The organism is Ignavibacteriota bacterium (genome assembly GCA_016713565.1).
Classification (GTDB): Bacteria; Bacteroidota; Ignavibacteria; order Ignavibacteriales; family Melioribacteraceae.
The window spans coordinates 1-53,502 of sequence record JADJOX010000004.1 but is presented as its reverse complement, the minus strand read 5'-3'; the positions used below and the strand labels follow the sequence as shown (position 1 = coordinate 53,502).

36 protein-coding genes, 1 tRNA gene and 9 pseudogenes are annotated in these 53,502 nt (G+C 32.4%); 20 read left to right on the top strand and 26 right to left on the bottom strand.

The window, feature by feature from the left end; genetic code table 11:
* Window positions 1-399 precede the first annotated feature (399 nt).
* Window positions 400-874 (bottom strand): annotated as a pseudogene (locus IPK06_04745) (hypothetical protein).
* A 260-nt stretch (window positions 875-1,134) separates the two neighbouring features.
* Here IPK06_04745 and IPK06_04740 point away from each other — a divergent pair.
* A pseudogene (locus IPK06_04740) lies at window positions 1,135-2,328 on the top strand (6-phosphofructokinase).
* Between the two features lie 74 nt (window positions 2,329-2,402).
* On the opposite strand, the pseudogene IPK06_04735 reads toward IPK06_04740, so the two are convergent.
* From IPK06_04735 to IPK06_04710, 6 genes and pseudogenes are all read right to left on the bottom strand, one after another.
* Window positions 2,403-4,513: pseudogene (locus tag IPK06_04735) on the bottom strand (UvrD-helicase domain-containing protein).
* Between the two features lie 190 nt (window positions 4,514-4,703).
* Window positions 4,704-5,057: an ester cyclase gene (locus IPK06_04730; GenBank protein ID MBK7979307.1), complete on the bottom strand. Its 354-nt coding sequence runs from the start codon at window positions 5,055-5,057 to the stop codon at window positions 4,704-4,706.
* A gap of 88 nt (window positions 5,058-5,145) precedes the next feature.
* Window positions 5,146-6,110 (bottom strand): annotated as a pseudogene (locus tag IPK06_04725) (aminopeptidase).
* 12 nt (window positions 6,111-6,122) lie between these two features.
* Window positions 6,123-6,452, bottom strand: coding sequence for a PqqD family protein (locus tag IPK06_04720; protein MBK7979306.1), 330 nt, complete (start codon window positions 6,450-6,452; stop codon window positions 6,123-6,125).
* A 3-nt stretch (window positions 6,453-6,455) separates the two neighbouring features.
* A pseudogene (locus IPK06_04715) lies at window positions 6,456-7,744 on the bottom strand (MFS transporter).
* Between the two features lie 14 nt (window positions 7,745-7,758).
* Window positions 7,759-9,699 (bottom strand): oligopeptide transporter, OPT family, encoded by a 1,941-nt coding sequence (locus IPK06_04710; protein ID MBK7979305.1) that lies wholly within the window; start codon window positions 9,697-9,699, stop codon window positions 7,759-7,761.
* A gap of 142 nt (window positions 9,700-9,841) precedes the next feature.
* Between IPK06_04710 and IPK06_04705 the strand changes: the two genes are divergently transcribed.
* Window positions 9,842-9,915: transfer RNA gene (locus IPK06_04705), tRNA-Ile, on the top strand.
* A gap of 375 nt (window positions 9,916-10,290) precedes the next feature.
* Here IPK06_04705 and IPK06_04700 read toward each other — a convergent pair.
* Complete coding sequence (locus IPK06_04700; GenBank protein MBK7979304.1) at window positions 10,291-10,479, bottom strand: hypothetical protein; 189 nt, start codon at window positions 10,477-10,479, stop codon at window positions 10,291-10,293.
* A 375-nt stretch (window positions 10,480-10,854) separates the two neighbouring features.
* Between IPK06_04700 and IPK06_04695 the strand changes: the two genes are divergently transcribed.
* Window positions 10,855-11,202: a DUF3147 family protein gene (locus IPK06_04695; protein MBK7979303.1), complete on the top strand. Its 348-nt coding sequence runs from the start codon at window positions 10,855-10,857 to the stop codon at window positions 11,200-11,202.
* Between the two features lie 125 nt (window positions 11,203-11,327).
* Window positions 11,328-11,675 carry a hypothetical protein gene (locus IPK06_04690; GenBank protein MBK7979302.1) on the top strand — a complete coding sequence of 116 codons (348 nt, stop codon included), beginning with the start codon at window positions 11,328-11,330 and terminating at the stop codon, window positions 11,673-11,675.
* A 498-nt stretch (window positions 11,676-12,173) separates the two neighbouring features.
* On the opposite strand, the gene IPK06_04685 is transcribed toward IPK06_04690, so the two are convergent.
* The 14 genes from IPK06_04685 to IPK06_04620 form a co-directional block, all read right to left on the bottom strand.
* Window positions 12,174-13,331: a PAS domain-containing protein gene (locus IPK06_04685; protein ID MBK7979301.1), complete on the bottom strand. Its 1,158-nt coding sequence runs from the start codon at window positions 13,329-13,331 to the stop codon at window positions 12,174-12,176.
* Between the two features lie 653 nt (window positions 13,332-13,984).
* Window positions 13,985-15,457 (bottom strand): sodium:solute symporter family protein, encoded by a 1,473-nt coding sequence (locus IPK06_04680; GenBank protein MBK7979300.1) that lies wholly within the window; start codon window positions 15,455-15,457, stop codon window positions 13,985-13,987.
* A 5-nt stretch (window positions 15,458-15,462) separates the two neighbouring features.
* On the bottom strand, window positions 15,463-16,605 hold the full coding sequence (locus IPK06_04675; protein MBK7979299.1) for an aminoglycoside phosphotransferase family protein: 1,143 nt from the start codon (window positions 16,603-16,605) through the stop codon (window positions 15,463-15,465).
* Between the two features lie 5 nt (window positions 16,606-16,610).
* Window positions 16,611-17,519, bottom strand: a complete 909-nt coding sequence (locus IPK06_04670; GenBank protein MBK7979298.1) for a nucleotidyltransferase — start codon at window positions 17,517-17,519, stop codon at window positions 16,611-16,613.
* Window positions 17,520-17,554: 35 nt separating this feature from the next.
* Window positions 17,555-18,859: a DUF3472 domain-containing protein gene (locus tag IPK06_04665; GenBank protein MBK7979297.1), complete on the bottom strand. Its 1,305-nt coding sequence runs from the start codon at window positions 18,857-18,859 to the stop codon at window positions 17,555-17,557.
* Window positions 18,860-18,862: 3 nt separating this feature from the next.
* Complete coding sequence (locus tag IPK06_04660) at window positions 18,863-20,965, bottom strand: discoidin domain-containing protein (GenBank protein MBK7979296.1); 2,103 nt, start codon at window positions 20,963-20,965, stop codon at window positions 18,863-18,865.
* A gap of 142 nt (window positions 20,966-21,107) precedes the next feature.
* Entirely contained in the window at window positions 21,108-22,502 is a 1,395-nt protein-coding gene (locus IPK06_04655; protein MBK7979295.1) for a Gfo/Idh/MocA family oxidoreductase, read from the bottom strand.
* Between the two features lie 171 nt (window positions 22,503-22,673).
* Window positions 22,674-25,376, bottom strand: a complete 2,703-nt coding sequence (locus IPK06_04650) for a T9SS type A sorting domain-containing protein (GenBank protein ID MBK7979294.1) — start codon at window positions 25,374-25,376, stop codon at window positions 22,674-22,676.
* A 35-nt stretch (window positions 25,377-25,411) separates the two neighbouring features.
* Complete coding sequence (locus IPK06_04645) at window positions 25,412-26,368, bottom strand: PorV/PorQ family protein (GenBank protein MBK7979293.1); 957 nt, start codon at window positions 26,366-26,368, stop codon at window positions 25,412-25,414.
* A gap of 21 nt (window positions 26,369-26,389) precedes the next feature.
* Window positions 26,390-28,312, bottom strand: coding sequence for a hypothetical protein (locus IPK06_04640; GenBank protein ID MBK7979292.1), 1,923 nt, complete (start codon window positions 28,310-28,312; stop codon window positions 26,390-26,392).
* Window positions 28,313-28,327: 15 nt separating this feature from the next.
* Window positions 28,328-31,042: a TonB-dependent receptor gene (locus IPK06_04635; GenBank protein ID MBK7979291.1), complete on the bottom strand. Its 2,715-nt coding sequence runs from the start codon at window positions 31,040-31,042 to the stop codon at window positions 28,328-28,330.
* Window positions 31,043-31,084: 42 nt separating this feature from the next.
* On the bottom strand, window positions 31,085-32,554 hold the full coding sequence (locus IPK06_04630; GenBank protein MBK7979290.1) for a hypothetical protein: 1,470 nt from the start codon (window positions 32,552-32,554) through the stop codon (window positions 31,085-31,087).
* A 7-nt stretch (window positions 32,555-32,561) separates the two neighbouring features.
* Window positions 32,562-33,173: a hypothetical protein gene (locus IPK06_04625; protein MBK7979289.1), complete on the bottom strand. Its 612-nt coding sequence runs from the start codon at window positions 33,171-33,173 to the stop codon at window positions 32,562-32,564.
* A gap of 16 nt (window positions 33,174-33,189) precedes the next feature.
* A complete protein-coding gene (locus IPK06_04620; GenBank protein ID MBK7979288.1) occupies window positions 33,190-34,449 on the bottom strand; it encodes an esterase-like activity of phytase family protein in 1,260 nt (419 codons plus the stop codon).
* 175 nt (window positions 34,450-34,624) lie between these two features.
* Between IPK06_04620 and IPK06_04615 the strand changes: the two genes are divergently transcribed.
* The 5 genes from IPK06_04615 (at window position 34,625) to IPK06_04595 (ending at window position 39,860) form a co-directional block, all read left to right on the top strand.
* Window positions 34,625-35,812: an ROK family protein gene (locus IPK06_04615; protein ID MBK7979287.1), complete on the top strand. Its 1,188-nt coding sequence runs from the start codon at window positions 34,625-34,627 to the stop codon at window positions 35,810-35,812.
* A 179-nt stretch (window positions 35,813-35,991) separates the two neighbouring features.
* Window positions 35,992-37,899: a PAS domain-containing protein gene (locus IPK06_04610; protein MBK7979286.1), complete on the top strand. Its 1,908-nt coding sequence runs from the start codon at window positions 35,992-35,994 to the stop codon at window positions 37,897-37,899.
* A complete protein-coding gene (locus IPK06_04605; GenBank protein ID MBK7979285.1) occupies window positions 37,889-38,359 on the top strand; it encodes a response regulator in 471 nt (156 codons plus the stop codon). Before IPK06_04610 ends, IPK06_04605 begins: the two co-directional genes overlap by 11 nt.
* Complete coding sequence (locus tag IPK06_04600; protein MBK7979284.1) at window positions 38,349-39,434, top strand: hybrid sensor histidine kinase/response regulator; 1,086 nt, start codon at window positions 38,349-38,351, stop codon at window positions 39,432-39,434. Before IPK06_04605 ends, IPK06_04600 begins: the two co-directional genes overlap by 11 nt.
* A gap of 243 nt (window positions 39,435-39,677) precedes the next feature.
* Complete coding sequence (locus IPK06_04595) at window positions 39,678-39,860, top strand: DUF1508 domain-containing protein (protein ID MBK7979283.1); 183 nt, start codon at window positions 39,678-39,680, stop codon at window positions 39,858-39,860.
* A gap of 99 nt (window positions 39,861-39,959) precedes the next feature.
* Here IPK06_04595 and IPK06_04590 read toward each other — a convergent pair whose 3' ends face one another.
* Both IPK06_04590 and IPK06_04585 read right to left on the bottom strand, forming a co-directional pair.
* Window positions 39,960-40,409, bottom strand: a complete 450-nt coding sequence (locus IPK06_04590) for a hypothetical protein (protein MBK7979282.1) — start codon at window positions 40,407-40,409, stop codon at window positions 39,960-39,962.
* Window positions 40,352-41,812, bottom strand: coding sequence for a hypothetical protein (locus tag IPK06_04585; protein ID MBK7979281.1), 1,461 nt, complete (start codon window positions 41,810-41,812; stop codon window positions 40,352-40,354). The genes IPK06_04590 and IPK06_04585 overlap by 58 nt, the downstream gene beginning before the upstream one ends.
* A 492-nt stretch (window positions 41,813-42,304) precedes the next feature.
* Here IPK06_04585 and IPK06_04580 point away from each other — a divergent pair, with 492 nt between their 5' ends.
* Genes IPK06_04580 through IPK06_04570 form a run of 3 tightly spaced genes read left to right on the top strand, consistent with a single transcriptional unit; the run spans window position 42,305 to window position 43,868 of the window.
* Window positions 42,305-42,868, top strand: a complete 564-nt coding sequence (locus IPK06_04580) for a hypothetical protein (protein MBK7979280.1) — start codon at window positions 42,305-42,307, stop codon at window positions 42,866-42,868.
* Window positions 42,843-43,286 carry a hypothetical protein gene (locus IPK06_04575; GenBank protein ID MBK7979279.1) on the top strand — a complete coding sequence of 148 codons (444 nt, stop codon included), beginning with the start codon at window positions 42,843-42,845 and terminating at the stop codon, window positions 43,284-43,286. Before IPK06_04580 ends, IPK06_04575 begins: the two co-directional genes overlap by 26 nt.
* Window positions 43,287-43,334: 48 nt before the next feature.
* On the top strand, window positions 43,335-43,868 hold the full coding sequence (locus IPK06_04570) for a hypothetical protein (protein ID MBK7979278.1): 534 nt from the start codon (window positions 43,335-43,337) through the stop codon (window positions 43,866-43,868).
* 213 nt (window positions 43,869-44,081) lie between these two features.
* Here the strand turns inward: IPK06_04570 and IPK06_04565 are convergent, their stop codons facing one another.
* Together IPK06_04565 and IPK06_04560 are read right to left on the bottom strand one after the other, a co-directional pair.
* Window positions 44,082-44,306 carry a hypothetical protein gene (locus tag IPK06_04565; GenBank protein MBK7979277.1) on the bottom strand — a complete coding sequence of 75 codons (225 nt, stop codon included), beginning with the start codon at window positions 44,304-44,306 and terminating at the stop codon, window positions 44,082-44,084.
* 197 nt (window positions 44,307-44,503) lie between these two features.
* Window positions 44,504-46,924 carry a TonB-dependent receptor gene (locus IPK06_04560; protein MBK7979276.1) on the bottom strand — a complete coding sequence of 807 codons (2,421 nt, stop codon included), beginning with the start codon at window positions 46,922-46,924 and terminating at the stop codon, window positions 44,504-44,506.
* 629 nt (window positions 46,925-47,553) lie between these two features.
* On the opposite strand from IPK06_04560, the pseudogene IPK06_04555 reads away from it, so the two are divergent.
* From IPK06_04555 to wecB, 8 genes and pseudogenes are all read left to right on the top strand, one after another.
* Window positions 47,554-48,514 (top strand): annotated as a pseudogene (locus IPK06_04555) (Gfo/Idh/MocA family oxidoreductase).
* 17 nt (window positions 48,515-48,531) lie between these two features.
* Window positions 48,532-48,861 (top strand): hypothetical protein, encoded by a 330-nt coding sequence (locus IPK06_04550; GenBank protein MBK7979275.1) that lies wholly within the window; start codon window positions 48,532-48,534, stop codon window positions 48,859-48,861.
* Between the two features lie 77 nt (window positions 48,862-48,938).
* Entirely contained in the window at window positions 48,939-49,127 is a 189-nt protein-coding gene (locus IPK06_04545; protein ID MBK7979274.1) for a hypothetical protein, read from the top strand.
* A 21-nt stretch (window positions 49,128-49,148) separates the two neighbouring features.
* Window positions 49,149-49,763, top strand: coding sequence for an N-acetyltransferase (locus IPK06_04540; protein MBK7979273.1), 615 nt, complete (start codon window positions 49,149-49,151; stop codon window positions 49,761-49,763).
* A gap of 69 nt (window positions 49,764-49,832) precedes the next feature.
* Window positions 49,833-50,809 (top strand): annotated as a pseudogene (locus IPK06_04535) (polysaccharide biosynthesis protein).
* Between the two features lie 223 nt (window positions 50,810-51,032).
* Complete coding sequence (locus IPK06_04530) at window positions 51,033-51,254, top strand: hypothetical protein (GenBank protein MBK7979272.1); 222 nt, start codon at window positions 51,033-51,035, stop codon at window positions 51,252-51,254.
* A gap of 48 nt (window positions 51,255-51,302) precedes the next feature.
* Window positions 51,303-52,394: pseudogene (locus IPK06_04525) on the top strand (NAD-dependent epimerase/dehydratase family protein).
* 2 nt (window positions 52,395-52,396) lie between these two features.
* A pseudogene (gene wecB, locus IPK06_04520) lies at window positions 52,397-53,502 on the top strand (UDP-N-acetylglucosamine 2-epimerase (non-hydrolyzing)).

The following is a 53,502-nucleotide window of genomic DNA, read 5'->3' as shown; positions in this document are numbered from 1 at the left end:
AAAAACATTTGCTATTCTTGTGCAATAAGTTCTTTATTTGAATTATGTCTTGATCCGATCATACCATCGGCAACCACAGCGGAGAAGTGCTCAATTGCGGCTAAAATTGCAATTGTTGTGGCTGGCATTATCATTTCCTAATCTTTAAAAACTGAATTCTGGAAAAATTGACTGTGAATTATCGAAGGATTTCTCTGAATTTTGATTCAATAGTTTCAACATTAAGATTGAAAACTTGACCAATAGAACACTTACAAATATTGCAAGTAAAGAAATGGGATTTTCTGAAAACTTTCGGCCAAAAAATTATAATTATTAAAGACAAAACAGAAATGTATGGGGGTTTGAAGATTTAAAGTAGAAAAAATTATGTACAAAAACTGTCCATTTTCCAAAAAATCAAGCGGGTACATTTTCAATTTTCAGACCAAAAAAAATCTTTAATTTGGCTTGAAAATATTACAACAGCAAATTCCGGTTGTAAATCCTACCGCAACTGGATAAGGAATAAATTTGATCATAGCCCCAAATCTTGCGACACCCATAACAATTAAAATAATGCCCGCCATTAAAGTCGCGATAATCAATCCATTAACGCCAAATTGCTGAACAATACCATAAACAATTATAACAAATGCTCCGGTCGGACCTCCAATTTGAACTTTGCTTCCGCCAAAATAGGAAACAATAAATCCTCCAATTATGGCGGTAATCAAGCCTTTTCAGGAGTTACACCAGAAGCAATACCAAAAGCAATTGCAAGAGGCAATGCCACAATCCCAACTATTACTCCTGAAGTAAGTTCGGATAATAACTGTTTTGATGATAATTTTTGTATAGGTAGAAAAAATGATTTCCACGACATATTCGACATAGTTCAGCTCTTGGGAGTGTAATTTTTATTTTTTTATATTTAAATTTAATTTAATTTAGATACAAATACCCTTTTAAATGCAAACTATATATAAGAATTTTGATTTATATATGAATAATTATACACAATAACTAAAAAGAGAATATTGGGTTATTTTATATTTCGCAAAAAATAATTATAAGTTATATTTACGGTCGGAAAAATTAAGATTTAACGTTGCAAACAAACCAATTAAATTCCAAATGGAGAAAGAATGAGTAATATTAACAAAATCCAGAACAATTGGAATTCTTACTGGAGGCGGAGATGTTCCGGGATTAAATCCGGCAATCCGTGCAGTAACAATTCGCGCAATACGTGAAGGATACCGTGTTGTTGGAATTCGCCGTGGTTGGGGTGGAATGGATTGATATTGTTAGAGATAAGCAATATGACAATAGTGAAAATTTCATTGAACTTTCAGAAAAGATAGTAAATAAAGCTGGAAGAACCGGCGGTACATTCTTGCATTCGTCCAGAACACGAGCTAGTCACGTTCCAAAACCGAATGTTCCCGAACACTTAAAAGACAGCTACACCAATGAAATTAATGATTTGACTCCTGAAGTAATGCAAAATATCGACTTTATGGGATTAGATTATTTAATTCCGATTGGCGGTGATGATACATTAAGTTATGGGAAACATCTTCATGACCAAGGCATGAAAGTTATTGCAATTCAAAAACAATGGATAATGATGTTCCGGGAACAGATTATTGCATTGGATTCAGCACATGCGTAACAAGAACAATTGAATTGACGCACGCGCTCAGAACAAGTGCCGGTTCTCACGAAAGATTTTTAATAATCGAAGTTTTTGGAAGATACGCTGGATTCTCAGCATTGCTGCCAACTATGGCCGGAGCAGCAGACCGCTGCGTTATTCCTGAACACAAGTTCGATGTAGAAAGATTAACAGAATTAATGGTGTACGACCGCATGAATAATCCGAGCAAATATTCAGTATGTTTGGTTTCTGAAGGTGCAATGATGCAAGAAAGTGCTGATATGACATTTGAAGATCAGGGAAACAGATATGTTCGGACATAAGAAATTGGGCGGAATTGGTGACATGGTTTCTAAAAGATGAAAGACCTTTCTGTTAAATACAATAAAGGACATAGAGTGAATGTAATCAATCAACGTTTAGGTTATATGGTTAGAAGCGGCGACCTGACGCGATTGATTCAATGTACCTATGGCATACGGAAACTTAGCTTTGGATTTAGTGCTCGAAGGAACATCAGGAAGATTGGTAACTCTTAAAAACGGAAGATACGACAATGCTCCGATTGAAATTGTAACGAGTTTCAAAAGGTAGTTGACGTTGATAAATATTATAATGTTGAACGATTAAGACCTCATTATAAGAGCTTTGAATCAAAACCATTATTTATTATGGCTAGTGATTAGGATTTTAGCTTTATGTTTAAAACAAAAAAGCCCAATCTCATTTAGAAATTGGGCTTTTTATTTTTATAATAAGTTTAGGAAGCCAAATGTATATTCGCAAATTTTAATAAAAGAGTTTTGGTTCCTTTTTCTTCAAAAGCGATAGTTACTTTAGTCATATCTCCAGCACCGGTAATTTTCAATACTTTTCCATTTCCGAATAATTCATGGGATATTCTGCTGCCAACTCTAAATGCCCTTCTTTCCTGGTTAAAATCGTCATAATCTTCCTGATACATTTCATCATAAAACGCCTTTCTTCTTCTTCCGCCTTTTCTTAAACTACCTTTATTATCGTCATCAACAGTATCGGGATCAAGCTCATCCAAAAACCGCGACTTACTTTGATATGCAACTTCGCCAAATCTATATCTTGATCTTGCGTACGAAATGAATACTTTTAATTGTGCTCTTGTCAATGCAACATAAAAAGTCTTCTTTCTTCTTCAATTTTAGAATCGTTGTCGAATTTTGGATTTAACGGGAAAATATCTTCTTCGCATCCGGTTATGAAAACAACCGGAAATTCCAAACCTTTTGCACTATGAATCGTCATTAATGTAACTGAATTGTTTTCTTCAGAATACTGATCAATTCCGGCAATTAGTGAAACTTCAGCTAAAAAGTCGTCAATAGTTGCATCTGGTTTTCCCTTAACAAACTCGGCAATTCCGCTCAATAACTCCTGAATATTTTCATATCTCTGCATCGATTCTTGAGTATTTTCTTCCTTATAAACTTTCAGAATTCCAAGATCATCAATCAACGCGGATGTTAACTCCAAAAGTGAAAGTTCGTTTTTGAGTTTGATGTATTTATCTAAAAGCAATTTGAACTGTTTAACATTTTTCTGAATTCTCTCTTTTACTTCAATAACTTCAAATACTCTGGACATTGTAGTAAAAAGTGAAATATTCAATTTTCTGGCAAAATCGATCATTTTGCTTATTGATGTATTTCCTATTCCTCTTTGGGGGAAATTCATAATTCTAAGCAAACTTTCTTCATCTTCCTGGTTTGCCAAAATTCTTAAATATCCAATAACGTCCTTTACTTCTTTCCTTCTATAAAATTCTACGCCGCCAATTATTTTATATGGAACTTTTTCTCTTTTTAAAGCTTCTTCCAAAGCTCTTGATTGAGAATTAATTCTATAAAGAATCGCGATATCATTTAATGGAATTTTCCGACTCGTAACTTCCTTTTTAATTTGTTTTGCGATTAAATATGCTTCGTCTTTTTCATCTGTACTTCTAATTATAGAAATATCTTCGCCTTCTTTGTTTTCTGTCCAAAGAGTTTTTTAATTTGATTCTGATTATTTTTGATAATTGAATCGGCTGCTTTTAAGATTTTTCCAGTCGATCTGTAATTTTGCTCTAATCTAAAAGTTTTTGCTTTTGCAAAATCCTTTTCAAAATTCAGCATGTTATTGATATCGGCGCCTCGCCAACCATATATGCTTTGGGCATCATCTCCAACCACACAAATCTTAATTTTGGGTGAAGTAATAAGTTTCAGCAATTCGTATTGGGCTTTATTGGTATCTTGATATTCATCAACAAGAACATACTTGAATTGACTTTTATATTTTGTTAATATTCTTTGGTTTTCATTGAACAAGTCAATTGGTTTAAGAAGTAAATCATCAAAATCCATTGAATTATTTAGTTTTAGTCTTTTATTGTATTCAACGTAAACTTCAGCAACCTTTTTTTCAATCAAATTATTAGCAATATGTTTTAAATATTCATCTGCTTAGCGCATTTGATTTTTTAAAAAACTTATTTTATGCTGGACTGAATTTGCCGTTAAATTATCCAGATTAATATTTTAAAGCTTGAAGACAGTTACTTACTAAAGATGTTGAGTCTTCTTTATCATAAATTGAAAAGTTAGGTTCATAACCTATTTTATTTGCTTCAACTCTTAATACTCTTGCAAAAATTGAATGGAAAGTTCCCATCCATAATTCATTAGCTTTTGGACCAATAAGTTTTGCAATTCTTTCTTTCATTTCCTTTGCAGCTTTATTGGTAAATGTTAACGCAAGAATTGAAGATGCTTCATAACCGTTTTCTAATAGATATGCAATTTTATACGTCAATACTCTTGTTTTTCCCGAACCGGCGCCTGCCACAATCATGTTGGGAGCACTATTGAATTCGACTGCTTCTCTTTGTTTTTCGTTCAATTCATTAAGTATTTTCACTTTTACCTCGATTTTTCAAGATGGCAAATTTACTAATTTTAAAATGCCAATTTCAAAAATTAGAATTGTTTTGATAATAATTATAAGATATGAGATGAGATTTGCGTTAATTTTATGGATAAAATCATTTATTTAAGTGGTCTGAAATATCCCATTCGCCCCACCGTTTAATAATTTTAACTTCTTTTATTTCAATAATCTCGATACCGGTTATTTTAGTAAGCTTTTCAGTTGGACCAATACCCAAATATTTCTGTTTATTTATTCCAATTGAATGCCATCGAACGGCAATTTGAGATTTTTCAAAATCAATTAAAATATCGTCAACATTGGTTTGTAAATCGGGGAATGCGTTTAATAGTTTTAGAATGCCTTCTTTAAAACCGTTTTTATCGCTGGGTCTTCCGGAAGATGAAAGATCTATAAAATCATCTGAATGCAATTCATCAAATAAGTTTAAGTCAAGGGTGAATTCCACAAAGAAATCCATTGGTTTGCAAGATATTCGAATTTAGATCGATTGTATAACATATTATACTATAATAATTTAGATACTTTAATTAAAGTTACCAACTAATTAATAATTTACCGTTTTTCATAATTATTTTATTATCAAAGTAAACGGTAGGTTTAAAATTACTCCGTCAACATGTATAGGAACGTCAATTTTTCCACCCATACTTAAATTATTTCCTAAGGCTATATGGACCGTTCCGAGAACTTTTTCATCTTCCAATAATATTCCGCTAATCTTAGCTTTGTCATTGGTTCCGATTCCGATTTCGGCTATGTTCCTTCCATTTTTACCAAATTTCGATAACATATTAATCAGTTGCTGAGCTTCCTCGCCGCCGGAAATTTCTGACGCATAACCATTTTCTACAACAATTTTTATTGGAGTTTTTAGTTTGCCCACACCTGCAAATGATCCGTCAGAAACAAATACTCCATTTGTCGTACCTTCAACGGGAGCAGCGAATGCCTCGCCCGTAGGTAAATTTCCGCTTTCACCTTTTTTATGAAATAAACCTTTGCTTGCAATTGCTTTTCGCCCTTCAATGTTCATTGTAATATCTGTTCCCAATGAGGTTGTAATTTTGACATTATTGGTTTTATCCATCATTTTTGCGAGTTTTATTGAAAGGTTTGCAATTTCTTTATAATCTGCGCTAAGCCCTCTGATCATTACTTCCTTAGTAATTCCAGGAAAAGTAGCAATTCTTTTTCCTAATGCGGAAGCTTCCCTTCTTGCGTTTGTATGAGTCAATGATTTTGTAGTCGGGCATAAAATTACATCCACCAACTTCATCGCTTCGGCAATGAACTTAGGCGGTTCTTGTCCGTTATACTCGAGCGGTTGCATTTCCAAATAGAAAGATTTGTAGCCCAATCTTTTAGAATTCTCAAATAATGATATTCCAATCTCTCTTTTATTTTCATCTGAAATTATCAGAACTTTCTCATTTTTTTTAGTTCCCATACAATCTTTAATTGCAATTACAGATGCTCTATCAAGATTTGTTAATTTCATTGTTACTCTATTTTATTTCTTTTCGTAAAGTCTTATTAAATGATTTTTATTCATTTGGTTAACAAAAAGATGAACTCTTTGTTCTGCCGGTTCAATTTTTTCGTTAAAATGTGATTGAGCAGTCTTAATTATTTCCTCAACATTTATTTTACCGTCACACAAATGCCAAATAAAACTTCCAATTTCATCAAGATCAATTTTATAAGGTTTATTCAACTGCTTTTTAAAGAATATTTTTTCAATGAAACTTGGCTTTTTATTCAGATAGAATACGACCACCAAACTATCAATTTCTTCGAAATCACAATCGCGAATTGGGTATAATGAATTTAATTCAATCATAAATCAATGAACTGTCGGATTTTCCAAACCATGACCATTTGGACCTGTTTCTGATTTTCTTAATAGATACGAAAAAAGTAATCCGAAAAATCCTAAGATTGAAAATATCCACATTCCGTATTTATATCCAACCGGATTTTGAACGCTCGCGCCGCCGTAATCATTAGCTGCTCCAATTAACCAATTAAATCCGGCTAATCCTATTTGCTGAATTAATGTCATTACTGAATATGCGGTTCCTAATCTTTTTTGATCAACAATGTAAGCAACCGATGGCCACATAATTGCGGGGATTAATGAAAATGCTATTCCCATCATCGTTATTGGTACGTAAAGAGAAATTCCGGAATAAATAAACATTAAATAAACCGGAAGCAGAAGAATTGACCCAACCATCATAAAAAACGCACGTTTGCCAACTTTATCAACAAATAAACCGAAAAGTGGTGTCGCGATCATTGCGGAAATTGGGAGCAAGCTGTTTAAGAAACCGGCAAATTCCCTACTTGCTCCATGGAATTCCATAAAAAATTTAATGGCAAAACTTCTGAAGGGAAATATAGCCGAGTAAAAAGTAATACAAAGCGCGACAATATACCAAAAAGATTTACTGAATTTGAAAAGGTCGGAAAGCACAAATTTATCAGTTGCGCCGGCTTGACCCATTGAGTAATTTTTTTCTGCCCATGTTTCCAAAAGCCAATATGCGATACCGCCAATAGCACATGACAATGAAATTATTGCGGAAAGCACAAGCGGGTCGTGCCAATTTATATAGAAACCGCTAGCCCAAGTCGGAGAATTATCCGCAGCAACAGAGCCTAATCTCGCAATTGTTAAGTTTATGCCAAAGGCAAAACTCAATTCTTTTCCCTTAAACCATTTTGCTAATGCCGTTGTAATTGCTACAATTAATGGCTCTGCTCCAACTCCAAGAAGAAGTCTTCCAAACAGCATTACCGAGAGATCCGATGTCAATGTTGGAACAACGGCAGCAACAGTGCATATAATACCAAATAATAAAACGGAAATTTTTGTACCGTATTTATCAATAAAGATTCCACCGAGAATTAGAATAAAAATAGCTGCAATACTGTAAATGGAATACATCTGCCCAATATTTTCATCGCTGAACCCTAAGTCTTTTTCAATAGATCTGCAATCGGCGCAATACTATCGTAAACATAATAGTTACCAAACATTGCTAAACTGATCAATACTAAAACAATCCATCTGAAAAGCGGAGACGGCTCTGGTTTTCCCAAATTTATTTGTTCAGAAATCGCATTCATATATTATCCAAAAGTTAATTGTTGTTTTTTTCTGACGCAAATTTAAATAAAACGAATGCTAAAGCAGCAAAAATAATAATTGATATTAAATCGCCAGTAGCGCCAATTCCTTCCGCCACACCTGTATTAAGATATTCTATCAACGGTTTGCCATTGTAATTTGAGCCAATTAAAATTGCGATTAAAATTCCGGTTAACGCTCCTCCGGCAATCAATCCTGAACTAAATAATGCTCCCGGACCAATTTCAGATTCTTCTTTGTTGCTTTTTTTCATTTTATCTGAGATTAATTTAACCAATCCTCCAATGAAAATAGGTGATGTAGTTGAAAGCGGTAAATAAGCGCCGACAGCAAAAGGTAGAGATCTTACTCCGCTCAATTCCATTACCGCAGAAATTCCCATTCCAACAATTACTAAACCCCAAGGTAAATTTTGACTTAACAAACCTTTAATAACTGTAGCCATTAAAGTCGCTTGAGGCGCTGGCAAAGGAGTTGGGTGTTCGGGTGTTATAGCTCCAATTCCTAAAGCATTATTTAAAAGTAAAACCGTTCCGCCAATTGCAAATGAGGAAGCAGTTACTCCAATTATTAAACCCAATTGCTGATTTATCGGAGTTGCTCCTACTAAATATCCGGTCTTTAAATCTTGTGAAGTTGCGCCTGCATTTGCTGACGCAATACAGACAATAGAACCGACAATTAAAACTATAGGTTGATAAATATCTCCAGTCCAGCCTACTCCAACAAAAATTAAAGCGGTTGCCATTAGTGTTGCAATTGTCATACCCGAAATTGGGTTTGAAGATGAACCAATTAAACCTACAATCCTTGATGATACAGTTACAAAGAAAAAACCAAATACTACTATCATAACTGCGGATAAAAGATTAGTGGGAATATTTGGAATTACAGCCATGAAAATTATTAAAACTACGCTGCCAATTAAGACAAAAACTAAAGGAATATCTTTTTCTGTTCTTAATACTTCCTTTGCTTTATTCTCTTTGGATTCTTTTAAATCTTTGAATGAATCGCTAAACGCACTTATTATAGTTGGGAAAGATCTGATTAACGTAATTATTCCCCCGAAAGTTACCGCACCGGCGCCAATATATCTGATATAACTATTCCAAATTTCTCTGGCACTCATTTCTGATATTAGTTTTTGAGCAGGAGGGAAAACTTGAGTTAAATTATCGCCTAACAAAGTAATGAGCGGAATTAAAACCAACCAAGATAAAACACCGCCGGCTACCATTATTCCGGCAATCTTTGGTCCAATTATATAACCTACACCTAATAATTCAGGAGTAATTTCGGCAGTCACGGTTCCGTTAGGAAGTGAAGATTTTCTATCAAATATATACGTTGGAACATCTTTCCATAAACCTAAAATCGACATTAAAAATTTATAAGCAAAAGCGATACCTAGCCCATAAAATACTTTTTGCGCCAGTGATCCTCCTTTTTCGCCTGCTACAAGAACATCTGCGCACGCGGTACCTTCGGGAAAAGGTAAATTCCCATGTTCTTTAACAATTAACGATCTTCTCAAAGGAATCATAAAAAGAACACCTAGAATTCCCCCAGCCAATGCAAGAACAAATATCTGAAAATATTTGAAATATTCCTGTCCTCCGGGTAAAAATAAAAGTGCAGGTAAAGTAAATACAACACAAGCCGCTACAGATTCGCCTGCCGAGCCAATTGTTTGAACAATATTATTTTCTAAGATTGTTGATTTCCCAATATACTTAAAAACCGAAATTGAAAGAACTGCTATAGGTATTGAAGCGCTTACAGTAAGTCCAACTTTTAATCCAAGGTAAACTGTTGCGGCTCCAAAAATAATTCCAAAAATTGCACCAAGAATAACCGCTTTAGGTGTAAATTCGGGAATAAAATCTTTAGCAGAAATATAAGGTTTGAAAGATGTTTGATTTGTTTCCATAATTCATCCTTTTGAATAGATACGATTTACTAAAATAAAAATATTAACTGATTAAAAAAAACTTGAAATGGAATTTTTGATAATTGTAAAAATCTATTGCTTAACAAAAATGAATATATTATTTTTTGAATCTAGATTTTTAGGGCCTGTAGCTCAGTTGGTTAGAGCATCTGACTCATAATCAGAGGGTCGGGGGTTCAAGTCCCTCCGGGCCCACATAAAGTAAGTCTAAGTTAATTTAACAACTTAGACTTTTTTGTTTTTAAAGAATTTAGATTTAGAATTTAGCTGGGACTTTCATGTAACAATTTTTTAATAATTATTTCGTATTTTCATTTAGATCTAGAAATAAGTTGGGATGTTAAGTTAAAAAGAAATGCTTCAATTCGGATGATAAAATACAATTTCAATACTGCAAATTTTATATCAACTGTGATAATGGATTGATCATTATTTATTTATTTTCTTTTGAAAGCTATTTTTTTTCAATTTTTAATTATACAATTACTTCATTATTTATAAAGATATAACTTTCGGGAAAAGGTTCCGCAAAACGAAGAAATAATTTCCCTTTTATGTGAGATCAATCTTTTAACAATTATAATTTGCCAGGAGCTTTGAATTTACTTCGCCGTTTTTTTGCTGAAATAAAAATCCTTCTCTTACTAATTCCTTAGTAATAAAATCCCGGCCATGCCCATCAAGTGTGTAAAACACTCCTTCATTTTCCCAAATATAAATCGGGAAAGAGAAACCGTGTTTTATTATTAAAGAACGCAAAGAATAAAGCTGTTCCGGGATCTTTTCTTTAATTCACCTTGAATCGGTTGTAATTTCTCAATTTCAACCAAATGAGAAGAAGTGCAAGTAACCGGAATTATTTTGGAAAGCATCACAACCTATAATTTTTGTAGGAATTATAAGAAGTGATATATGTACTGTCATCCTATTTATTTGAGGATGGATAGTTTAAGGATTTAAATATTGTGCGTATTTAATTCTATTTACATATGCATAATTTTTTATTAAGTTGAAATCAACGAGATATTAAAATTGAAAACTTATTGAATATGAGTTAGTAATCATTTATTTCTATTGAGAACCATAACTCAATAGTTAAGTTGTATAAGATTCATAATATAAAGAAAGGTATTGATTATGTATTATTTAATTAAAATATTACTTTCTGCAGTTATCATTGTAATTATTTCAGAGGTTGCAAAAAAAAGTACATTCATAGGTAGTCTTGTTGCTTCATTACCACTTGTGTCAATTCTAGCGTTAATTTGGTTGTTTTATGAAACTGGTGATAAAAATAAAATTTCAGAATTATCATACGGAATTTTTTGGTTAGTAATTCCGTCTTTATCTTTGTTTTTAACTTTACCGCTATTTTTAAAGACGTTCACTTTTTATATTTCTTTACTTTTTTCAATAACAATTATGTTAATATTTTATATTATAATGCTTTATGTTCTTTCGTATTTTGGAATTAAACTGTAATAAAAAAAGAATACCGAATAAAAAGCCATTTTTAAAAGTTAATTGAATTAGAATAAATTATTTTATCCGAGATAAATTACAATCTGCTTGTTACTTTGCAAGTATAGATAAAAGAGGTGGGAAAAATGAAAATAATCTTAAAATTAGTTTTAATAGTATTCGTTGTAACATTACAATATTGTTCAAATTGCGATGGTGAAAATCCAACAGTAAAATTGATAAATAATGGAACTGGTAAAGCGGATATTCAAATAAAAACATCTGGTGGAAATACTGAAAATATTAATAATATTTTAGTTGGGAAAGCATCGGAAAAAAGAACTTTTGATGAAGGTGATATACAGTTCACAATAAATATCCAAGGTGTTAGTGAACCTATTGTTTATGATTTTAAAGTTACAAGTTGTCGAGATTATATTGTTAAAATAAATATTGACAATACGATTAGCGGGTCAAGTAGTGAAAGAGATTAAAGCGTAAAAATCTTAACTAAAAATTCATCTTTAGAATAAAGACCGCTATAATGATTTATGAAAAACAACATATTTTAATGTACAGTAATGTCGGAACATTAAGAATCAATGCTCCGACAAAATAGTAGCAAATTGGGGGAATTCGCTACTAAGATAATTTCACTTGATATTATTTTTTAGATTGCCGATAATATTCAATTCTAGCAGGACACATACATATATGGGAATTCCCAAATATTAAATAATTTGGACAAATTCTTTCCAATTTATCAACAAAATGAATCTTGTTATTTACACAGTCATTAATTTTGCAGCAATGTTTAAAATCATTCTCTAAACAAGCAAAATTCATATCACACTTATTAAAATTTTCAATTATTTCTTTTGGTATTATTGACTTACTATTTTCTTTAATCATAATATTTATAATTCTAACAATACTAAAAGGATAAAAATCATCTTGGTTCTATTCTTTTTTATTGAATTAATATTTTATAGTTAGTTAGTTACCTCATCCAATTCAAAAGAAATATTTTTTAACTTAACAATAGTTTTTTCCAATTCAATTATTTGGATGTTTATTTCATCTTTTAATTGCGTTAATTCTATTTGATTTTGCTGCTTAATATTATATAAGTTTAATTTTATAGCTACAAGCTCTTGTGCAATTGTATTTACAAGAAAATTTGAAATGTTTTCATTTTTCAACTTCTGTTTGTGAGTCATTTCCTCCAATAATTTTTTTTGTTCATTTTTTAACTTAATATTCTCATTTGTAATTTTTACATATTCAGTTATTTCTCTGTTAAATAGTACAAATTTTGTGATTTTATCATTTTCTATTATTGGACAAAGTCTTGAATTCCAAAATGTATCATTTATTTCATCAATTACATTTAACTCAGTTCTTTCTTTTACAACTTGTTCAAGCCTTTTTAAATTTTCTGCCATTAAATGACTATCCATATAATCAAAAAGTGAATTCCCAATAACCTCATCTCGTTTTGACTTAAGTATTTTTAATTTTCGTTCATTTACATCCAATATTTTAGCGTCAGAATCTAACAGAAAAATAATGTCTATCGAATTATCTAAAATATGTCTGAGATTATTTTCCGCTTCAATTAATGTCTTTTGGATTTTTAATCTTTTTGTAATATCAGTTAAAGACATTATTCTAAAATATTTTAGTTCGCCATTGTCGGTTCTTTTATATATTTCAAATGCAACTTCAAATTTTATAATTTTTCCATCAAACGCTTTTGCTTCTGTTTCGCCTTTAAAACTAGTTCCACCTTTTAAGATAAAATTTAATATTTTAACAAAATCTTGTATTGTATTGTTAGTATAAACTTTATGCCTGTTTTCAATCAAATACTCTTTTGATTTTGCTCTCAATATTTTTACTAAAGCATTATTTGCATTAATTATTTTAATCATACTAAAACATTTAATTAAATCTTCTGAATTCGAGAAACAAAAATTTTCTAATTCATCAATTTTGTCGTTTTTAAGTTTGTTAAAATATTCTATCAATTTCGTAATATCTTCTTCCCAAATTGCAATTGGAGAATTGGAAAATAAATCCTTATAAATTAAATTTTCAATTTTTAGTTGATCGATTTGTTCAACAAGGTTTTTTATAATGGTTTCCATTTTTCCAAAAATATTTAGTTGTGAAGAAAATATGAATTAGCTATAAAATTAGCTTAGAGTTAAATTTTGTAATTCTTAAATGATGCTAATTTAGGACTAATTAGCTAATGGTCTGCTGGAAAGGATTTATAAAAATAAATAATAATTTTATTTTCACAAAATTTTATCAGATTTTATTTTCTGATATTTAGAATTTATATTCACAAATATGTAAAATAATTATGAAAAGTTGTTTTAAGCATAATTTTTGAACCATTATGTAAAATTTATACAATTAAAAAAAATTAGTCTTTATTAAATAAAATGTGTTTTAAAATAGAATTACTCTCTTCTTTACTATATTTACCTTTTTTTTGCTATTAATTCATTTACAATTTTAAGTTTTGAAATTGCCAAATTTAAATCTTCCAGTGAATATTTTAAATCGTATAGTTCTTTGAATAAACCGGTCAATTCATAGTTGATAATATCATCTCGAAAAGTTTAGCAATCAGCGTTTGAATTTCAATTAATAAATCCTTGTTAATCACAAATTTTTAAACATCTCCATCATTTCTCCATAACCTTTTATAATCACTTTAATTGACATATAAGTGAAAGAAACAGTTGAAAATGCTATTATGATCAACCAAAAATATTCCCATAAATTCATTTTAATTTTCTCCAATCGGTTTAGGTTGAATAATATTTTGAATTGTTGAACCTATCACCATTCCAAGCAGTGAAACTACAAATCCGCCCCAACCTATCTCAGAAGCATAATCTTGGACTTCTTTAGGCCAAATTAAATACAACATAGGTAAAATTGCTCCAAAAATAATAGCAAGATAAGCGCCCAATGTTCTGGCTTTTTTCCAATAAATACCAAATCCAACGCATATTAAAACACCCGGAATAAAAAGCATTCCAGTCATATTCAAATAGAAATATAAGTATCCTTCAAGTTCATGGAACAATGACCACCAAATTATAAAAATCATAACAACCGTCATTGTTATTCTGCTTACAATCAATTGCGTTTTTGAATCCATTTCTTTTTTTGTAAAATAATTTACCGCGCTCCCAATAATATCTTGAGAAACAACTGAACTCCATGAAAGAAGATAACTTGCATAAGTTGACATTGAAGCTGCAAGTAAAGCCGCGAATATTATTCCCAAAAATCCGGATGGAATGATTTTTAACAATAATTGCGGTAAAGCATCTAGAGAGTTAATACCTGTGCCTACAACTGCAATTGCCATTACTCCCCATAGAATAGGCATTATTCCGCGCGATAAAAACATTAAGCCCGACCAAGTATAAATTTTTTGACCGGTTGCAGTATCTTTTGAAGAAAACAATCTCATTGAAATTGCCTGCCAGCCTACCAAAAGCGCAATCCAAAATAATGTCTGCCAAACAATAAACCCGAAACCAAAATTACTTTTAAAGATTGTTGGAGAAAAGGGATTGATTCCTGTTTCGCCCAAATTTACGGAAGCGGCATTAACTATATTTTCCCAGCCGATGTAAAATATGCCATAAACAGTAATGAAAATCATTCCAAAACTTAGTAAAATGTATTGTATATAATTTGTAACAATTACCGAAACCATACCGCCCGCAGCTGTATAAATTAAAACTAATGTCAACATTGCTACCATTGTAATCAGAAGATAATCTTTAGGAATTCCCGTAACTGTGTTTATAAAATTTGCTTCAACTCCCGGAAACACTCCAAAATTTAATATTCCACCTATTGCCATAATTACACCAATTAAAAAACGTACACCCTTTGAAAATTTTCTTGAGAAAAATTCAGGTATTGTATTAATCTTCATTTCCAAAAGAGGTTTAATTATAAATCCGGTTTTACCTAAAAATATATATGCCGCTACGGGCGGGAACGCAACAATCAATGCCGCCAATCCGGCTTTGTATCCAAGTTCAGCATAATAAATATAAGTTATCATTCCAATTTCAGTACACATTAGTGATAGAAGACCAAGATGAAAACCCATCGATCTGCCGGCGACCAAAAAATTATCAATACCCTTTATATATTTTTTTACCAATGTTCCGGAAAAAAATATTAAAGTTAAATAAGCAATTATAAAAATTAGATCGAATACCGATAAATTCATCATCTTCACCTTTGAATATTATGAATAGATTGCTCTGTTTTTTTTGAATTAACATTTGAAACGTATTGGGCAATTATTTTTTCCATAGCGTTTGATTGTTTTTCAATGCTTGCAAGTAAGGAAAATTGATTTTTTGCTCTGTTTAAATTATGATCATCATAATCAATTTTATAATACATGTCGCCGGCTAAATAATCTGTCAAAAATCTTATGGCTTGTTCAAACAAAATAATTTTTGAACCCAATACTAAATTATTTATTTCATCATTAGTCAAAATATTTATAGTTTCTTCCAAATATCCTTCGACAAGCGCGTTAAATATCTTAAGTCTCATTTCAATTTTTGAAAAATCTTTTTCATCTTCCAATGCGGGAGACGTAAATGTTCTGACCATATCACCGAAATCATTTAAAATTATTCCGGGCATAACCGTATCGAGATCAATGACACAAATACCTTCATTGGTTTCTTTGTCAAGCATAATATTGTTTATCTTTGTATCATTATGCGTTATGCGAATAGGCAGATCTTTATATTTAAGTTTCTCAAATTCTGTTTTTATATAATAATAATTTTCTAATTGATTAATTTCATGTTGTACGTACTGCAGTCTTTTATTAGGATCTTTTTGAATTACATCTTCTAAATATTTAATTCTATTAGATAAATTGTGAAATCCTTCAATTGTTATGTGACATTTATCTACATTAAAATCAGAAAGATACTTTTGGAATTTGCCATAGGCTTTTGCGGCGGCATACGCTTGCTGTTCGGTATCCACATTATCCACAGTATACGCGTTATCGACAAAATTAAATAAGCACCAATAATTATTGTCAAAAATATAAAATGGTTCTCCGTTTATATTTTCAATAAGTGTTAGAACCGTTTCCTTTGAATTTAATATTTTAGAGTTATTTAATTTATTTCTTATGTGTTTTGTTACATTAACAGTATTTTCAATTATAAGTTTAGGTTCTTTAAAAACATAATTATTTATTTTTCTTAAAATGTACTTATAATAATTTTCACCGTTAATAAAAGTTATTAATATTGTGTCATTTATATGTCCGCTTCCATAATATTTAGCATCATAAAATTTTCCTTCAATATTATAATTTTTCAGAATATGTTCCACATTAATCATTTCGGTTACCATAATTGTGTTGGATAGAATCCTTGTTTTATCAAATTATTAATTTTTTCTCTCACAATTTTCTTGTCTTCTATATATGTTAGACCGAACCATTGCTCATCAGTTATTAATAAATTTACCTTGCCGGCTTCGCTTTTAATAACTTGATCAACACCGAACGGCAAATAAAATTCAGACTTAAGATCATTACCCTTTATTTTGATGAAATTCGAAAAACATTCATAAAATTTTGAAAAAACAGATGGCTTAAAAGCAAACATGTTCATTGATATAATTTCTTCACCCGTCAAATTTACCCAATTACCATCATTATCTTTGTACGATATTTTATCATTTTCTTTTTTTATTTCTGTACGTTCAATTATTGACGTTATATAATTATAATCATCTATTTCGCAAATTCCGCGAGATACAGTTCCGTACTCTGATAAAGTATTAACTAATTTGAACCCAATCAAAGCATGTTCTGTTTTCATTTCGCTTGTTGAAGTTAAAAAGTCACACGCTAATTTAAATGAATTCGCGCCATAAAAATCATCGGCATTAATTACAGCGAATGAATTATTTATTGCACTAGCGGCTGAAAGCAATGCGTGGCCTGTTCCCCATGGTTTTAGTCTTTCTGTATTAAATCGTGATGCTGTATTTACAGAATCCAATTCTTGGAATACGTATTCTGATTCAATATTCTTTGGCAAAGAATCAATTATTACTTCTTTAAATTCTTGTTCAAAACTTTTTCTTATAACATATACTATTTTTCCAAATCCGGCTCTAATTGCGTCATAAACTGAATAATCTATGATACGTTCACCGGAAGGACCAATTCTATCAATTTGTTTTAAGCTTCCGTAGCGAGAACCCAAACCTGCAGCAAGAATTAACAAAGCGGGCTTATTAGGCATACAAAAATATTTCCTTAGGTTTAACGATATATATATTATTTCGGCAGATCATCAAAATTAATATTTGGTTTACTATTTAATTTATTTTTTTTAAAGATTTCTCCAATTTCAGTATTGTGATCAAAAAAACCGCAATTTTTTAAGTAAAATTCACCTTCTTTAATTCCGCCGGAAAAATCCATTCTTGCGTTTTTTCTCGCGGTAGCGTCCGCGGTAAATTTTGCTTTTGTCAATTCATGCCAAATATTTTCACTATCGCAAATCCATTGATTTTTATAGTACGCCATTCTTTCAACATTTCCGGTTTCAGTATAAAAATTTTCAAGAAATGAATATAGATTGGTCAAATAAGAATCTGTAAAAGGTCTTAGAAATGTCGCTATAAGTTTCCATTCGTTTTCTTCAGGCGAATAAAAATAAGCGCTGTAATTTGTGATGCTGTCACCAACAGGAATGCCTCTCAATAAGAAAGAATAATTAACTCCAGCTTTCCAATTATACTTTAAATAACTTTGTCCGCCTGATCCTTCGCTTCCAAATTCTCCCGCATGAACATCCTTGCCTTTACTTATAAGTTTGATCTTATATTCATCAGGGATATCATTCGGGTCTTGAGTATCATACGGACTCCATACCGAAAATAATATTCTTCTTTCTGTTTCCGAATTAACCTGTATACCAAAATAACCGTGAGCGAATCCATTTGCCATAAAGTATGACCCAAGTACATCTTCACCTTTTGGAACCGTAATTTCACTATAAAACCACTCTGCATTTTTAATATTTTCGGGAATGGGAAAATTTAAATGAACAGATGGACCTCTTCTTCCCCAATAAAAATCATCTTTTACAAAATATGTTTTTCCTTTTGCCGCTTCGCCGCTAATTATTAAATCTTTTAATTCAGCAAAATTAGAGCCGGTTTTGCTTATACCTTCCAATTCCAAAAATTGATATCCTGTATTCACATTGCTAAATTCATATACAAAAATATTTTTAAAAATATTATTGCTTATAGAAATTATTTTGCTTTCGCCGTTCAGTGAAAATTTTATTTTTGATCTGCCGTCATTTACCTTAAGATTGCAATAGACTTTTAATTTGCCCGAATTTGGCAGTTTGAAATAAATCCTAAACTTTGTTTTAGGGTTTGTCCAATTTGTAATTCCGTCATCTGTAATTATTCCTTCCGAGGAAATTTTTTCATTTACTATCCAAGTATTTCCACCTATAGGAATTTTTATCGTCGTCGAATCATTATCAGATTGAGCAAAGTAAATTGCAGTTAGATTTGTAACAAGTAATATTATTAAAATTTTCTTTAGCGTTTTCAATAGCATATTTTATTTGAGCAGAACAAGTTTTTGTGTTTGCGAAAAATTTGGCGTTTCCAATTTATAATAGTATACTCCGCTTGAAAGAAAGGAACCATCAAATTCATATTTATAATATCCGGCTTGCTTATAATTATTGATAACTGTTTTAACTAATTCACCTAACGAATTAAATATAGTCAATTTTACAAAACATTTTTCGGGTATTGAATATTCTATTGTAGTGTTAGGATTAAATGGATTAGGATAAGCTTGCTTAAGTTCAAATTTGTTAGGCAGAGAATTATTACTTTCATCAACATTAACTATAAGATCTCCGACCAAGAACAATTCCGCCATCGATGTCCAAGGTCCATCATTTATTTCTGAAGTTGAAACTAATTTCACATATTTTGCTTCAACCGCACTAAAATCTACTTCTTTAAGTTCGGTGTTGGGTTCAAACGAACCATTTGAAATGACCGGAATCCAATCCACTGCGTCTTTACTTACGTAAAAATTATATTCTTTAATGGTACCGTTTGTTCCGCCATCCTGCCTCGGCAAATACTTCATTCCTTTTAAATTATAACTATTGCCCAAATCAATTTGAATTTCATGCGGCTGAGCCGGAGTTGAACCGCTCCATTCGGTATGCCAAAAAGTATTTTCATCACCGTCAATCGCGTTCGCGGCGGCACCGTCTTCACCGGAAGTTTCTTCACTATCGAAATAAATAATTGACCAATTTTCTTTTGTAATTATATTTTCATTATTCACGGTTGTAATTGCAAAAACATAATCCGAAAACGCGCTTAAACCAAACGAATTTTTTGAGCATACGCGAGTTCTGTATCTTGTTCTACCTTCTAAATTTGAAAATGTATATGAAGTTGATGCAAGACTGTCAACAGTTTCCCATATAAAATTTTTCTGAAGCTGAACAATATAAGTCTCAGACGATTTAACCGAATCCCAGCTTATTGTAAAACTTGTACTTTCATAATTGTCAACTTTCAATCCTTGTGGAACAGTTGGGGCAAAATCGCCGTTTCCGACAACCATTTTTTTTGTAACCAAATTTCCTATCACATCTTCAATTGTAATCCGTACAAGATCCCCGTTTTGTGCGTTAATGTTTACAAATTTTTTATCCGTTATTATGGAATCAATAATTGTGTTGCTTCCAATGCCGACTGTCACCTTGAATTGAGGAGTTGAGGATTGCGGAACAGTCCATGAAATTTCTTCGGTAGTTAAATTTGTTATATAAAATTCAATCGGCAAATTATTGGGGCTGCTAGGGAAATTACTTGATAATGTTGTTGATGTTCCACTAAAACTTGGAGCTGTACTTCCTCCGGATTGCATGTAGTAATATCCATTTTCAACACCCGCGTCATAATTATCTTTATAGTTGTATGACCGTTTTCCGGGACCAATATCATATGTGTTGATTTGAAAATTTGCGGCGTTAAACGGGAACCAATTATTTTCTATACTTTTTTTATATCCGTCCTTTTGATAAACCTTTCTCATATTTTGTCCGGTACTCGACCAATCTTCTAAAAAAGAATTTGTCGAAGAATTAAATCTGACACTTTTAACCGGAAAATCCATTGTAACTAAATGTAGCCAATTTTTGCTCGATATATCATGAACCCAATATCCAAAATATGTATGCGTTTCAACATCCCAGCATTTTGCCAATAATTGGTAATCATGACCTTCGGCCCAGCCAAGCTCAAAGTTCCAGCTTTTTAAACCGGTGCCTTCGCCTCCAAAATTCTCGACTTGTGTTCCATTTCCGGTATAAGCCGCTTTAATTGCCTGGTTTGTAGAAATAGGATCCCAAATTGAAAAAATAAAATTATTTCCCGAAGGATGATTTTGCATTCCGCAGTATCCGCCGCCTTCTATTCCTGTATTCCAAGATAAAGCGCAATAATAAGTGTATAGAGTTTTGTGCGGAATTTTTAAGGTTTTCATTATTGTGTTGCCAGGGTATTCGTCGTTGGCGCTTAAGTGAACCGATAAAGCTGAATTCTGCGCGGTAAGATTTGAAGAACTTAAAATTAGATATATTACTAAAACATTTAAAAATACTTTAGCTAAAACATCTTTAGTATACATAATTATTAAAAATCCATTTTTTATACAAACTATCTTTCACCAAAAAAAATCATATTAAAAAATACTTTTAACACATAAAAAAGGTTTGTGTATTTTACCTTAAGAAAGTTTAATACACAAACCTCATTTGGGAGGCATAATTTTAATCTGTTAAGCCGAAAATTCTTTTATTGGTCATCCATCTGCCTCGAGTAAAATCAGGGAAAAATTGAGGAGAACTGTTGCTTGCAATTGACGCTTCGGAAAGCGGTGTAATGGCGCTCCACGCAGCCGCGTCATAAACATCAATTGGCGGCTGAACCATATTTTTTACGCTATCAACAAACGCTTGATCGGTAAAATAATCTATACCGCCGTGTCCGGCTCCTTCTGCTTCTTCTTCTTCTTTCTTCCATAGCGGATGATCATAACTTTTCATAAGATTATCATATTCATCACCTTCAGTCCATGTATGAGGTTTTGATTTTCCTTCCAAATAAAACCTCTTCCCTTCAAATTGACCATCCCAAACACCTTTTGCCGAATGCATAGTAAATCCCCATGAATATGGACGAGGCAGATTTGTATCGTGTGTAACAATTAAAGTTTCATCTTTGGCTGTTTTTATTACCGATGTAATTATATCACCAAGTTTCCATTCTAATTTTGCATTCGGATGATCTTCACCGCCCTTTGGATGGTTTACAATATAATTATGGAGACCAATTGATTTTGTTGCAGTTGAAGTCAATGATACGAATCTATTACCGCGGTTTATATCAAACCATTCGGCAACCGGACCAATTCCGTGTGTTGGATAAATATCACCATTACGCAAAAGTGAATGTTTAGTTCTCCATTTAGCTTCGGAAAATCCTTTATCACCAAATTCAACTCCTCCGCCGTAAGGCTGTTTTCCGTCATTGAATTTGACTTCACGTAAATCATGCCGATATCCGCAAGTTGCGTGAACTAATTCACCCCAAACTCCTTCTCTTATCATTTTTAGAACTGCCATTGCTTCTCTGGCAAAGCAAACATTTTCAAGCAGCATACATGGAATTCCGGTTTCCTCGGAAGTGTTTACCAAATCCCAACATTCATCAATTGTATTTGCGGCGCTAACTTCAATGCCGGGAAATTTACCGGCTTTCATTGCTGCAACAGCCATTCTTGTGTGCCAAAGCCATGGTGTAGCGATAATTACACCGTCAACATCATCGCGTTCCAATAATTTCATAAATGCGTATTCATCACCGGTAAACGTTGCGGCTTCCTTTCTTGAATGATCTCTAAGAATTTTTTGAGTCTCTTCAAGCGCATTTTTATCTAAATCGCAAATTGCCGTAATTTCAACATCCTTTCTTTTTGCAATATTATCAACGTGGTCTCTACCACGCAAGCCGACACCGATGAAAGCGATATTTACTTTACCATTCGGTTTTGATCTTTGAAATTTTATTTTTTCATCGGCTTTTGCAAAACTTGGGGCCATAGTTAAACCAATTCCGGAAATTGCCGCAGTTTTAAGGAAATCGCGTCTGTTAAAAGATTTCATTATTACACCGTTCATTATTTGAATAAAAATTTTAAAACACAACAATCCTAATTAAGAAACATTAGTCAATAAAGGTGTTTTACTTTTAATTATTTGATTATTCAGTTAATTAAAATTGAGGCCGGATTTCCCTGCCTCAATCGATTACTGTTTATCAGTAAATAAAAAAAACTATTTTAGGAACATCATTTTTTTAACAGAAACAAATTTTTGTCCATTAACGCCGTTTGCTTCCATTCTGTAAAAATAAACACCGCTTGATAAATTGGCTGAATTAAATTGAATATTATTATAACCAGCTTTCATTTTTTTATTTATTAAAGTTGTAACTTCCTGACCAAGAATATTGAATATTTTCAGAGAAACGTCAGAATCAACTTTCAATCCGAATTTTATAGTTGTACTTGGGTTGAACGGATTTGGATAATTTTGTTCCAAACTGAATTCAACCGGTAATTGTGTATCCTCAACAGCTACAAGACTTGATTTATCAACGGTTATTTTTGCGGGTGATGCAATTAAACTGCCCGAACCGTCTTCAACATAAACTGCGAAATATTTTACATCTGCCGGAACATTTTCAATTGTATACGTTGTAGCGCTTGTTGAACCAACTACGTCGAATGGAACAACGAATGTATTATCAATATACGCGTTTCCGTAAGAAGCTGCAAGCTGACCAATTCCGATTCCGAATCTATGACGAGTTTGCGCCTGATCATAAACGATTGGGAACGAAACCATTTCCCACCCTTCAGATGTACCGATTGGTGTTGAGAATCCTAATTCAAGCAAGGAAGTATTTTGAAATTCAAATTCACTTCTGTCATACCAAATATTAACTCCGCTATTGTAATATTGACCCGCCGGATGTATATCACTTAATATTGGATCTTGATTAGGAACAACGTCTGAATATTTTACTATTGCTCCGTATAAATAAGCTTGCGATCTGGATAATTTACTTCTTTCATAAGTCTGATACCATCTTGCTTTTATACCAACACCATCGTGTGCTGTCATTTCACCTACGTATACGCTAAAGTCGCCGCCTTCCGAATAAGTTTCAGCAGCAGGCCATTCCCCAACAGCGGCAGCGGCTGTTCCGTTTGCAAAATCTTGGAATGTCCAATCCTGAGGTGCGGATCCATCAGAATTAGGAGTTTCAAAACCGGGGTTGTTGAGCAGATTCTTTTCAAATATTCCGTTTATGCTTGTCGGCTGCATTAAAATGTGATAAGTTGCTCCGGTAACATCTTTGCTTACAGGCCAGGTTAATTTAACTGAATTGTCAAGCTGTCTGATAGCAACAACAGAATCCAATTGTAATGCCTGCATTCCTAAAAGTGTAAAATTAACATCATCGACCCATGCTTCAGCCATAGTATCAGCAATAGCTGGTCCACTTAATCTGAATCTCATTTGATTTCTCCAGCCGTTTTCATCCTGATCGGTGGGAAATAAAATTGTGTCTTTTACTTCAACCCAATCACTATTTACAAGAATTTGAGTCAAATCTACATTATTATATCCGATACTGATTCTAAATCTGTTACCTTTTGCAAAGTTGGCGGTTTTTGCCCAATATTTTAGCTCATATATTCCGCCTGATAAGAATTCCAAAGTTTGTGTACGCCAGCCCGCATCCATTGAACCTTGGTCAATATCGGCTTGAGTAACCTGAATTTTACCCGAATATTCTCCCGTATGTGAAACTGTATTATCCCAAATATATCGAGCCGTATCGTTTCCAACAAAACCAATCTCAGTAGAACCCGAACCCCAAGCTTCAACTTGCCAATTAATTGGAGAATCACCTGCTTCGTTCGGCAATTCAAAACTTGGATTTGCAACCACGTCATTAGGTATTGCCGGTGGAGCTTCAGTCAATTTTGTAATTGTAACATCATCTATCCAAATTTTTCCGGTGCCGTATAACCCAATTGCGATTCCGCTTTCACCGTCTTTAGCTGCTTCAAATGTTCCGGTATATTCCACCCAATCTGTAACTGCAGGATCGTTACCATAATAATCCCATTGCGGAACAATCTGCACGGCAAATTCACCACTTGTTACATCAGCTTTAAGCCATACACTATATGAATAAGTAGCGCCTTTTTCAACTCCGTCAATATTCGGCAGGTAAGAATCCAAACTTACTTCACTTGCATTATCTTGCGCTTTAAGCAATCCGGAAGCGCCGCCGGTATGATAAATTGTTTCATCGAGTATAAATTCGGCATTTCCGTTATAGTCATCCAAACTGCAGCCCGTCGGAACATTGCCAGCATCAACTCCGTCTTCAAATCCATAAACTTGAAGTATATCTCCTATATTGTAAACTTTTTTTGTTAGTGTAATTACGCAGTCATCAATCCATACTTTACCGCTGCCATAAAATCCAATACTAACGCCAGAATTTCCGGTTTCAGCCGCGGAAAACTCAGCAGTATATTCGGTCCAATCTGTTGCGGTAACTTCGTGTTCTTCGTACAAAGCAAAACTGTAATCCTGAATAGCGATAACGCCATCGGTCATATCCGTTTTGATCCAAATGCTCAATGAATATACATCACCTTTATTTGCCGAAGCAATATTTGGTAAGTATGAATCCAAACTTACCGCATTTGCGTCTGTTCCTTTTAACAAACCTGAAGCAGCGCCTGAATGAAATACCGTTTGATCCAAAACGAATGAACCATTTCCATTGTAATCGTCAAAACTGCAGCCAGTAGGGACATTGTCGGCGCCGACACCATCTTCAAAACCGTAGTTCTGCGCGACATCTCCAACGTTTTGTGCAAAATTTAAACTCACAAATCCAAAAATAAGACCTATGATAAATTTAAATTGAAGTAAAGTTATTTTTCTCATTTGTACCTCATATTTATGGTTTATATAATATATTTCTAGAAAACAATACTTGCTGTAATTCTATGCAGAGCTCCAAGTAAAGCAAAATCGCTGTAAGAATAATCAAGTTTTATATTTGCATCATAAAGTTTCTGCATAACTCCGAATCCGCCGCTCCATGATTCCGAATCGGATTCAAATTTATAACCGCTTCTTAAATAAATGAAATCAATAAAAGAATATTCTATTCCAAGGTGAGCTTTTTGTTTCTCATCAATTGATTTTACCCAGTTAAACGCAACGAGTAAATTGTTGTACGAATTAATATTTATTGGTTTTGAAAATCCGATTACATACTTGAGTGGAAGTCCATAACTTTCATTCACAAATTTTATTTCAGGTCCAAAATTATCAACCACCATACCTATTTTTAATCCTTCAAGTAATCCTTCCAAGCCGGTATCGTATTGAATTCCCATATCAGCCGACCAGCTTCCTTCTGAAAATCTATCGCTTACTTGATTCATACGAAGATATCTAAACGTAAATCCAATTTTTAGATCTTCAGTAAAATTATGCGCATAGTGAAGTCCGAATGCATATTCGCCAACGTGGAATGTTTCGCCTGTTCCTTCGGGACGAAGTACTGTCCTTATTTTCATTTCATCTGTCCTTAAAGCTATTACCGATAGCGCAAAAGCATCGTTATCGGAAACTCTTTTTGAATAGCTTAAAAATGATAAGCCGACATCCGCGGGCATAAATGTATAACCGATAAAAACGTTATTATCTTTTATGTTCATCAATCCTGAAGGATTATAATATGATGCCGAAGCATCATCAATAAATGAGGCAACCGACTGCCCCATTGCTTCTGCCCGAGCAGATATTCCAATTTTTAAAAATTGCGCGGATGTTACTCCGGGTTTGTTGAAAGTCTGAGCATTCAATAATCTGTTATAAATTAAAATATTTATAACGCAAAAAATCATTATGTATATATTTTTTTTCATTTGATTCATGATTTATACGCTCTACTTTACAATTACGAATTTACCGATTTGACTTTTACCGCCGGGTTCCTCAACAACAAAATAATAAAGTCCGCTTGCTACGGTATGGTTATTTTTATTTAGCAGATTCCAATACGCAATTGGCGATCCGCTATCTTGCTGAAAATCGATTGATTTAACTTCATAACCGGCAATTGTAAAAATTGTAATTTTACATTTAGTGGGTAAATTCATAAATGCGATTCTTCTGTCAATTTCAAACCATTCACTTCTGCCGGGCTGAGTTGAGTATTCCCAAGCGGGATCCTGCGAATAATCTAAATCGCCTCTGTACGGATTTGGAACAACAAAAACTTCATCCTCATCTATATCTCCTTTTGCAATCGCCGGTATTCCCATTACCGTTGAAAGAATTTTAGGACTCTCCAAAGAAGGAATTGTCAACTGATCACTGACTTCTTCCGGCAAATCATACGATGTAATTGAATACCAATATCTAATACCGTTTACAAGTCCTTCATCTTCAAACTCATACTGCAAGCCGGTATCGTAGCCAAAGCCGTCTACTTTATCGTACTCTGCCAAAAGTTCCCAAGGACCGTTAGGACCTGTTGAACTCTTGTAAATTCTATATCCTTCAAAATCTTGTATAATTCCGTCGTTTCTGGATTTATCTTCAAAGTCTTCGGGATTTGTTCCGGAATATTCATCTTTCCATTCCCAATTGATAATTATTTTTCCTTTTTTAGAATTGAGTGTAAAAATTGGAGGAGGAGGAGAAAGCGGAACTCTGAAATCAGAATCATATAATGTTTTTGCAGCATCGGCATATTTTATTATTTCATCATAACCGTAACCGGCAATTGTTGCCATTACAAATCTAATCGTATCATTAGGCTGTGTGGGTCCGAAAGGTCCAACGCTAAAAATACCTCGCGTACTCGAGCCTGTAGGAATTTCAGAAGACATATCAGGCTGTATTTTATTTCTGCTGATTCTGGCATAAGCTTCTCTATCATTACTAACATCTTCAGAATGAACCCAATGCATAAAACTCGGTTTGATTGAATTTCCGTTTACATCCGCGGGAGCTCCTACCAAACGATAAGCTTTTCTGGTATCTTCAATCATTGTTCCATCGGGTCCGCCCGGCATGTCGCCCCAAATTATCATTCTTCTTTTTTCGTCGAACAAGGCATAATCATCACCGACCGAAGAAATATTTACGTCCGTTTTTAAATCAACATCATTGTATTGAACAAAAAAGATATCGTTCCAAACTTTTGTACCTTCATTAATAATTATGAATTCGGTAAAAATTATTTTATCATAAAGAAAAAAATCGTAGCCGAATGATCTTTGAATAATTCTCGCGTTAAGCGGCACATGGTCTTCTAAAATTTCAGGAGCTTGGTTAACTCCAAAAACAATTTTGTTATCCCAATATTGGCAGATATAATCTTGAGGTGATTTGGGTAAATATCTTCGGTCCAATAAACCGTCATCATTAAAAAAATATTTGCTTTCCGCGTCAGCCGGAATGTCATCAAAAACCGACTTTACGTATATTGTATCGTTTTTATTAAATCTGGGGAAAACTTCAAATCTTTCACCTCTGCCGCCTCCGCCTACAGCTTCATAATCGGCAAATTGCGTTACAAGCGTGTCTCCTTCTACAACCGCGCCAAGCCAATTACCGCTAACCTTTGTAAGTTCCTGATTCGATCCGGGAGGATAATTAAAAACGATACCGACATTATCATTGGTATTGTATGTAGGAACTCCTGAGCCATAATTTGTAACGGTAACATGAAGCATATTTATATTGTGTTTTTTAAATTGGAGATTTGCTGGCGGAAAAATTTCTCCTTGCCCATTTAACAAATTCGGCAATACAGAAAATCCAATAAATATGATAAATTTAAAAATTAATTTAAAATTCATTAACCGTTTCCAATTTTATTTGATATACAATTTCAATCCCAATCTAAGATTGAGGTCTGGAGTATAAGCTTCGTTAGCGCGCAAAAATTCTATTTGATGCTGAGTTAAATATTTTTGTGTCTGTCCTTCCAAATCTCCAAGATTATACACGTCGCCGGTTCTGGCATTAAAACCGGATCCGAAATTAATATTCTGAATGCCGAAAATATTCTTTGCTTCGATGAATAAAATAGTCCTCATTCCGAAAAGATCAAATCCTTTGTGAATTGTCGCATCAACATAAAGTTCACCGGGACCGTCTTTTGAATTTGCCTCAATATAAATCGCGCCAGGAATGATCGGTGTATATGGTCTTCCCATTACACCTTGAACCAAAAAATAAATTCCGAAGTCAGTAAGCGGATAGCCGAATATATCAAGCTGATCATTTTCCATAATTTCAAAATTCGCCAATAACTTTACAGTATGGTTTTTATCCCAAGATACTCTTTGTTCTCTAACCGAAGGCGGAATTGTGTTTCCAAGCTCGTAATTATCCAACGCGGTTAAATCAAAACCGCGAGCAAGCAGATAAGTGTAATTTGCGGTTAGAGAAAAATAATCGCTATAAACTTTTCTGAATTCTATTTCAAAACCGCGAGATGAACCGAATCCTATATTTTCATAAATTGAGCGCGCGGGAATCGTTTCGGTTTGCCTAAATCCAATATCACCGGAATTGTCTCTTCCGTATAATTTGATATTTAAAACGTAATTTTTTATGAATTCGGTTTCCATTCCCACTTCGTAGTTAATAGATTTTCTGGGATCAAGATCGGGATTGCCAACAACCGCCGTTAAGAAAGGATCTCGGTATAATTCTCCGAAACTTGGCGACTGAATAAAATAACCATAATTAAAAAATAATTTTGTGTCTTTATCCGCAGGAATTGAGAGACCGACTCTGGGACTCCAAACTGTTTTGAATTTTTTAAAACTGTTTATATCTTTTCCCGTCGAATTGTTGAATTGAGCAATAAAGTCTTTATCATTAACAATGTCGCCATGCTTAAAAATATCGGCTCTAATTCCAATATTTAAAAACATTCCGGCATATTCAATTCTATCTTGAACATAAAAAGCGCCATTTAAAATATTATCATCAAAAAACCATCTCTTTGTTCCGTATTGCGGATATGGTCCGGGAATAGTATCTCTATAAGGAAAGTATTGACCGTAATTTTCAATTTCCAACTGATTTACTTTTTGATAATTAAATTCAAATCCGCCTTTGATTTTATGAACACCCACAAAGTGAGTATAATCAAAATCAACATTTAAAGTACTGTAATCATTTTGATAGTAATTTTGGTATGTACCTACATCAATAAATCCGTCGTTATCATAATCATAAGTTAGATCGGGTCTTTTATATTCGCTTTTAGTCTTTGAGAAATCAATCAGATCAGGATTGTTAGCCAAAATATCTGCAATTTCATCTTGTGGAATTACAGTACCGTCATAATAAAAATATGTAGAAATAAATTGAAACGCGTCAACGGGAGAATTCAAACCGAGCAAAGCTGTTTTGCTGTTTCCTTTCTGATATGAAACAGAAAGATTGTAATAAGAATCCTTTGTTAAAGTGTGGCCGATTATCATATTAATTCTATCGGATTCGCCTTTTGTTACGGGCAAAGCGTCCGGTATTTGCGACCAAGCCCAGTTATATGCCTTGTTGCTGTTTCTATCGAATTGACCTTGAAGTTTTATTCTGAAATCTTTCCACGGCTGATAATGAATCTGAGCCATAATTCCATAATTTCCATACTGCTTATCGTTAATATTAATGCCCAGCATATTTGTGTGGCCGTAGCCGCCGCCTATTTTATAATATGTGTCATCCATTTCCAAATGGGTGGAAACAGTAAAGCCGGAATTTGAGAGAAAAGGAATGGGTCCGTTTAATCCAAAATATGTATAATCATAATTGGTTGATAATGAATTGCCGAAAAGTTCATCCGTTTTTAACACCGCATCCATGGAAAGTTTTTCTCTTCCCGTCTTTGTTATAATATTTATTACCCCGCTGTTGGCATTGCCGTATTCGGCATCAAATCCGCCGGTTAAAATTTCCACTTCTTCAATTTGATTAACATCGATTTCAACCGAAGCGACTCCGGTAATAGGATTTTTTGCCGGAACGCCGTCTATTAAATACAAAACTTCATCACTCCTTCCGCCGCGGATATGTATGTTCGCGCCGTCTTTTACAACGCCCGATTGTAACGCAACTAAATCTTTAACATTTGTAACAACCGGCATATTTTGTATATCTTCTGAAGTGATCATTTTTGCGCTGCTTGCAACTTCCACATCAACTGCAGGTCTTGTTGCCTGCACAACAACGTCATCAATTTTAAGCGATTCGCTGCTAAGCTCAAATGGTAAATTTGTTATTCTATTCAACGAAACTCTTACATTTTGAATTGTTACGCTGTTGTAACCAATAAATTTTGCTTGAACAGAATAATTGCCCGCGGGAATTTGACTTATTCTATATTTTCCGTTTTGGTCTGTAGCGGCTCCAAGCGTAGTATTTAATATCATAACGTTAGCAAACGGAAGCGGTTCGCCGGTTTCTTTATCAATTACAACTCCGACAATTTCACCGTAATCTGCGGCTTGTATTAACTTGTTGAAGCTGAAAATTAAAAGCGACAACGTTATATAGTAAAAATACTTTCTCATCAATTCTTATCCATATATTTCAAAATTACTTCAACCTAATTTTTAATAAGGAAATTTTTTTTCTAAAAATTCTTTAGCGTTTCCGAATATTTTTTTGGCTGCTTCAGCCTCCATATAATAAAACGGAAATCCTGAAATTACTATCTGATATTCCGAATTATGATAACCAAAGCCGATAACCGAATCGTTAAAGTTTGACTCAGTTGTATCAGCGGTATGATATCTGAAAATCGGCGTAGTAAAAGCTCCTAGTCCGGTAAAATTTATTACTTTGTACAAACCTTTTCTAAAAGAAAATAGTTTTAACGAATCAACGGCAAATTTAGTGTCGAGATTATCTTGAGTTTTCACAACAATACTATCCAATAAAGCGTCTTCAATTGTTGAAGCGTTTTTAATATGAAAATAATCGGTGAGAATATTTCCATATATCGAAGTACTGTCCAGCCATTCGGTATTATTTTGGAAATATGAATAATAATTCCAGCCCGATAAAAGCAGTCTTCCTTTTGTATTGAGATAGTCTGAAATTAAGCCGGTGTATTTCGTCAGATCCGTACTTCTATGATCATCGCTGTGCCAAAGAACATATTTGTATTTACCCATTGTTTCGCGGGAAAGTTTACCTTGGTTTGCAATATCCCAGGTATCAAAATTAATTCCGGAAAGTAATTCTTGATAGAACTCATCGACTTGAACATCATTCGGTCGTTCGGTTGAACCGCTCTGATTAGCAGTTCCATCTACAATCAGCCACTCTTTTTCATGCGTCGGAGTTACAAAATTAATATTGATTTCAGCGGGAGTATCATCTTCAACCAACGCTGTATTTCTGGATTTGACTGAAATTTTATGAATTCCGGAATTTACGCCGATTGATAAATCCTCTGTCAAATAAAAGATTGGTTCTTTCTGCCAGCCGCTCCAGTTTCCGTTATCAACTTTGATCGTATAATCCTTTATTTCTCCAATATTGGTGTTTGCCGAACAAATTATTTTAGCGCCTTTCCAAGTTATTGAAGATTTTTGCTGCAGAAATAATGAACTATTGTTTTGAGGATAGCTGATAAATGTGTTAGGAGGTAAAGTTCTTTTTGTATAAAAAATTACGCTATCTCCAATTGGGTCAACATTGCCGAATTTATCTTGAGCTTTAACATAAAGTATTTGTTTATTGATGCTATCAGCGGAAGGAAACGCGATTGTTTGAGTCACATCTTTTGTAAAGTACGGTTCTTGAACATTTACTTGATCGAGTATTAAGTAATGTGTTTTCCAGCTTACCCAAAATCCGTCTATAATGGCGTTATCGCTTATACCTTTCCAGCCGACTTTTAATATCGGAGAGTAAGGATTATCCAAAGTATTGGCTACAGGAATATTAATAATTTCTGTTGCGGGAGGAATAACCGGATATTCGTTACCGTTAATTTCATCATTGCAGCTGTAAAAAAGTGTTACAGCGGAAATGATAAGAAGCAAAACTATTATTTTGGCAATTGAAATCCTCATCTATTCCTCATTCGTTAGAAACATAGAAAGTATCTACTTTTGCGCTAAACACAAAATCATCTAAAATTCTAAACACCAAATCTTCAACTTTAAATTCAATATTTATTGTTGTTGTTTTATTCTCATTTACAATCAGGCTATTTTTAATTCTAACTACTTTGGTAAAATTATTTTCGATACTTAATTCATTGTAGTTTGTTGTAAGCGGATAATTTTCATTTTCAAGAATTAAAAAATTTGAAGGCGCAATCTGGAATAGCAGACTGTCATACGAAAGCGGCGGAACTGAGCCGTAAGCAACTTGAATAACAGATTCATTTTTTGCGGCTTTTAATAAATTAAAAGTAACTATGCTATCGGTATATTCTAAAAATTGATTAGGATTTTGGAAAACGTCGGCATAATTTTCACCTTTAAATACTTTGAAATCTCTTGCTTGTGTAATTAATATATCTTTATCCGCAATGTTTATTTCGCCCGTTGACTTAAATATCAAATTGACTTTTATTCTTCCGCTGCTTTTTACGTCTTCAGGTGAAACCATATTGCATGAAGAAACAATCACAGCAATTGACAGAATGATAAAAGTTAATTTTAAATTTTGTTTTGCTTTTTTCATATTATGCGGTCGTAATTTATAATTCCAAATCATTGGGCAGTTTAATTATTTCCAAATAAATCGGATCTTTGTTTAATCCGTAATTTCCATTTGTCGGATCGCCATCTATAATTCCGTATTTATTGTTACCGATTACCGCAATTGTATTTTTATTAATTATGGCAATTCCTTCCGGACGTTTAATTTTCGTCACGCTTAAATCATATATAAGTTTTTTATTAACGGGTTTTATTTTATTGTCTTTTCTTTCTTTTACTGTAAGGGTTTCAATTGTTTTTCCCAAAATTCCTTCTAATCCGACTAATGCCTTAGTTGTACTGTCATTAGTGCTGAGCATAAAGAGTAAATTTCTCGTCGATCCGTTAAATTCGGCAAATTCAGTAACCAAAAAAGAAGTATCATTAACCGCGGCTATATCGCCAAGAAAAACAAATTGCTCTGGAATTCCATCCATGCTTTGAGGTTCAACATTATAGATCATTGAAATATCAGTATTGGATTTTAAATTATAGATATTTACTCTGCGCATAGCATAGTTCATAGACCCGGCTTTATCTCCGGCAATATGATTATTTTCCAAACATCTTCCGTTAACCGTAACTAAATGATCTTCTCCGTAAAAATCTATTCCGGTAAATCCGCCGTCAACGGTCTGATTGCCGAGCGCTCTTCTCAATCCTTCTCCCGGTCTAATTCTTCTTACCCACTGACCGTCATATGTAATTTGCATTAACGCCGGATTATATTGTTCGGCAATCCAAAAGAAATTATTTTTAATATCGAACAAAACACCGCCGGGGAATATCCCCCAGTCGTCTTCAGTCGGATTCGGACTGTTGATCTCTTCATCACTGTTCCAACTATCGGAAGGTAAAAGCCCGGTAATTGAAGTTCCGGCAGGATTTGTTATTGCTATTTGTTTAACAACCTTAACTGTGTTATCGTCCTGTAATTCTAGCTCTATTATTGAAGGAATAAATTCTGGAACTTCAAAATATGTCCTTGATCCGTTTTCATCTAAACTTTGATTTACGGGACCTCTATCAGTAATAGTATAAAATGTTCTGTTCTCTTTGTAAAAAAGTCCCACAAATCCGCCCAATCTTAAACTTGTATTATCATTTATCTTAGGCAGATCATTCCAATTAATAGTATAGGTTCCGGAAGGCGTATATTTATCGAATAATGGGTCGGTTGAATCGCATGAAGTGAAAACTTCCGCGAGTATTAAGATTATAAATATCTGTAAGTTGAATAATATTTTTATTTTACTCACTTTTTATCAACCGTAATTATTTTATATTCTTTATCAGTATTTTACAAATTATTTTTTATATTGCATAGTACATTATAAAATTTTTATTATGTTTTTTGCTTTAACTAAATATTTTGCACAGATATAACGTTTTATAGATTTTTTTTAATAAATTAAAATATAATTTGGATTTACTATGACACTTATAAAACAAAAGAGAAACGAGAGAATAATTGAGATAATTAAAATTTTGATGAATAATGAAAAGATGACACTTGCGGAGATTACAAAAAAAGCAAATCAAAGTCTTCCTAAGGTTACAGAAACTATTAACCTAATGAAGGAATCCAACATTGTAATAGAAATAGATTCCGATAATATTGCGGCAATGGGACGCCCTTCTCAAAAATTCAAATTGAACAGCGCGTATGGTTATTTTTTGGGAATAGACTTAGGAAGAATTCATACAAATTTTGTTGTATTGGATTATTCACAAAAAAAGATATTTGAAAATCATATTCCTACCCTGCTTCAGTTGGATACAAAGGAAGTCGCAAACAAACTCGGCATTAATATAAATCAAATTCTGCGCGAAGTAAAAATTCCTAAGTCTAAACTAATGGGCATCGGAGTTTCAATTCCCGGAATAGTAAACAGTATAATGGGTACAAGCGAAACTTACCTTAAACTTGAAAACAAGACAATTCAAGAATACTTTTCCGAACAATTTAAAAATATCGTAAGAATTGAGCATGACGTTAAATCAATGGCATTGGGTGAAATATATTACGGTAAATATACCGACTTAAAAAATGCGCTGTATTTAAACTTTGGATGGGGTTTGGGTTTGGGAATTATTTTTAACGGCGAACTTTATTATGGAAAAGACTCGTACTGCGGCGAATTTGGTCATATTCCGGTAATTCCAAATGGCGAACTTTGTTACTGCGGAAAGATCGGCTGTCTTGAAACCGTTTCTTCGGGAAGAGCCATTACTAAAAAAGTAAGGGATAAAATTTCCGGCGGCGCATCATCAATGATTTTAAATAATATTACCGATCCGAATAAAATTGAGGCTCTCGATATTCTTAAAGCGGCAAATAAAGGCGATCAATTTTCAATTGAAATTTTAGAGGAAGCCGGTAAATATTTGGGAATCGGAATAGCGATGCTGATAAATATTTTCAATCCGGAAAAAATTATTATTGGAGGAACCTTTACACAGGTTGCAAGCTACATTTTAGATATTGCCAAAAGCAACGCAATGAAACATTCGTTAACTCAACTAAATAAAAATGTTCAATTCCAAATTTCTTCACTGTCAAATAGTTCAGGAGCTTTGGGTGTTGCGAGATTAACGGCAATTGAAAATTGCTATAAATAAAAATATACGTTACTCTATCTTAAATAAAATTATAAATAGAATTATTTACTCACTCCCCTTTTATTTGGAAATTACTAACGCTGGATATTATTTAAATATTCTTGAAATTAATTTTCAAGTTATGTGCATTTATTAATTTTTTTACATATTTTTAATTTAAGTATTGGAATATTCAATTTATGCCAAAACTTAAAGGCAGTAAATCAAATCTTACCCCCAATTCTTTAATACAATTATTAAATTCAGAATCCTTTGCTTATAAATCAATCTTTTTAAATTTGCCAGAGATGTGTCTGCTGCTCGATTCAAATGATGATACAATAATCGAATGTTCTCAAAAGGTATACGAAGTAACCGGTTATTCCCATTCAGAAAGAATAGGAAAATCGGTGCATAATTTTTACCATAATTCCGCTCAAAACAATTTAGATAGAACTGCCAAATCAGAGAGCAGCATTAACAATGACGAAATTAAAGTAATAAAAAAAGACAATTCATTATTAAACATTGCGTTGAATAAAAGTTTTTTTAAAAATAAATCGGGCAAAATTATTGCTTCAATTGTAATTTGGAAAGATTTCTGCAATAAAAAATTAACAGAAATAGAATTAAAAAAATATCGTGAAAATTTAATAAAGTCCGAAGAAAGATATACGTTAGCATCCAAAGCAACCGAGTACGGAATTTGGGACTGGAATATTCTAACCGATGAAGTTTTTTATTCAGCCGAATGGAAAAAACAGATCGGATATAATGAAGATGAAATTAAAAACGACTTCGGTTCGTGGATTAAACATTTACATCCGGAAGAAAGCGAATACATGCAGCAAAAAGTTAAAGAATTTGTTGAGCATGGTGAAGGTAATTTTGAACTTGATTTTAGATTCAGGCACAAAGATGGACATTATATTTATATTCACAGCAAAGCTGCAGTTGTTAAAGATGAAAATGGAAAAATTACCCGATTGTTTGGAGCACATACCGATATTACTAAACTTAAAAAAGCACAAATTGAACTTGAAACTCACTGGAAACAATTTGAGTCAATTTTAAATGCTTTTCCGGAAATTCTTTTGGTAATAGATCTTCAAAAATCGGAAATAGTTTTTGTAAATAAATATACCGCGGATCTAATCGGTTTTAATCCTATTGGCTTAAAATTCCACAAAAAATTTTACGGATTTCAAATTCCTACTATTAAGAGTATGGATGATCTTAAAAATGAAATCATTAATGAAATGACTTTTGAATATAAAAATGAAAAGCTGAATAGATATTTTCAAATAACAAATAAACTTATTAAATGGACGGACGGAAGGGATTTGCTGTTCAAAATCGCGATAGATATTTCAAAGCAAAAAGATTACGAAGTGGAACTTGAAAGTTCATTAAAAGAAGTAAGGAAATCTAACAAAGAGCTGGAACAATTCGCTTATGTAATTTCGCACGATCTTCAGGAACCATTAAGAATGGTACACAGCTTTACACAATTATTAGAGAAAAAATACTACGATTTAATAGACGCAACCGGAAAACAATATATTTATTATGCTTCAGACGGCGCGTTAAGAATGCATGAATTAATTAACGATCTGCTGAAATTCTCACGTATTTCCACAACGGAAGACGAATTTGAAGTTTTCTCACTTTCAGACGCATTAAACTTAGCAATCGAAAATTTAAGAATTAAAATAGAAGAAAACGGAGCTGTAATTTACAGCGATGAAATGCCGAATATTTTCGGCGATAAAAATCAAATAATAAGAGTTTTTCAAAATCTGCTTGAAAACTCATTGAAATACCGGTCAAGGTTTAACCCAATTATAACTGTTTCGTTTATGCAAATAAGCGGTGATAAAATTAAAATAACTTTGGAGGACAATGGAATAGGTTTTAATAATATTTACAGTGAAAGGATTTTTACAATTTTTCAAAGGCTGCACAGACGCGATGAATATAGCGGCACCGGAATTGGTTTGAGTATCTGTAAAAAGATTATAGAAAGACACGGCGGTGAAATTTGGGCTGATTCAGTTGAAGGAAAAGGTACAAAAATTCATTTTACACTTAAATTTTATGAGGAATAATATGACAGGAACCGCAGTAGAAATATTATTGGTTGAAGATAACCCAGGCGATAGAGCGTTGGCAGTTGAAGCATTGCGCGACAGTAAAATTAATAACCACCTTCATGTTGCGGTTGATGGTGAAGAAGCAATGAATTTTTTAAATAAGTCGGGTAATTTCAGAAATGCTGAAACGCCGGATATTGTTTTTTTAGATTTAAATCTTCCCAAAAAAGACGGCAGAGAAATATTGGCGGAAATTAAAAATAATCCGAGATTGAAAAGTATTCCGGTTGTAGTGTTAACTACATCTAGCGCCGAAGAAGATATTATTAGAAGTTATGATCTTCACGCAAATTGTTACATCAGCAAACCATTGGATTTTAATCAATTTGTAAAAGTTGTGAAATCAATTGAGGATTTTTGGCTTACCATTGTTAAACTTCCACCTAAAAAACGGGAACCGCATAATGAACATTAACATTCTGATAATAGAAGACAATCCCGGCGACGCGTTTTTGGTAAAACAGTTTTTAATTGATTCTAAATTTAAAGAAGAATTGATTTCAATTGCCGGGACTTTAACCAAAGGAATTGAAATTATAGAAAGTAGAGAAATAAATTTAATACTTCTTGATTTAGGTTTACCCGATTACTGTAACGAAGAAACGATAAAAATTATTAATGACTTTACAAAAAAAATACCCGTCATTGTTTTATCCGGAAACGATGACGAAAATCTAGCGGTTAAAGCCGTTAATTACGGAATTCAAGATTATTTAATTAAGGGAAAATTCGACGCCCATTCTCTTTCGCGAGCTATAAAATATTCTCTGCTTAGATCGGAACAAGAATTGAAGCTGTATGAATTGAACAATTTTAAAAATAAATTGTTCAGATTAGTTTCACATGATTTGAAAGGACCGATGGGTGCGTTAAATTCCTACATTGAAATAATCCTTGAAGATTTTGAAGAATCCTCAAAAGAATCTTTAAAAGAAAGCATCGTCAACATAGAAGATATTTCCAAATCACTTCTCCATCTTATCGAAAATTTATTTAATTGGGCAAGAATGCAAATGGGTTCCATTGAGGTTAAACCCGAAAAAATAAATGTACACGATCTTGTTGAAGAAAATATAAAAATTTGCCAACTTCAGCTTCAGAAAAAGAATATTCAGATTATCAATAAAACAGAAGAAAATTTGACCGCATATGCCGATTTGGAAATGATAAAAACCGTAATAAGAAATCTTATGTTCAATTCAATTAAATTCACCGAAAACAACGGCTTAATCGAAATCGGCGGAACGGTGAAAAACGGCAATATTCAAATTGATCTTTCGGATAACGGAATCGGAATTGAAGAAAATCATTTGGCAACAATTTTTGAAGGGAATGGAAATTATGTAAGACAAGGAACCAACCGCGAAAAAGGCTCGGGTTTCGGTCTTTCTCTCTGTAAGGATTTTATAGAACATAATAACGGTAAAATTTGGGTTACTTCCAAAATTTATGAAGGATCAACATTTCATTTTTCGCTTCCTCAAAATTGATTGAGGAAGCTGCCGATTTTGATTTACTTTTAATTATTAAATGTTTAACTTACTTAATTCGGATACTTAGTTGATTTTTAATTCCTATTAATTAAATTATAACAACAACTATTAAAATAATTAAAATATGAAGTAAACTCGTTTTCTATATATCCGCATTTTGTATCGAGTCAAACTTAAATAAATCATCTAAGAATACTAAAACTACTGTCTTATTTTAACAAATTTAATATTGAGGTTTCGATGAAATTTGAAATTTTTAAAGATAAATTTAATTTCTGGTATTGGCGTTTCGTAAATTTCGATAATGAAATTATCGCGTATTCTTCAAAAGGTTTTGAGAATATTAAAGATTGCAAAAGCTCCATTAAATTAATAAAAGTATTCGCGTTCGGCGCTGATATTGTGAAAGTAAAAATAGTTTAGTTAATAAACTTCCCCAAAAATTACTGATCTATTTTTAATTAGCCGCAAATTTGAAATTATATATTAACTGCATCAATTTATTCAATTATTAACGGTCACTCAATATTTCTCGTGGAATAATTTTGATATTTCTCTTTCGCTTAATTCTCTGTTATAAAATCTAAAATCATCAATCGCGCCTTTAAAATAAGTAAGAGGCAAAACGGTGGAAGTTTTGTATTCGCCGAAAGCCGGAACTCCAACATTCTGATATAAAACTTCGGTTGCCGAGCCGTCATAAACGACTTCCGCTCTTTTATTATTGATATAAATGTACATAATTTTATCGGAAATAATAATGCCAACAAAATGAAACCAATTATTTTCAGGCAAAGGTTGTTTTGTATAAACCGATCTTCTCGAACTGGGAATAGCAGTAGGTCTATCGTTGCCGAAATGCATTGAAATAATATAACCGTAAACAAAACCCATCCAAACTCCGGAATAACTGTTCATGTTGAAATTATTGGCGAATATCCATCCGCGATCCCAGCCTTCCTTTTTATCCACATAGAAATGGAAATGGGAAAGCCCGATTTTAAATTAATATTTTTATTTAAACGAATAAAACTGCTGTCTCCGCTGAAATAAAGAGCTTTATCTTTCTCGTGAAATCTATTTTCTATCGAAGAAATATTTTTAAAAGTATCTATCAAGCTTGAATCGGATAAGTTTAAATCTACCTTATCCAATTTTAATGATAATAAGGAGTTGTCATTTAGAATTGGTGATAATTTTTTCTTATCTAAATTATATTTCTGTACCGCGGTTTCAATAAAATCATTCTCCTCATTTGTCTGAGCGTTCTTAAAATAATAAATTGGCAGAATAATAATCATCATCAATAAAATTAAGATTGGAACGGAATATTTTAATGAACGGATTTTACGGTAAAAATACGTGGAAACCGGCTCTGTAACATTTTTAACTATTTCGCCGTGTTCAAATATTTCGGAAACGTTTGCAATCGGAACTATATTAATTTTTTTATTTCCGTAATTAAGTTTTTCTCTTTCAATTACAGCTTTTGCCTGAAGATAATTCTTTTGCGGAATTATAAAATAAACGCACTTTGAATAAAATGCTGTTAATGTTTTTCTTTCAATTATATTGGATGATATGGAATCCAAATTTCCGTCTTGAAGCATTGATCCCGTAAAAATCGCCGAATTATTAATTTTATATTTTATCTTTAAATTCAAATAATTAGATAATTCAGAGATAAAACCGAGAGAAAGCGCCAACCCGTGCGAGTCGCCTTCATAAATTCCATATTTTCTGCTAAACTGAATACTTATCTGTAGAATTGGAATCTTAACGTTAAAATTATCTTTAATAAAACTCTTAGCGTATTGCCAAGATATTTTTATTTGTTTAAGTGACTGTTCTTCAACTTTTGGCAAACTGGGAATTACAAGAAATTCATCTTCCTTCAAACCCGACAATTGATTTAAGCTGATTTTTATAGTCTCGATATTTCCGGTAAAATATTTATTATTCGAATGTTTATCGAGTAACGGAAAAATTACCGAAGAAGTGAAATTTTCATCGGCTGAATTTCCATTTAAAATAATATTGAGTTCTTCAATTTCATTTTTAATTCTTAGAATATTTTCATCAATTAAAATATAATCTTCATTGCTCATCGGAAATCGTTTTAACTCAATAAGCATTTCCAATATTTCTGTAGAAAGCTGCGGATTTGATCCAAATGGCGAATAATTTTCAACCAGCGGAATTATCAATGAAATAATTTCGGTTACATAAGCTTCGGTTACTAATTTATCATCATAGTTTACCAATTCCTTATAATAATGAAGAAACGCTACAATTTTAGCGTTAAATGAATTTAATTTGGAAATATCAAATAAAATTCTTCGGTGATTTTCTTCAATTTTATAAATATTGTTCATAGATGATAAAATCCGTAACTATCTGCCGGATTACAGTTATGAGTTTTTTATTTAGAAATTATTTTTTTTGAGTTCTTAAATTTAATTAAAATTTTATTAACTATAAATTTTCAAATGTAATACATTTATTACGTTTATAATTAATTTGGAATTATTTCTGTAATTTAGACCAGAAAGTCACAAGGGATTGGCTGGTAATTTTGTTAAAAATTTTATTAATTTTCGTCACTTTTTATCGAATATTTTTTAATTGCGGATTTCGAAGTATTTTCACTTATAACAAATTGGAACGTCAAACTTGGTAATAGAATTCAATTGAAAAGAGTTTGATTCAGACGAAATAAATAATTTAAAATTTTATAAATTGCTGTAGATCACCAAAAAAGGTAAAAATTATTGTAATTTAAATTACTGAATTTTAGAATTACTGTAGAATTTTCACATTTAATTTTTGTATTTTTCAACTACTTTAATATAGGGACTTTGCAGTTTATGGGGGAAGTAAACGTATTAGAAATTCTTGGAAAAATTAATAAAAATATATTTTCACAGAAAGAGTTAAACTCACTAATTCAGTATTCTTATAAAATTGCGTCTGTTTACTTAAAAAGCAGCATTGCGAGAAAACAGCTTCCTGCATCAATAGATATACAGTCACTTGACGATTTGGCAATTGATTCAATAGTTCCGTTATTTGTCGTAAACAACGCGGGAATTTTGGGAATTTTAAGATCTTACAATAATTGGAAAGATCCCATTGCCTCTGAGCTTGATGCCGAATATTTCCTTTCAAAAATTATTTGGAAAAGAACTTCTCAGACAATAACATCACATTTAAAAGAAAAGGATCCCGTATTTAAAAAAATCATTACGAATCTTAATCTATGCATTTTCAGCAACGATCTTTATAAGAAAAGGTTTTTCGGCACAGTCTACATTGCCAAAAGCAAAAATGATTGTGATTTTAGCAATGTTCCGCCGATGGAATTCTTTGATTCAATTCTGGAGCATATTTACAGAAAAAAAGCAAATGGATTTATTCAACACAATTTTTAATTACATTGCCGATAATTCCGGTTATAATCCAATAATTCCGTTAAATCAATTGGTCAAAAAAGTAAAAGCCGCATATTTTGCCAATTTCAGAGAATCGACCGGAAATGTAACAGTACAGGATGACGAGTTCGTTTATCTATCGCTTTTAGAAAACGAAATAAATAATATAAACGAAAGATTAGAAACTTTTTACGTTCCAAACCACAAAATAACGGAAGAAGAAGCTGTTTTCGTAAAAAAATCATTTGAAGATATTACCGCTGATCTATTAAACGGCGGTTTAAGTTCAAGTTTATTTGAATACTTAAAACATAGAAATTCTGCTGTTACATCTGAAATTTTTTATGAAAAATATCATCATATTATGAATTATCTTTTGAAGAATTTAAAAACAAATTTAGCAAATCAATTGGATTAAATATTTTTAGAATTTGAGTTCAATTGAATCAAGAAAGAAAAGCACAAAATGTTTAGAATAACCGAAAAAGAATTATTTACATATATATTTTACCCGGACGAATTGTCTGAAGATATTTTTAATTATATTTCAAAAAATATCAGCAAATTTTCTCGCGAAATAGAAATGCTCGCCCAGCTGAAAAAAATTCTGGATGAAGAAGTACCCGAAAATGTTATGAAGAAAATTTCGGATAAAATTGAACAGCGGGAAAAAATTATTGAAGTGAAATTATCCAAATTAGAAGAAGATTATAAAACATTTTCCGCCGCGTTTTTTTTGGCGGCACAGTCAAACGAAATCAAATCAAATTTAAAGTCAGAAACTTATGTCGATGAAGAAAAACGTTTCCTGATAAAGATAATTTCGGACGTAAAAAAATGCAGAATATTCTTTTTTGACAACGAGAATGAAAAAAAATCCAGATATTTTCTTAGAATCTATCCCATCATGAAAACAATTAAACTAAATTCAACAAGACCAATTATTACAGAAAATTTTCCGCATAATTCCGATCTAAGTATAATAATTTCGGGAGTTTAGCTGCTGTTTTATTTAACATTACTTTAGTTATAATTATCTTAAAACGGATAAATAAGATTACTTAAACATTTCAAAATATCTGTTAACTCATTTCATAATAATAAATTATATATTTTATCTAAAGTATATTATTAAAAATATACAATTAATTTATTGAAATATAATTAACAATTGAAAAATATTTAAGAAAAGATTGGAAACAATACGGAAAAACTATTCCGTAAAGTTTGAGAATTTTTCAATTATTTTAACGATTATCGCGAGGAAAAAACCCAAGCTGGAAATAAGCAGATCGTCAATACCGATTGAAAATGATTTAGATGCAAAAAAGTTGGTAAATAATTTAGAGACAACAATTGCCGAAAAAAAACCGATAAATCCGAGAATGCCTATTCGAAGTAAATTCAACTTTCCCCAAACCAAAATGATTGTTTTCATATGAATATTTTATTGTTAATAATAGGATTAATATAGTCCAGTTAGAGTAAAATTTGAAAAGTGCATTTTTTTTTGGACCATCAATAAATTACTATGATATTAGTTTAGCTTGAATTGTAAATGTCCAATGAGTGAATAAAATTGAAGTATTGAAGTATTTTAGTATTCTAAATAAGGCAAATAATTAAGTGAAAAAATTAAAATTCCACTCTTATTCCAAATGAAGGCAGAATTGGCCATAAAGTTATTTCATATTTAACCGGATTTCCTTTATTATCATAACTGTACTCATAACCTCGGATATTTTTGTGGTTAAACGCATTGCTGACTTCAATGAAAGTTTTAAGTTTGTAGGAGGAGAATTGAAATTCCTTTGAAATTCTGAAATCAATCCTTTGATATTCCGGCAAATTCCCGTTATTTGTTTCTGATTTATTCCAATAATACTCGTCTGTTTGAGAATTATAAGTAACATATTTTTCCGCAAAAGGAAACCCGGAACCGTAATAAAATTTTGTGTTAAAACTCCAATTTCTCCCCAATTCCAAATCCGTTATCCACGATAATGTATGCTCCTGAGATGTAAGTCTTGGGTATGCTCCCAATTCATCGTTTATTTTATCTTCTTTTGAGTTTAAATAACTGTAGCTTACCGAAGTATAAAAACCAGGTATATTTAACAAAACATACATATCAAAACCTTTCGCAAATCCTAAAGCATCGTTTTCTCTGGAATACGCCAGCCTTTCTCCATGTGAATAAAAAGATGAAATAAGGCTTTTATAATCTTTATAGAAAATATCAAATTTGATTTTTAACGTGCTCATACTTTTTGCTGATAAATTTAAATTCTGCTCAATTCCAAAAATATAATGTATTGCCTTTTGCGCTTTTGTATTTGAATCGGATGCTTCGGAGTATTTTAACTGGCTGTAAATCGGCGATTGATAATAATGACCCCAAGCCAATCTGATTATAGTTCCGTAATTGGATAAATACGCTAAATTGGCTCTTGGACTAAAAGTTAATTGTTCGTTCATTCCAAAATAATCTGCTCTGCCCGCGATATTCACAACTATATTTTTTCCTATCTGTATAATATTTTCTAAATAACCTGACATTTTATAGGAAGAAGCAAATAACGAGTCGTCTCTGTAATCGATTCCGATATATCCGTAATCTTCAATTAATGTATCCGGATAACTAATTGTATTTGAAGTATTTACTGCATATTTGCTATAGTAAAATCTATCTATATAATTTATATCTTTATATCCAATTCCACTCTGCAGTTCAAAGTATGGAGACAATTGCCAGTCCAATGATGATTTAATTTCCATAGTTTGAATATTCAATTTTGATTTCCTAAGATCTTCCCTAACTTTTCTATCAAAATAGATATTATCGCTGACAATATCCTTTCTGAAATATGTACCCCAAGAAGTGTAATCATTATCACTCTGACTGTAAAATGAAACATCGGTATTTAAAAACGCGCTTCTGCCGATAAAATTTTTCATTTCCAAATCAAGCAAACTGCTGTAGTAATTTCCCAATTGTTTTGAATATGATTTGTTTTCAGTCGAGATTTGAGAACTTTGATTTTTATATAAAGATTCATAGTAATCAAAGGAAGTTTCCGGTTTAGGATTAAATTTAAAATTATCCGCGGAATGCAGAAAATTTAACTTTAATTTATCACTTTTACCCAAAGGATAAGCAATTTGTCCCTGCACGTCATAGAAAGAAGGGTCGGCGCTTCTTATATTTTCGTATCCGAAATCCGTCATATCAATAACATATTCCATATAAGTTTTGCGTGCTCCGATAATAAAATTCCCTTTATTTAGGAAAGGACCTTCCAAATATCCGTCAACAAATGCCAGACTAAGGGTTCCCGCGCCGCTATAATTTTGATTATTTCCCTCTCTGTAATCGATATTGGCAACCGAACTCATTCGGTCGCCGTAACGGGCGCTGAATCCTCCTGTAATTATATTTACCCTATCAATTAGATCGACATTAAAAACACCTACACTCGCGTTAGGCGCTTCTTTTAAGTGATAAGGTTCATAAACCTGAGTACCGTTAACTTCGATAAGATTCTCATCTTTATTTCCGCCGCGTACATTAAACTCGGCGCTAAACTCATTGTTTACGCTTATTCCCGGAAGCGCTTGAATTGACCTCAATGCATCGGGCATCGCGTTTGAAATCTTAGAAATCTGATCATTTTCAAGCGAACTGCTGCTTACCTGAAATTCATTATTTGAATTTGTATTGGATGAATAAACCGCAATTTCCTGCAGAAGCAATTCTTTATAAATCAACTCGACATATTTTGGATAATCCGACTCGAAATCTTTTATTTTAATAATTTCACTTCTGTAGCCTAAATGGCTTATTATTACATTACCCGAATTACCGTTAATTTCCAATTTAAAATAACCGTGTTCATCGGTAACTGTTCCTTGATTTGCACCGTCAACAGCCACATTAACATATTCAAGCACTCTTTTTGTGTATGAATCCGCGACATATCCGCTGATAATCTTTTTCTGCGAATAAAGCGAATTATTGGCGCAAATTAGAAAAATTATTAAAAAGATATACTTCAAACTATTTCCAAATGAAAGGTCAATAATTCAGATAATCGAAATTAACTTTTGATTTTTAACATAAACTCAATTAATAGGCATCCGCTAGAATTGTGAGAAAGCGCACATAAAAAAAAAATTTATGTAATCATTTCAAAACACTTACTAATTGGACTATAATGCATAAAAGGAAGATATAAGGAATGATAAGTGAATTTGATTTATTTCTTTATATAAGATTCCCCCAATACTTAACGAGAAATAAATATTTTTTTATTGAAAAAAATGCGCTGAAGTTCAAAGATGAATTGCGGTTTTTAGTTGATTGCTTCAAAGGATTACTAACTGCTATTGATAATGACTTAGAGGAAAAAATTTATAATAAGATTAAAAAAGCACAGTTAAAAAACGTTAAATAATTAAATAGATTTTACTTGCCTGTGGTTCGGGGGAACCAGCAAAAAAGTAGATTGAAAATCATGAAGTCTTACACTTCATGGAAAGATATTGCCGTAAATTTTTCAATTCGTTAATGTGACCGAGGTGGCGAAGCTGTGAGAATATCTTGAAATGTAATGTGAAAAAGAACTTGTATTGGACTTCAATTGTTAACCATTTTAATTCGGTTGTAAAAATTTTAGAATACTAAAATGAAGAAATTCGCGATTACCGGCGTCGCCGGTTATATTGCTCCAAGACATTTAAAAGCAATAAAAGAAACGGGAAATGATTTAATAGCCGCTTTAGATCCTCATGATTCGGTAGGGATTTTGGACAGTTATTTTCCGGACGCTAGATTTTTCAAGGAATTTGAAAGATTTGACAGACATTTGGAAATGCTGAAAAGAAAAACAAATGATAACGCCGTTGATTATTTAACTATTTGCTCCCCAAATTATTTACATGACGCGCATATACGATTCGCTTTAAGATCCGGAGCGGACGCGATATGCGAAAAACCTCTTGTTCTTATCCATGGAATATAGACGCTTTGGAAGAACTTGAGCGCGAAACAGATAAAAAAGTTTTTAATATTCTTCAGTTAAGAGAACACGATTCTATTATCGCGTTGAAAAATAAAATTGAAAATGAAATTAAAGATTCAAAACATGAAATTGTTTTAACTTACATTACCACCAGAGGACAATGGTACGATCATTCTTGGAAAGGTGAATCTGAAAAATCCGGCGGAGTAGCTACAAATATCGGAGTACATTTTTTCGATATGCTCGGATGGATATTCGGTAAAGTTCAAAAAAACAGCATTTATCTTAGTGAGCCCAGACGAATATCGGGATTGCTTGAATTGGAAATAGCTAATGTACGGTGGTTTTTATCTTTAGAATATAATGATTTACCGCAAACCATAAAGAAAAAGGTACAAGAACATTTCGTTCTATTGAAATTGACAGTAATGAATTTAATTTCAGCGATGGATTTACCGAACTTCACACCAAAGTTTATAACACAATTCTTGACGGCAAAGGCTACGGATTAGAATCCGCCAGACAGTCAATTGAAATTGTGCATGATATTAGAAATTTAAAAACGACTGATTTGGAATATCCTCATCCCCTATTGCTGCAGAATAAATTAGCGGTCAACTTATAAACAACAATAAATTTTTTATGAAAGAAAGTCCGCAGAATTGCCGTATTGATAATTATGCTATAATTGATGAAAATGTAGAAATAGGCTGCGGAACTAAAATATTTCAATTTGCCAGAATACATTCAAATGTTATTATCGGCGGCAATTGCAGTATCGGTCAATACGTTATAATAGAAAGAAATGTAAAGATTGGAAATAACGTTAAAATTGAAGATGACGCGCGGATTGAAGAAAATGTGAAAATAGCTATGAGCAGTGCCGATGAACAAAATCTCGATGACGAAGAAATTTTGAGCATTAAAGACCCCTACACCGGATTCTCAAAAAGCAAAAATATAAAACCTTAATAAAAGAAGGCGCGGTTATCCGCTCCGATAGCGAAATACAAGCGGGTACAATTATAGGACGTTATTCTTATGTGGAAATGGAATCTGAAGTATGTTCAAATGTTCCCGATCACGCGTTTGTTCATGGAAGTCCGGCTGTAATAAAACATTGGTTAAGCGAGACGGGAAGAAAATTGAAATTCAATGAAAAAGGCATTGCTTACTGTCCTAAAAGCGAAAAAACCTATTTGCTTAAAAATGACGTTGTAACTGAAGTTGTGAAATAAAAATTATAATTATATAAAAAAATGAATTTATTTAATCTGAATACCGGGGAAACTAAAAATTACCAAGTAAACAAATACGCTGTTGTTGATGAAAATGTTACGATTGGTGAAGGAACAAAGATTTGGCATTTTACGCACGTGCAATCCGGAAGCAGAATAGGCAGAAATTGCGTGCTGGGACAAAATGTAAATATAGCGAACAACGTAATAATAGGTAATTATGTAAAAATACAGAATAACGTTTCGGTTTATGAAGGCGTTACTTTAGAAGATTATGTGTTCTGCGGACCCTCTATGGTATTTACAAACATTCTCGACCCAAGAAGCAAATATCCGCAAGTAGGAGCTCAGCATTATATAAAAACATTAGTTAAAGAAGGCGCGTCATTAGGCGCTAACTGTACAATTATATGCGGAAATACAATAGGTAAATATGCATTCGTTGGTGCCGGTTCTGTTGTTACAAAAGACGTACCCGATTACGCCCTTGTTGTTGGCAACCCCGCAAAAATAATTGGATGGATGAGCGAAGCGGGACAAAGACTTAATTTTAATGATAACGGCGTAGCGTTCTGTAAAAAAGCGGATAAGACTTATATACTGAAAGACAATACTGTAAGAGCGGTTTTGGATTGAAATAACAAATAAAAGAGTATAATATGTTTAGTAATTTTTTTACAATAAGGTATTGTTGATTACAGGCATATAGGATCATTTGGGACTGCGGTTTTAAATAGATTTATAAACTCTGATTTAAGAGAAATAAGAATATTTAGCAGGGATGAAAAAAAAACAAGAAGATCTTAGAAAAGCAATTAATAATCCCAAAGTTAAATTTTACATTGGTGATGTTAGAGACCAAAGAAGTGTTGAAAATGCAATTAAAGGAGTAAATTATATTTTCCATGCTGCGGCGCTTAAACAGGTACCTTCCTGTGAATTTTTCCCGGTCGAAGCTGTAAAAACAAATGTTCTTGGTACCGAAAATGTGCTGGAAACGGCTATTTCACACAATGTTGAAAGAGTTGTTATTTTGAGCACTGATAAAGCCGTTTACCCTATTAATGCTATGGGTATTTCAAAAGCAATGATGGAAAAAGTAATGATTGCAAAAGCAAGAAATACGAATGGAAGCGGCACTATTTTATGTGGAACCAGATATGGAAATGTTATGGCATCTAGAGGTTCAGTAATTCCCCTTTTTATTCAACAGATTAAAGAGGAAAAACAAATTACTGTAACAGATCCAAATATGACAAGATTCATGATGACTTTGGACGAAGCAGTTGATCTAGTTGTTTATGCTTTTGAAAATGGAAAACCTGGAGATATGTTTGTACAAAAATCCCCCGGCAACAATAAGAACTATTGCGCAAGCTATAATAGAATTGTATAACTATGACAAGGATATTAAAATAATTGGAACCAGACATGGCGAAAAAACTTTATGAGACTTTGGTTAACCGCGAAGAAATGATAAAAGCTGAAGATTTGGAAAAATATTACAGAATTCCGGCGGATAATAGAGATTTAAATTATGATCTTTATTTCAGAAAGGTAAAACTGATATTACAAAAGTTGAAGAATATCATTCCCACAATACTTTTAGGCTGGATGTTGAGCAAACAAAAGAACTCTTACTTAAATTGGAATTGATTAAAAAAGATCTAATATATGCCTAACTCTTTTATCAAGATGAGCAGCCAAATCTAATTAGCGGTGGACAATTTAAGGATTATAGAGGAATTTTAACTTTCTTTAATGACTTTTCTTTCCATGATATTAAGCGATTTTATATTATAAGACATAATAAGTTTAATACTATTAGAGCTTGGCAAGGACATAAATTCGAAAGCAAGTATTTTTTTGTTTTACGAGGAACATTTAAGGTTAATTTAATAAAAATTGAAAAATAGCCCCGACCCAAATTTGAGCATTAGTAAATTTGAATTATCAAAGAGTGAGAACAATATTCTTTTTGTACCGAAAGGATATGCAAGCGGCTTTACTAACAAACTCAATAATTCAGAACTTCTTGTATTTTCAACTTCAACACTTGAAAATTCTGTAAATGATGATTATAGATTTGAAATCGATTATTTTAAAAATGCAGAGTGGAAATTTTAGTTGAGTGAAGTCAAAATAAAAGTTGGTATAACCGGACAATCAGGATTTATGGGTTCTCACCTGTACAATTATCTTGGGCTGCATGATAATATTGAAAGGATTTCATTTAAAGATGAGTACTTCGACGATGAATCACTCGATAAATTTGTTAAAGGTTGTGATGCAATAGTACATCTTGCAGCAATGAATAGATATGGAAACTGAAGTAATATATAATACAAATATTGAATTAGTTGATAAATTGTTAGCATCGTGTACTAGAACTGTTTCCAAACTTCATGTACTTTTCTCCTCCTCAACACAGGAAGAGAAAGATAATTTATATGGTAAATCTAAAAGGGATGGTAGAAAAATTTTTGAAAAATGGGCAGTTGAAAATAATTCAAGTTTTACAGCCTTAATAATTCCAAACGTTTTTGGTCCATTCGGGAACCCTTTTTATAATTCAGTTATTGCAACATTTTCATATCAACTAACACATAATGAAATTCCAGAGATCCATACAGATAGCGAGTTAAATTTGATATTTATAAATGAGCTTGTGGAAATTTTTTATAATTCCATTATTCATAAATCAAATAATCCAATTCAAAAAATAGAGATTGAAAGCACCAAAACAATTAAAGTATCAACAATACTTGAAACACTACAAAAGTTTAAAAACAGATTATTTTGAAAATAGCATTATACCTGAATTAAAAAAATAAATTTGAATTAGATTTATTTAATTCTTTCAGATGTTATTTCCTGAGAACCGCTTCCTAATAATTTAGTTCAACATTCAGATAGTAGAGGCTCCTTTACTAAATAATTAGAAGTAATATTTCTGGACAATTTTCATTTTCCACAACTAAGTATGGAATTACTCGAGGAAATCATTTTCACACTCGCAAAATTGAAAGATTTGCAGTAATTAAAGGGAAAGCAAAAATTCAATTGAGGAGAATCGGAACAGTTAAAATAATTGAATATTTTTTAGATGGAAATAATCCTTCAATAGTTGATATGCCTATTTGGACAACTCATAATATTACAAATATTGGTGATGATGAACTATTAACTTTATTCTGGATTAATGAACCTTACGATGAATCAGATCCAGATACATATTTTGAAAATGTAAAAATTAACGAATTATGAATATGAATAAAAAATCTTCTTTGAAGGTTGCGACGATACTTGGTACACGACCAGAAATTATAAGACTAAGCTCAACAATTAAATTATTGGAAAAATACCTAACTCATATTATTGTGCATACCGGACAAAATTATGATTATGAATTAAATGAAATATTTTTTGAAGAATTGGGTTTGCGTAAGCCGGATTATTTTCTTGGAGTCAATACAAGTACATTGGGACATATATTAGGTGAAACTTAATTAAAACAGAGAGGAAGTGCTTGAAAAAGAAAAGCCGGATGCGGTTTTAATTTTGGGTGATACAAACAGCAGCATTGCAGGAATTATAGCTAAAAGGATGCACATACCTATTTTCCACATGGAAGCCGGCAATAGAAGTTTTGATGCTAATGTACCTGAAGAAATAAATCGAAAAATTATTGATCATATTGCTGATTTCAATTTAGTTTATACTGAACACGCCAGAAGACATTTGTTAGAGTGAAGGACTCCCTCCATCGTAGAATTTATCTTACCGGTTCACCAATGAATGAAGTTCTAAAGACAACATTGATAAAATAAAAAAATAGAATATACTAAACGACTTAAATTAAAAAAGAAGAAATATATTGTTGTATCATTCCATAGGCAGGAGAACGTAGATAACAGCCAAAATCTTAGAAAAATCATAAACGTATTAAACGCAATCGCGGAAGAATACAAAATCCCAATAATTGTATCCACACATCCGAGAACCAAAAACAGATTGGAGGCGCAAAAAAAATATTGACCCCAGAATTAAGTTTCTTAAACCATTCGGATTTTTTGATTATGTGAACCTTGAAATAAATTCATTATGTTCAATTTCAGATAGCGGTACTATTAGTGAAGAAAGTGCGATACTCTCCTTTCCCGCTATTAGTTTAAGAGAATCTATGGAACGACCCGAAGCGCAAGATGCAGGGTCTATAGTTTTAACAGGATTTGATAGAGACATTGTCTTATCGGCAATTGAAACAACTATTGTAGAATTCAGAGAAAAAAATAAAATTGACATATCCGCCGATTACCAAATTAAAAATACGTCTTTGAGAGTGCTTAAATTAATTGTTGGACTACAAAATTGA

Coding starts and splice junctions, on each gene's coding strand:
- IPK06_04615 (MBK7979287.1), top strand. CDS start 34,625: ATGACACTTATAAAACAAAAGAGAAACGAGAGAATAATTGAGATAATT.
- IPK06_04625 (MBK7979289.1), bottom strand. CDS start 33,173: ATGAAAAAAGCAAAACAAAATTTAAAATTAACTTTTATCATTCTGTCA.
- IPK06_04585 (MBK7979281.1), bottom strand. CDS start 41,812: ATGAACAATATTTATAAAATTGAAGAAAATCACCGAAGAATTTTATTT.
- IPK06_04690 (MBK7979302.1), top strand. CDS start 11,328: ATGAAAATAATCTTAAAATTAGTTTTAATAGTATTCGTTGTAACATTA.
- IPK06_04595 (MBK7979283.1), top strand. CDS start 39,678: ATGAAATTTGAAATTTTTAAAGATAAATTTAATTTCTGGTATTGGCGT.
- IPK06_04650 (MBK7979294.1), bottom strand. CDS start 25,376: ATGAGAAAAATAACTTTACTTCAATTTAAATTTATCATAGGTCTTATT.
- IPK06_04575 (MBK7979279.1), top strand. CDS start 42,843: ATGGATTTATTCAACACAATTTTTAATTACATTGCCGATAATTCCGGT.
- IPK06_04565 (MBK7979277.1), bottom strand. CDS start 44,306: ATGAAAACAATCATTTTGGTTTGGGGAAAGTTGAATTTACTTCGAATA.
- IPK06_04640 (MBK7979292.1), bottom strand. CDS start 28,312: ATGAATTTTAAATTAATTTTTAAATTTATCATATTTATTGGATTTTCT.
- IPK06_04540 (MBK7979273.1), top strand. CDS start 49,149: ATGAATTTATTTAATCTGAATACCGGGGAAACTAAAAATTACCAAGTA.
- IPK06_04580 (MBK7979280.1), top strand. CDS start 42,305: ATGGGGGAAGTAAACGTATTAGAAATTCTTGGAAAAATTAATAAAAAT.
- IPK06_04610 (MBK7979286.1), top strand. CDS start 35,992: ATGCCAAAACTTAAAGGCAGTAAATCAAATCTTACCCCCAATTCTTTA.
- IPK06_04570 (MBK7979278.1), top strand. CDS start 43,335: ATGTTTAGAATAACCGAAAAAGAATTATTTACATATATATTTTACCCG.
- IPK06_04665 (MBK7979297.1), bottom strand. CDS start 18,859: ATGCTATTGAAAACGCTAAAGAAAATTTTAATAATATTACTTGTTACA.
- IPK06_04670 (MBK7979298.1), bottom strand. CDS start 17,519: ATGCCTAATAAGCCCGCTTTGTTAATTCTTGCTGCAGGTTTGGGTTCT.
- IPK06_04720 (MBK7979306.1), bottom strand. CDS start 6,452: ATGATTGAATTAAATTCATTATACCCAATTCGCGATTGTGATTTCGAA.
- IPK06_04680 (MBK7979300.1), bottom strand. CDS start 15,457: ATGAATTTATCGGTATTCGATCTAATTTTTATAATTGCTTATTTAACT.
- IPK06_04645 (MBK7979293.1), bottom strand. CDS start 26,368: ATGAAAAAAAATATATACATAATGATTTTTTGCGTTATAAATATTTTA.
- IPK06_04605 (MBK7979285.1), top strand. CDS start 37,889: ATGAGGAATAATATGACAGGAACCGCAGTAGAAATATTATTGGTTGAA.
- IPK06_04660 (MBK7979296.1), bottom strand. CDS start 20,965: ATGTATACTAAAGATGTTTTAGCTAAAGTATTTTTAAATGTTTTAGTA.
- IPK06_04635 (MBK7979291.1), bottom strand. CDS start 31,042: ATGAGAAAGTATTTTTACTATATAACGTTGTCGCTTTTAATTTTCAGC.
- IPK06_04630 (MBK7979290.1), bottom strand. CDS start 32,554: ATGAGGATTTCAATTGCCAAAATAATAGTTTTGCTTCTTATCATTTCC.
- IPK06_04655 (MBK7979295.1), bottom strand. CDS start 22,502: ATGAAATCTTTTAACAGACGCGATTTCCTTAAAACTGCGGCAATTTCC.
- IPK06_04550 (MBK7979275.1), top strand. CDS start 48,532: ATGAAAGAAAGTCCGCAGAATTGCCGTATTGATAATTATGCTATAATT.
- IPK06_04685 (MBK7979301.1), bottom strand. CDS start 13,331: ATGGAAACCATTATAAAAAACCTTGTTGAACAAATCGATCAACTAAAA.
- IPK06_04545 (MBK7979274.1), top strand. CDS start 48,939: ATGGAATCTGAAGTATGTTCAAATGTTCCCGATCACGCGTTTGTTCAT.
- IPK06_04675 (MBK7979299.1), bottom strand. CDS start 16,605: ATGATTAATGTGGAACATATTCTGAAAAATTATAATATTGAAGGAAAA.
- IPK06_04600 (MBK7979284.1), top strand. CDS start 38,349: ATGAACATTAACATTCTGATAATAGAAGACAATCCCGGCGACGCGTTT.
- IPK06_04710 (MBK7979305.1), bottom strand. CDS start 9,699: ATGGAAACAAATCAAACATCTTTCAAACCTTATATTTCTGCTAAAGAT.